This is a genomic window from Polaribacter aquimarinus (assembly GCF_003129485.1).
Lineage (GTDB): Bacteria > Bacteroidota > Bacteroidia > Flavobacteriales > Flavobacteriaceae > Polaribacter > Polaribacter aquimarinus.
This window is the reverse complement of record NZ_QFFG01000002.1, coordinates 634,386-692,056: the sequence shown is the minus strand read 5'-3', so window position 1 is coordinate 692,056 and position 57,671 is coordinate 634,386. Positions and strand designations below refer to the sequence as shown.

General features: G+C 31.1%; 56 protein-coding genes and 1 tRNA gene (2 of these 57 cut by a window edge). 18 read left to right on the top strand and 39 right to left on the bottom strand.

The window, feature by feature from the left end; genetic code table 11:
• Nucleotides 1–413, top strand: the end of a protein-coding gene (locus DIS07_RS06685) for a YifB family Mg chelatase-like AAA ATPase (RefSeq protein WP_109404574.1). 1,123 nt of this gene lie to the left of the window's left edge; the window shows 413 of its 1,536 coding nt (coding positions 1,124–1,536); the start codon falls outside the window, past its left edge; it ends in the stop codon at nucleotides 411–413.
• On the opposite strand, the gene DIS07_RS06680 is transcribed toward DIS07_RS06685, so the two are convergent.
• The 3 genes from DIS07_RS06680 to ahcY form a co-directional block, all read right to left on the bottom strand.
• Nucleotides 410–1,840 (bottom strand): SLC13 family permease, encoded by a 1,431-nt coding sequence (locus tag DIS07_RS06680; RefSeq protein ID WP_109404442.1) that lies wholly within the window; start codon nucleotides 1,838–1,840, stop codon nucleotides 410–412. The genes DIS07_RS06685 and DIS07_RS06680 overlap by 4 nt on opposite strands.
• Nucleotides 1,841–1,868: 28 nt before the next feature.
• A complete protein-coding gene (locus DIS07_RS06675; RefSeq protein WP_109404441.1) occupies nucleotides 1,869–2,330 on the bottom strand; it encodes a DUF1569 domain-containing protein in 462 nt (153 codons plus the stop codon).
• Between the two features lie 105 nt (nucleotides 2,331–2,435).
• Nucleotides 2,436–3,749 (bottom strand): adenosylhomocysteinase, encoded by a 1,314-nt coding sequence (gene ahcY / locus DIS07_RS06670; RefSeq protein WP_109404440.1) that lies wholly within the window; start codon nucleotides 3,747–3,749, stop codon nucleotides 2,436–2,438.
• Between the two features lie 63 nt (nucleotides 3,750–3,812).
• Here ahcY and DIS07_RS06665 point away from each other — a divergent pair, with 63 nt between their 5' ends.
• The 7 genes from DIS07_RS06665 to DIS07_RS06635 all read left to right on the top strand — a co-directional run bounded on the left by DIS07_RS06665 (nucleotide 3,813) and on the right by DIS07_RS06635 (nucleotide 10,420).
• Nucleotides 3,813–4,439: a 4'-phosphopantetheinyl transferase family protein gene (locus DIS07_RS06665; protein ID WP_109404439.1), complete on the top strand. Its 627-nt coding sequence runs from the start codon at nucleotides 3,813–3,815 to the stop codon at nucleotides 4,437–4,439.
• Nucleotides 4,440–4,493: 54 nt separating this feature from the next.
• A complete protein-coding gene (locus tag DIS07_RS06660) occupies nucleotides 4,494–5,216 on the top strand; it encodes a geranylgeranylglyceryl/heptaprenylglyceryl phosphate synthase (RefSeq protein WP_109404438.1) in 723 nt (240 codons plus the stop codon).
• A gap of 3 nt (nucleotides 5,217–5,219) precedes the next feature.
• Nucleotides 5,220–5,852, top strand: coding sequence for a nicotinamide riboside transporter PnuC (pnuC, locus tag DIS07_RS06655; protein WP_109404437.1), 633 nt, complete (start codon nucleotides 5,220–5,222; stop codon nucleotides 5,850–5,852).
• Entirely contained in the window at nucleotides 5,813–6,469 is a 657-nt protein-coding gene (locus DIS07_RS06650) for an AAA family ATPase (RefSeq protein ID WP_109404436.1), read from the top strand. The genes pnuC and DIS07_RS06650 overlap by 40 nt, the downstream gene beginning before the upstream one ends.
• Nucleotides 6,456–7,382: a phosphatase PAP2 family protein gene (locus DIS07_RS06645; protein WP_109404435.1), complete on the top strand. Its 927-nt coding sequence runs from the start codon at nucleotides 6,456–6,458 to the stop codon at nucleotides 7,380–7,382. Before DIS07_RS06650 ends, DIS07_RS06645 begins: the two co-directional genes overlap by 14 nt.
• A gap of 2 nt (nucleotides 7,383–7,384) precedes the next feature.
• Entirely contained in the window at nucleotides 7,385–7,789 is a 405-nt protein-coding gene (gene arfB, locus DIS07_RS06640; RefSeq protein ID WP_109404434.1) for an alternative ribosome rescue aminoacyl-tRNA hydrolase ArfB, read from the top strand.
• A gap of 288 nt (nucleotides 7,790–8,077) precedes the next feature.
• Nucleotides 8,078–10,420 (top strand): TonB-dependent receptor, encoded by a 2,343-nt coding sequence (locus DIS07_RS06635; RefSeq protein WP_109404433.1) that lies wholly within the window; start codon nucleotides 8,078–8,080, stop codon nucleotides 10,418–10,420.
• Nucleotides 10,421–10,466: 46 nt separating this feature from the next.
• Here DIS07_RS06635 and DIS07_RS06630 read toward each other — a convergent pair whose 3' ends face one another.
• The 15 genes from DIS07_RS06630 to DIS07_RS06560 form a co-directional block, all read right to left on the bottom strand.
• Nucleotides 10,467–10,733 carry a heavy-metal-associated domain-containing protein gene (locus DIS07_RS06630; protein ID WP_109404573.1) on the bottom strand — a complete coding sequence of 89 codons (267 nt, stop codon included), beginning with the start codon at nucleotides 10,731–10,733 and terminating at the stop codon, nucleotides 10,467–10,469.
• Between the two features lie 5 nt (nucleotides 10,734–10,738).
• Nucleotides 10,739–11,104 carry a rhodanese-like domain-containing protein gene (locus DIS07_RS06625; protein ID WP_109404432.1) on the bottom strand — a complete coding sequence of 122 codons (366 nt, stop codon included), beginning with the start codon at nucleotides 11,102–11,104 and terminating at the stop codon, nucleotides 10,739–10,741.
• Between the two features lie 4 nt (nucleotides 11,105–11,108).
• The gene (locus tag DIS07_RS06620; protein ID WP_109404431.1) at nucleotides 11,109–12,515 is read right to left on the bottom strand and encodes an MBL fold metallo-hydrolase; all 1,407 of its coding nucleotides are present in this window, start codon (nucleotides 12,513–12,515) and stop codon (nucleotides 11,109–11,111) included.
• An 80-nt stretch (nucleotides 12,516–12,595) separates the two neighbouring features.
• Nucleotides 12,596–14,323: a SulP family inorganic anion transporter gene (locus tag DIS07_RS06615; RefSeq protein WP_109404430.1), complete on the bottom strand. Its 1,728-nt coding sequence runs from the start codon at nucleotides 14,321–14,323 to the stop codon at nucleotides 12,596–12,598.
• Nucleotides 14,324–14,361: 38 nt separating this feature from the next.
• Nucleotides 14,362–15,384, bottom strand: a complete 1,023-nt coding sequence (ruvB, locus tag DIS07_RS06610; RefSeq protein WP_109404429.1) for a Holliday junction branch migration DNA helicase RuvB — start codon at nucleotides 15,382–15,384, stop codon at nucleotides 14,362–14,364.
• Between the two features lie 66 nt (nucleotides 15,385–15,450).
• The gene (locus DIS07_RS06605; RefSeq protein ID WP_109404428.1) at nucleotides 15,451–16,317 is read right to left on the bottom strand and encodes a mechanosensitive ion channel family protein; all 867 of its coding nucleotides are present in this window, start codon (nucleotides 16,315–16,317) and stop codon (nucleotides 15,451–15,453) included.
• Nucleotide 16,318: 1 nt separating this feature from the next.
• Nucleotides 16,319–17,503 carry a hypothetical protein gene (locus DIS07_RS06600; protein WP_109404427.1) on the bottom strand — a complete coding sequence of 395 codons (1,185 nt, stop codon included), beginning with the start codon at nucleotides 17,501–17,503 and terminating at the stop codon, nucleotides 16,319–16,321.
• 110 nt (nucleotides 17,504–17,613) lie between these two features.
• Nucleotides 17,614–19,395: a cytochrome c oxidase subunit I gene (locus tag DIS07_RS06595; RefSeq protein ID WP_109404426.1), complete on the bottom strand. Its 1,782-nt coding sequence runs from the start codon at nucleotides 19,393–19,395 to the stop codon at nucleotides 17,614–17,616.
• Nucleotides 19,396–19,428: 33 nt separating this feature from the next.
• Nucleotides 19,429–20,436 carry a cytochrome c oxidase subunit II gene (locus tag DIS07_RS06590; protein ID WP_109404425.1) on the bottom strand — a complete coding sequence of 336 codons (1,008 nt, stop codon included), beginning with the start codon at nucleotides 20,434–20,436 and terminating at the stop codon, nucleotides 19,429–19,431.
• 37 nt (nucleotides 20,437–20,473) lie between these two features.
• A complete protein-coding gene (locus tag DIS07_RS06585) occupies nucleotides 20,474–21,907 on the bottom strand; it encodes a quinol:cytochrome C oxidoreductase (protein WP_109404424.1) in 1,434 nt (477 codons plus the stop codon).
• Between the two features lie 26 nt (nucleotides 21,908–21,933).
• Nucleotides 21,934–22,482 carry a c-type cytochrome gene (locus DIS07_RS06580; protein WP_181374553.1) on the bottom strand — a complete coding sequence of 183 codons (549 nt, stop codon included), beginning with the start codon at nucleotides 22,480–22,482 and terminating at the stop codon, nucleotides 21,934–21,936.
• 10 nt (nucleotides 22,483–22,492) lie between these two features.
• Nucleotides 22,493–23,020 (bottom strand): DUF3341 domain-containing protein, encoded by a 528-nt coding sequence (locus DIS07_RS06575; protein ID WP_109404423.1) that lies wholly within the window; start codon nucleotides 23,018–23,020, stop codon nucleotides 22,493–22,495.
• A 2-nt stretch (nucleotides 23,021–23,022) separates the two neighbouring features.
• Nucleotides 23,023–24,477 (bottom strand): NrfD/PsrC family molybdoenzyme membrane anchor subunit, encoded by a 1,455-nt coding sequence (gene nrfD, locus DIS07_RS06570; protein WP_109404422.1) that lies wholly within the window; start codon nucleotides 24,475–24,477, stop codon nucleotides 23,023–23,025.
• Between the two features lie 21 nt (nucleotides 24,478–24,498).
• Nucleotides 24,499–27,564 (bottom strand): TAT-variant-translocated molybdopterin oxidoreductase, encoded by a 3,066-nt coding sequence (locus DIS07_RS06565; RefSeq protein ID WP_109404421.1) that lies wholly within the window; start codon nucleotides 27,562–27,564, stop codon nucleotides 24,499–24,501.
• A gap of 75 nt (nucleotides 27,565–27,639) precedes the next feature.
• Complete coding sequence (locus DIS07_RS06560) at nucleotides 27,640–28,941, bottom strand: c-type cytochrome (RefSeq protein WP_109404420.1); 1,302 nt, start codon at nucleotides 28,939–28,941, stop codon at nucleotides 27,640–27,642.
• 193 nt (nucleotides 28,942–29,134) lie between these two features.
• Here DIS07_RS06560 and DIS07_RS06555 point away from each other — a divergent pair, with 193 nt between their 5' ends.
• Complete coding sequence (locus DIS07_RS06555) at nucleotides 29,135–29,503, top strand: SPOR domain-containing protein (protein ID WP_109404419.1); 369 nt, start codon at nucleotides 29,135–29,137, stop codon at nucleotides 29,501–29,503.
• An 83-nt stretch (nucleotides 29,504–29,586) separates the two neighbouring features.
• On the opposite strand, the gene infB is transcribed toward DIS07_RS06555, so the two are convergent.
• The 3 genes from infB to rimP are packed head-to-tail and all read right to left on the bottom strand — an operon-like array spanning nucleotide 29,587 to nucleotide 34,199.
• The gene (infB, locus tag DIS07_RS06550; protein WP_109404418.1) at nucleotides 29,587–32,406 is read right to left on the bottom strand and encodes a translation initiation factor IF-2; all 2,820 of its coding nucleotides are present in this window, start codon (nucleotides 32,404–32,406) and stop codon (nucleotides 29,587–29,589) included.
• 59 nt (nucleotides 32,407–32,465) lie between these two features.
• Nucleotides 32,466–33,722: a transcription termination factor NusA gene (nusA, locus tag DIS07_RS06545; protein ID WP_109404417.1), complete on the bottom strand. Its 1,257-nt coding sequence runs from the start codon at nucleotides 33,720–33,722 to the stop codon at nucleotides 32,466–32,468.
• 12 nt (nucleotides 33,723–33,734) lie between these two features.
• Nucleotides 33,735–34,199 (bottom strand): ribosome assembly cofactor RimP, encoded by a 465-nt coding sequence (gene rimP / locus DIS07_RS06540; RefSeq protein WP_109404416.1) that lies wholly within the window; start codon nucleotides 34,197–34,199, stop codon nucleotides 33,735–33,737.
• A gap of 172 nt (nucleotides 34,200–34,371) precedes the next feature.
• On the opposite strand from rimP, the gene DIS07_RS06535 reads away from it, so the two are divergent.
• Together DIS07_RS06535 and DIS07_RS06530 are read left to right on the top strand one after the other, a co-directional pair.
• Nucleotides 34,372–35,199 carry a universal stress protein gene (locus DIS07_RS06535; protein WP_109404415.1) on the top strand — a complete coding sequence of 276 codons (828 nt, stop codon included), beginning with the start codon at nucleotides 34,372–34,374 and terminating at the stop codon, nucleotides 35,197–35,199.
• Between the two features lie 2 nt (nucleotides 35,200–35,201).
• A complete protein-coding gene (locus tag DIS07_RS06530) occupies nucleotides 35,202–35,573 on the top strand; it encodes a DUF2200 domain-containing protein (RefSeq protein WP_109404414.1) in 372 nt (123 codons plus the stop codon).
• A gap of 31 nt (nucleotides 35,574–35,604) precedes the next feature.
• Here the strand turns inward: DIS07_RS06530 and truB are convergent, their stop codons facing one another.
• From truB to DIS07_RS06495, 7 genes are all read right to left on the bottom strand, one after another.
• Nucleotides 35,605–36,291 carry a tRNA pseudouridine(55) synthase TruB gene (truB, locus tag DIS07_RS06525; protein ID WP_109404413.1) on the bottom strand — a complete coding sequence of 229 codons (687 nt, stop codon included), beginning with the start codon at nucleotides 36,289–36,291 and terminating at the stop codon, nucleotides 35,605–35,607.
• A 3-nt stretch (nucleotides 36,292–36,294) separates the two neighbouring features.
• On the bottom strand, nucleotides 36,295–37,089 hold the full coding sequence (locus tag DIS07_RS06520; RefSeq protein WP_109404412.1) for an undecaprenyl-diphosphate phosphatase: 795 nt from the start codon (nucleotides 37,087–37,089) through the stop codon (nucleotides 36,295–36,297).
• A complete protein-coding gene (locus DIS07_RS06515; RefSeq protein WP_109404411.1) occupies nucleotides 37,090–37,332 on the bottom strand; it encodes a DUF3098 domain-containing protein in 243 nt (80 codons plus the stop codon).
• 5 nt (nucleotides 37,333–37,337) lie between these two features.
• Nucleotides 37,338–38,216 (bottom strand): cell division protein FtsX, encoded by an 879-nt coding sequence (locus DIS07_RS06510; RefSeq protein ID WP_109404410.1) that lies wholly within the window; start codon nucleotides 38,214–38,216, stop codon nucleotides 37,338–37,340.
• A gap of 74 nt (nucleotides 38,217–38,290) precedes the next feature.
• Complete coding sequence (gene mce, locus DIS07_RS06505; RefSeq protein ID WP_109404409.1) at nucleotides 38,291–38,692, bottom strand: methylmalonyl-CoA epimerase; 402 nt, start codon at nucleotides 38,690–38,692, stop codon at nucleotides 38,291–38,293.
• 39 nt (nucleotides 38,693–38,731) lie between these two features.
• Nucleotides 38,732–40,156 carry a DUF5689 domain-containing protein gene (locus tag DIS07_RS06500; RefSeq protein ID WP_109404408.1) on the bottom strand — a complete coding sequence of 475 codons (1,425 nt, stop codon included), beginning with the start codon at nucleotides 40,154–40,156 and terminating at the stop codon, nucleotides 38,732–38,734.
• 15 nt (nucleotides 40,157–40,171) lie between these two features.
• On the bottom strand, nucleotides 40,172–42,931 hold the full coding sequence (locus DIS07_RS06495) for a carboxypeptidase-like regulatory domain-containing protein (RefSeq protein WP_109404407.1): 2,760 nt from the start codon (nucleotides 42,929–42,931) through the stop codon (nucleotides 40,172–40,174).
• Nucleotides 42,932–43,055: 124 nt separating this feature from the next.
• Between DIS07_RS06495 and DIS07_RS06490 the strand changes: the two genes are divergently transcribed.
• A complete protein-coding gene (locus DIS07_RS06490) occupies nucleotides 43,056–44,111 on the top strand; it encodes an endonuclease/exonuclease/phosphatase family protein (RefSeq protein ID WP_109404406.1) in 1,056 nt (351 codons plus the stop codon).
• Between the two features lie 181 nt (nucleotides 44,112–44,292).
• Here the strand turns inward: DIS07_RS06490 and DIS07_RS06485 are convergent.
• The 5 genes from DIS07_RS06485 to DIS07_RS06465 form a co-directional block, all read right to left on the bottom strand.
• Nucleotides 44,293–44,363: transfer RNA gene (locus DIS07_RS06485), tRNA-Cys, on the bottom strand.
• 56 nt (nucleotides 44,364–44,419) lie between these two features.
• Nucleotides 44,420–44,776: a dihydroneopterin aldolase gene (gene folB / locus DIS07_RS06480; protein ID WP_109404405.1), complete on the bottom strand. Its 357-nt coding sequence runs from the start codon at nucleotides 44,774–44,776 to the stop codon at nucleotides 44,420–44,422.
• Nucleotides 44,777–44,779: 3 nt separating this feature from the next.
• Entirely contained in the window at nucleotides 44,780–45,205 is a 426-nt protein-coding gene (locus tag DIS07_RS06475) for a DUF2452 domain-containing protein (protein ID WP_109404404.1), read from the bottom strand.
• A gap of 23 nt (nucleotides 45,206–45,228) precedes the next feature.
• Entirely contained in the window at nucleotides 45,229–45,615 is a 387-nt protein-coding gene (locus DIS07_RS06470; RefSeq protein WP_109404403.1) for a VOC family protein, read from the bottom strand.
• Nucleotides 45,616–45,800: 185 nt separating this feature from the next.
• Nucleotides 45,801–46,016 carry a zinc ribbon domain-containing protein gene (locus tag DIS07_RS06465; RefSeq protein ID WP_109404402.1) on the bottom strand — a complete coding sequence of 72 codons (216 nt, stop codon included), beginning with the start codon at nucleotides 46,014–46,016 and terminating at the stop codon, nucleotides 45,801–45,803.
• A gap of 112 nt (nucleotides 46,017–46,128) precedes the next feature.
• Here DIS07_RS06465 and DIS07_RS06460 point away from each other — a divergent pair, with 112 nt between their 5' ends.
• Nucleotides 46,129–47,817: a glutamine--tRNA ligase/YqeY domain fusion protein gene (locus DIS07_RS06460; protein WP_109404401.1), complete on the top strand. Its 1,689-nt coding sequence runs from the start codon at nucleotides 46,129–46,131 to the stop codon at nucleotides 47,815–47,817.
• Between the two features lie 79 nt (nucleotides 47,818–47,896).
• Nucleotides 47,897–48,208, top strand: a complete 312-nt coding sequence (locus tag DIS07_RS06455) for a DUF6370 family protein (RefSeq protein ID WP_109404400.1) — start codon at nucleotides 47,897–47,899, stop codon at nucleotides 48,206–48,208.
• Between the two features lie 78 nt (nucleotides 48,209–48,286).
• Here DIS07_RS06455 and DIS07_RS06450 read toward each other — a convergent pair whose 3' ends face one another.
• On the bottom strand, nucleotides 48,287–49,327 hold the full coding sequence (locus DIS07_RS06450) for an aldo/keto reductase (protein WP_109404399.1): 1,041 nt from the start codon (nucleotides 49,325–49,327) through the stop codon (nucleotides 48,287–48,289).
• Nucleotides 49,328–49,507: 180 nt separating this feature from the next.
• A complete protein-coding gene (locus DIS07_RS06445) occupies nucleotides 49,508–50,695 on the bottom strand; it encodes a phosphoglycerate kinase (protein ID WP_109404398.1) in 1,188 nt (395 codons plus the stop codon).
• A 241-nt stretch (nucleotides 50,696–50,936) separates the two neighbouring features.
• On the opposite strand from DIS07_RS06445, the gene DIS07_RS06440 reads away from it, so the two are divergent.
• The 3 genes from DIS07_RS06440 to DIS07_RS06430 all read left to right on the top strand — a co-directional run bounded on the left by DIS07_RS06440 (nucleotide 50,937) and on the right by DIS07_RS06430 (nucleotide 53,739).
• Nucleotides 50,937–52,079, top strand: a complete 1,143-nt coding sequence (locus DIS07_RS06440; protein ID WP_109404397.1) for a DNA polymerase III subunit — start codon at nucleotides 50,937–50,939, stop codon at nucleotides 52,077–52,079.
• Between the two features lie 74 nt (nucleotides 52,080–52,153).
• Complete coding sequence (locus tag DIS07_RS06435) at nucleotides 52,154–52,501, top strand: YciI family protein (RefSeq protein ID WP_109404396.1); 348 nt, start codon at nucleotides 52,154–52,156, stop codon at nucleotides 52,499–52,501.
• On the top strand, nucleotides 52,501–53,739 hold the full coding sequence (locus DIS07_RS06430; RefSeq protein WP_109404395.1) for an RNA polymerase sigma factor: 1,239 nt from the start codon (nucleotides 52,501–52,503) through the stop codon (nucleotides 53,737–53,739). Before DIS07_RS06435 ends, DIS07_RS06430 begins: the two co-directional genes overlap by 1 nt.
• Here the strand turns inward: DIS07_RS06430 and DIS07_RS06425 are convergent.
• From DIS07_RS06425 to DIS07_RS06410, 4 genes are all read right to left on the bottom strand, one after another.
• The gene (locus DIS07_RS06425; RefSeq protein ID WP_146190713.1) at nucleotides 53,736–54,068 is read right to left on the bottom strand and encodes a hypothetical protein; all 333 of its coding nucleotides are present in this window, start codon (nucleotides 54,066–54,068) and stop codon (nucleotides 53,736–53,738) included. The genes DIS07_RS06430 and DIS07_RS06425 overlap by 4 nt on opposite strands.
• Before the next feature lie 60 nt (nucleotides 54,069–54,128).
• Nucleotides 54,129–54,686 (bottom strand): MOSC domain-containing protein, encoded by a 558-nt coding sequence (locus DIS07_RS06420; RefSeq protein WP_109404393.1) that lies wholly within the window; start codon nucleotides 54,684–54,686, stop codon nucleotides 54,129–54,131.
• Between the two features lie 3 nt (nucleotides 54,687–54,689).
• Nucleotides 54,690–55,454 (bottom strand): enoyl-CoA hydratase/isomerase family protein, encoded by a 765-nt coding sequence (locus DIS07_RS06415; RefSeq protein WP_109404392.1) that lies wholly within the window; start codon nucleotides 55,452–55,454, stop codon nucleotides 54,690–54,692.
• Nucleotides 55,455–55,548: 94 nt separating this feature from the next.
• Complete coding sequence (locus DIS07_RS06410; RefSeq protein ID WP_109404391.1) at nucleotides 55,549–56,883, bottom strand: MATE family efflux transporter; 1,335 nt, start codon at nucleotides 56,881–56,883, stop codon at nucleotides 55,549–55,551.
• Nucleotides 56,884–56,978: 95 nt separating this feature from the next.
• On the opposite strand from DIS07_RS06410, the gene DIS07_RS06405 reads away from it, so the two are divergent.
• Nucleotides 56,979–57,671: the 5' portion of a universal stress protein gene (locus DIS07_RS06405; RefSeq protein WP_109404390.1), read on the top strand. 99 nt of this gene lie beyond the right edge of the window; only the first 693 of its 792 coding nucleotides appear in the window; the start codon lies at nucleotides 56,979–56,981; its stop codon lies off the right edge, out of view.

Sequence of the window (57,671 nt, the reverse complement as noted above, 5' to 3'; positions counted from 1 at the left end):
GTAAAATATCAGGACCTTTATTAGATAGAATAGACATTCATATAGAAGTAACTCCTGTTCCGTTTGAAAAATTATCTGAAGAACGAAAAGGAGAATCTTCTGTAGAAATTAGAAAGCGAGTTTCTGCTGCAAGAGAAATTCAATCTGAGCGTTTTAAAAACTTTGAAAACGTGCATTATAATGCACAAATGAGTGTAAAACAGATTCGTGAATTTTGTAAATTATCTCCAGAAAGTCTAACACTTTTAAAAACGGCAATGGAAAAATTAAACCTTTCTGCCAGAGCTTATGACCGTATTTTAAAAGTCTCAAGAACTATTGCAGATTTAGCAAATACAGAAAACATTTCTCCTGATCATATTGCAGAAGCCATACAATATAGAAGTTTGGACAGAGAGGGATGGTTGGGTTAAAAAAACAACGGAATCACAAAATGATAATACAAAATCAATAAACCAACTGCGATTAAGTTTAATATAACTCCTGCTCTTACCATTTGATTCACTTTTACATAACCACTGGCAAAAACAATCGCATTGGGTGGAGTTGCCATTGGCAGCATAAATGCACAACTACTTGCCATTGTAACAGGAATTAATAAGTTCAAAATTGGGATGTTTAACCCAATTGCTATTCCTGCCACAACTGGAGCTAAAACTGCCACCAAAGCCACATTGCTCATCAATTCTGTCATAAACAACATCAATACAATTAATAAAGAAACCGTGAGCAAAACAGGGAAATTTCCTGCTGCAATTGTATCTGTAATTAACGCGACTAAACCTGAGGAGGCCATTCCTTTGGCTAGAGCTAGACCTCCTCCAAATAATAATAAAATTCCCCAAGCTAATTTGCTAGTATCATTCCATTCTAAAATAAAGTTTCCTTTTTTAAAGCTCATCGGAATTGCAAATAAAGAAACTGCCCCAATTAAACTGATAATGGTGTCCGATAATTTCAATTCAGGAAAAACACTATTGATTAATGTTCTTGTAATCCATAAAAAAACGGTGATTGCAAAAACTGTTAACACTCGTTTTTCAGATTTAGAGATTTTACCCAATTTCTCAACTTCTTCGTGAATTAAATTGGCTGATGATGTAAACAGAATTCCTTTGCAGGGAAACATCCATTTTACGAGGACAAAATAAACTGTTGCAATCATCAAAATTGAAAATGGCAAACCAAAACTCATCCACGTTAAAAAGGATATTTGAATGTTATATTGATTTTCTAAAAGTCCTATTAAAACCGAATTTGGTGGTGTTCCAATAACGGTTGCTATTCCACCTGCATTTGCTGCAAAAGCAATACCTAACATGATACTTAATGCAAAGTTTTTATCGCGTTTTGTAAATCCGTCTTTGTCATCTATTAAGAGTTTAATTACTGATATTGCAATCGGTAACATTACAACTGTACTTGCTGTATTACTAATCCACATACTCATAAAAGCGGTTGCTAACATAAAACCCAACACTACTTTTTCTGGAGTTGTACCTGTAAATTTTACAATATTTAAAGCAATTCTTTTATGCAGATTTACTTTCTCTAAAGCCAAAGCCAACACAAAACCGCCAAAGAATAAAAAAATGATTGGACTTCCATAATTAGCACCAACATCTGCAATAGGCATAACTTTTAACAACGGAAATAATATGAGTGGTAATAAAGCTGTGACTGCGATGTGTACAGTTTCTGTAATCCACCAAACAACCATCCAACTTGCAACAGCAATCACTGCATCTCCAGTTTCTGAAACTAAAGTAAATGGTAAAAACTGAATGATAAAAAATAAAAGTGGACCTAAGAATAATCCTATTTTTTTTGTGGGTTGCATTTTAGTTGATTAATCTTTGGCAAAATAACTATTTCAAAATACTTTTTACAATTTTTAAATGATGATTTGTATGTGCATTTAAGAATGGTACAACTCTCTTTTTATTTACATTCCCAAACAAAGGATGTTTAAAAAAAACATTGGTATCCAATTTTTCTATTTTATTGATATTCTCTTTTGCTAATTTTAATTGAGATACAATCTCTTCTTTTAAAATAGTATCAGGAGGCAGTAAATATTTAGGAGCTTTGGCTTTACCTTTTGGGAAAAAGTTGAGGCTTAATAATAGTTTGCCCAAAAACTTAAAATTATCTTGATATAAGTTTGGGTCTGATTTTTCCATTGAAGAAATCACAGCATTTATCACTTTTAAACTATGGTCTAAATGCCAACCTACAGTAGCTTTAGAAATTTTTAAATTCCTTTGCTCGAAATCTGAAATGTAGTTTTCGATTGAATTTAATTTATTTTCTAAAGAAATAATATTCATTTTTAATTTTTAACTAATATATAAAAAACCCTCACAAATGAATGCAAGGGTTTAAATATCTAAAAGCGAAGTAGTCTAAAAAATCTTACTTCAAAAAATCTATACTTAGTATCTATAATGCTCAGGCTTATAAGGTCCTTCTACAGTAACACCAATATATTCTGCCTGATCAGAACGTAATTCTGTCAATTCTACACCAATTTTAGCCAAGTGCAATTTTGCTACTTTTTCATCTAAATGTTTTGGTAACATATACACTTCATTTCCGTAAGCATCTGCATTGTTCCACAATTCAATTTGTGCTAAAGTTTGGTTGGTAAATGAGTTACTCATTACAAAACTTGGGTGACCAGTTGCACAACCTAAGTTTACCAAACGCCCTTCAGCTAAAATGATAATATCATTTCCGTTAATTGTGTATTTATCTACCTGTGGCTTTATTTCTACTTTCGTATCACCATAGTTTTCATTTAACCAAGCAATGTCTAATTCGTTATCAAAATGCCCAATGTTACAAATGATTGTTTTGTCTTTTACACCTTCAAAATGTTTAGCTGTAACAATATCCTTGTTTCCTGTGGTAGTAATGATAATATCTGCATTCCCCATAACAGTTTCTAATTTCTTTACTTCAAAACCATCCATAGCGGCTTGTAACGCACAAATTGGATCGATTTCTGTAACCGTGACAATAGAACCTGCACCTTTAAAAGAAGCAGCAGTACCTTTACCAACATCACCATAACCACAAACCACAACTCTTTTACCAGCTAACATAATATCTGTTGCTCTGCGAATTGCATCAACTGCAGATTCTTTACAACCGTATTTATTATCAAATTTCGATTTTGTAACCGAATCGTTAATATTGATTGCTGGCATTGGTAGTGTTCCATTTTTTACACGCTCGTATAATCTATGAACTCCAGTAGTTGTTTCTTCTGACAAACCATTGATTCCTGCAGCTAATTCAGGATATTTATCTAAAACCATATTGGTTAAATCTCCACCATCATCTAAAATCATATTTAATGGCTTTTTGTCTTCGCCAAAAAATAAAGTTTGCTCAATACACCAATCAAATTCTTCTTCGTTCATACCTTTCCAAGCATAAACTGGTGTGCCTGCAGCAGCAATTGCAGCGGCGGCTTGATCTTGAGTTGAGAAAATATTACAAGAACTCCAAGTTACCTCTGCTCCTAAAGCTTGTAACGTTTCAATTAAAACTGCAGTTTGGATAGTCATATGTAAACATCCTGCAATTCTTGCCCCTTTTAAAGGTTGAGAATCTCCGTATTCTTCTCTTAAACTCATTAGTCCTGGCATTTCTGCTTCTGCCAATTCAATTTCTTTTCTTCCCCAGTCTGCTAAAGAAATATCTTTAACTTTAAATGGTACGTATGCTGTAGTTGCACTCATATTTATGTATATTTATATTCTAATTTTTGCGATTGCAAAGTTACGACATAGAATTTAAATAATATGGCTCTTTACAAAACATTAACTATCAGTGCTGAAACTAAAGTTCTTATTTGGAAAATTGAAGAATCTTTAGATGATTTAAAAACTGGAATTACACTTTCTGAAAACAGTGAAAATAGGTTGAATTCTATGAAATCAGAATTACATCAGAAAGGGTTTTTATCTATTAGACATTTATTAAAAGAGATTAACTTAGCAGACGCTGATTTAATTTATGATGAGTTTGGAAAACCTCATTTAACAAACGGACGTTATATTTCTATTACACATTCATTTGAGTTTACCGCTATTATTTTCTCTTATAAATCTGTTGTTGGTATTGATATTGAAAAACAACGTGAAAAGATTTTAAAAATAGCACATAAATTCACACCTATTGAAGAATACAAAACGATAGCTAATGTTGATGCTATGATTTCTAAATTGACCATTGTTTGGGGAGCCAAAGAGAGTTTGTATAAAATTTATGGCAAGAAAAAACTTTTGTTTTTACACCACATTTATATTGAAGATTTTAAATTTGCTGATGAAAAAACTACTGGTGAAATTCGTTATAATGGTGAAGAAAGCTCATATACCATTGAGTTTTTAGAGTTTGAAGGTTTTACTTGTGTGTTTGCGTATTAAAATAAGTCTCAAAGTTAAAAGTTACAAAGTAGCAAAGTTTGTATTTTCGCATTCGTGAATATCTACCAAAACATTTTACAAGCAAAAAAGAAAGGTAAGAAACTCTTAGCCGTTTTAATCGATCCTGAAAAAATCGATTTAGAAAACATTCCTTCTTTTTTTGAAAAAGTGCACCAATCTATTGCGACTTATATTTTTGTGGGGGGTAGTACAGATAAAGACAATCAAATAGAAATTGTTGTTTCTAAAATTAAAAAAGTAACTCATTTACCTGTTCTTTTATTCCCTGGTGATGTTTCGCAAATCACAAATACAGCAGACGGGATTCTATTTTTGAGTTTACTTTCTGGTAGAAACCCAGAGTATTTAATTGAACAACAAATTAAAGCTGCTCCTATTTTAAAAAATACCAATTTAGAAATTTTACCTACGGGATATATTTTAGTTGATGGAGGCAAAGAAACTGCAACTCAAAAAGTGAGTAACACAAAACCAATTCCGCAAGAAAACAAAGACTTGATTATAAACACTTCTTTAGCCGGAGAATTCTCTGGCAAAAAACTCATTTATTTAGAAGCTGGTTCAGGCGCGACGAAGGTCGTCAGCCAAAAAATTATAAGAGAAGTTTCTGAGAGTATTTCTATTCCCATAATTGTTGGTGGTGGAATTCGCTCCAAACAACAATTAGTAAATGCTTTTAAAGCTGGAGCAGATTTAGTCGTTATTGGTACTGTTTTTGAAAATGATGAAAACTTTTTTAATCAACTAAAAAAATAAGAAATGTCAGAAATTTTCGACTTCTTTTTTGCACAATACAAAACCTATGAAACCATAGATATTGTTATGGAAATTATTGCCGTTGTCTTTGGTTTTTTATCCGTTTGGTTTTCTAAACAAAATAAAATTTGGGTTTTTTCCACGGGAATGATTAGTACATCAATTTTTGTTTATTTATTGTTAAAATGGGAACTTTTAGGAGATATGATGATTAACGGATATTATTTTATAATGAGTGTTTACGGTTGGTATATTTGGACTCGCAAAATTGATGAAACACACGTAACTCCAATTTCTACAACTACAAACAAGGAAAAAAGAATCTCAATTTTTATTTTTTTTGCTACGTTAATTTTTGTCTATATTGTTTATAAAACTTTCAACAAATGGACTTCTTGGGTTGCCTATGCAGATACATTTACCACGGCAATTTTCTTTGTAGGTATGTGGTTAATGGCTAAAAGAAAAATAGAAAACTGGTTGTTTTGGATTGCTGGCAACATCATTTCTGTACCTTTATATTTCCATAAAGGATTTACTTTTACGAGTTTACAATACTTAGGATTCACATTTATTGCTATATTTGGTTACATCGCATGGAAAAAAAGCTTAAACAAAACCCCATTAACCTCGTAAAGGTTGTTTTATTTGGACCAGAATCCACAGGGAAAACGACACTTTCTCGTCATTTAGCACGTCATTATAATACGGTTTGGGCGCCCGAATTTGCACGTGAATATTTACAAAAAAAATGGAATAACGAACGTAAAACTTGCGAAAAAGACGATTTAATTCCAATTGCTATTGGTCAAATGAAACTAGAAAATAAATTGGCTAAAAAAGCGGATAAAGTTTTAATTTGTGATACGGATTTGCTAGAAACCAAGGTGTATTCCGAAGAATTTTATGACGGTTTTGTTGATAAGGTTTTAGACAAAGCAGCTCAAAATAATCAATATGATTTGTATTTACTCACTTACATAGACACACCGTGGGAAGAAGACGATTTACGCGATAGACCAGAACAACGTTTAGAAATGTTTAACGCTTTTGAACAATCTCTAAAAGACCATAACAGACCATATATTTTATTAAAAGGCGACAAAGAAACACGGCTAAAAAATGCTGTTAAAGCAATTGATAAAATTATTTCTAAGAAAGAAAACTTGCATTCTTTTTCCGATTCTTTACACGATGTAGATATGCATTTTTTACATCAAACCTCAATTAACCAAAGCTATGAGAACTATTAAAAAAATACTACTAATTATACTTCTTTTATCATTTTATAACCTTAATGCTCAAAACAATAAGAAGGTAAAAAAAGATAATATATTTCAAACCTCAGGTAAAGTTATTAAAAACAGTATTCTAACTATTCCTAGTGACTTTGTTTTTATGGGTAAAGAAATTTCTAATGATTGGAAAAAAACTGGATATTATGCTGCTGGAATTCTTGGGCTAATAGCTACTGATAAAATTACTACTAAATTTTTACACCAACACATAGAGCCAAAAATTAATTATAATTTACCAAATATAAATCTTGTTAATAGCACCACAAGTCAACAATGGTTAATAGGTGATAATGCATATCTTACTTACCCTATAATTGGTGTTTATATTGGTTCTTTTTTATCAAATAAAGAAAAGGGTCAATATGCATCAATAAATGCTTTAAAGGCAATTCAATATTCTACAATTATTACTCAATTAAGTTTGAAAACTATTTTTGGTAGAAACAGACCCCATAGACCTCTTTATGAAACTGCTACAAGTCCATGGACTAATGATAATTGGGATTTTTTTAACGCTAGAAAAGAATACCTTTTTTCAAGTCCAGAAGGTTCAGCCCTTCCTTCTTTGCATACAACAGCTTATTTTGCACTTGCTAAAGTTTTTCAAATGGAATATAATAACTATTGGATTCCTTATGGATTAATGAGTATTGCTTGGTTATCTAATATCAAAGGGCATAATCACTGGGTAAGTGATATTGTTTTAGGAGGTATTGTTGGTACAATTATTGGAAAATCTATAGTTTTAAGTAGCTGGAAAAAAAGAGGGATTTCTGATGCTCCAAAAAAAGAAAAGCATATTAGTTATAATATAACTCCTCAATATTCTCCAGAATTTACGGGTATAAGAATAGTAGGTAATTTTTAATTTTGAACTCCTCCCAAATTATAAAAGAATTAAACTTTAAGGCTATTAGAAGTTCTGGCGCTGGAGGACAACACGTAAATAAAGTATCCTCAAAAATAAAACTGACTTTTGACTTAGAGAATTCTCTTTCACTTTATGATGAAGAAAAGGAGTTTTTAAAAAGCAAACTTTCATCAAAATTGACAAAAGAGAATCTATTAATTTTATTTTGCGAAGAAACACGTTCTCAACACAAAAATAAAGAAATTGCTATTAAACGTTTTCTAGATTTAATTAATGAGAATTTAATGAGACCAAAAAAAAGAAAACCTACAAAACCAAGTAAAGCTATCATCAAAAAGAGAATTGAGAATAAAAAAAGAACTTCTGAAAAAAAGTCTTTTCGTAAAAAACCAAAATTGGATTAAAAAAATAACTTTTCTGTTTCACATTAAAAAAATCCAACTTAATTTTGCAGCGTTCTCATAAAGGGGTGCCAATTTAGTTGGCAGTTTTTTAGTTTTCAGTAGCAGTTTTACTGCAAACTGATTTACTGCAAACTGCTCACTTAAAAAAGCTGAGATCATACCCAATGAACCTAGAACAGGTAATGCTGTTTAGGGACTGAGTGATATCTTAATTGATATCAAAAACTAATTATTCAATATTAATCACAAGAATAATTACCTCTTTTTATTCGTTTTAAAATTTTTAAAATGAAAAAAATACTATTTTTTTTATTCTTGTTTGTAAGTATACTTGCAAACGCCCAGACATTTACACTTTCAGGAAAAGTTGTAGATAAAAACAATGAACCTTTACCAGGAGCTAGTATTTTGGCTAAAGAAATTAAAAAAGGTACTACTTCTAGTTTTAAAGGAGAATTTAGTTTACCGTTAAAAAAAGGAACCTTTACCATTGAAGTTTCTTTTATTGGTTACAAAACCATTTCTAAAAAAATTGAAATGACAAAAGACGAGTATTTTGTTATTCAATTAAACACTTCATCTACAGTTTTAGACGAAGTTTTAGTTTCTGCAGTTCGTGTAAATGCAGATATTCCTGTTACTTTTTCTAACTTATCAAAAAAAGAAATTGCAAAACGTAATTTAGGTCAAGACATTCCTGTTTTAATGAACTATTTACCAAACGTAGTTTCTTCATCAGATGCTGGTGCAGGAGTCGGTTACACGTATATGAATGTACGTGGTTCTAATGGTGAGCGAATTAATGTAACTGTAAACGGAATTCCTTATAATGATGCAGAAAGTCATGGAACTTTTTGGGTGAATTTAGGTGATTTTGCTTCATCAACGCAAAACTTACAATTACAACGTGGAGTTGGAACCTCTACAAATGGTTCTGGTGCTTTTGGTGCAAGTTTAAACATTTTAACGGATGCTGTTTCTGACGAAGCTTTTGGGGAAATCTCTAACACTTTTGGTTCTTTTGGAACAAGAAAACACACCGTAAAATTTAGTACAGGAAAAATTAACGACCACATAGAAATTGCAGGTCGTTTGTCTAATATTTATTCTGATGGTTATGTAGATAGAGCTTTTGCAGATTTAAAATCGTACTTTTTACAAGGTTCTTATACTGATGAAAATACGTTAATCAAAGCCATCACTTTTGGTGGAAAAGAAAAAACCTATCAAGCTTGGTTTGGTTTAGATGCCACTCAATTAGCTACTGATAGAAGACAAAATCCATATACTTATGACAATGAAGTAGATGATTATGGTCAAAATCATTATCAATTACACTGGAATGAAAAATTAAATGACAAATGGTCTACCAACTTAGGTTTAAATTACACCAAAGGTGCTGGTTTCTTTGAGCAATATAAAGCTGGCGAATCTGCTGCTGATTTTAACAACTTAATTGTAGACAATTCTGATGTGATTGTAAGACGTTGGTTAGACAACGATTTTTATGTAGTGAATTTCAGCACGAATTATAAAAACGACAAAGTAAATTTCATTTCAGGAATCTCTTATTCTAATTATACAGGAGATCATTTTGGAGAAGTAATTTGGGGTTCTGATTTAGCGCCTAATGTAAATATTAGAGATCGTTATTATTTTTCTGATGCTAAAAAAACAGACTTTTCAATCTTTGCAAAAGCCAATTTTGAAATCAGTGAAAAATTATCTGGATATTTAGATTTACAAGGTCGTTTTGTAAACTATCAAACCAAAGGAATTACCTCTGATTTAGATGCTATTGATGTAGATGCAAACTTCGATTTCTTTAATCCGAAATTAGGTTTTACCTATAATGTAAACGAAAACAACAATTTGTATGCATCTTTTGCGGTTGCTAATAGAGAACCTAATAGAAACGATTTTGAAGGTGGAGTTACCACACCAGAAACCTTGTTTGATTACGAATTAGGATGGCGTTTAAAAAGTGAAAATATTAAAATAAACACCAATATCTATTATATGGATTATGACAACCAATTGGTTTTAACTGGTGCTATTGATAATGTTGGACAACCAGTAAGAGCAACTTCTGGTAGCAGTTATAGACTAGGTTTAGAAATTGATGCAGACATTAAATTATCTAATGAGTTTACTATTAGACCTAATATAGCATTTAGCACAAATAGAAATAGAGATTTTGTTACAGTTATAAATGATAAATTAGTATTTTTAGGAAATACTAACCTGTCTTTTTCACCAAATACAGTAGTTGGTAACATGTATATTTTTACACCATCGGATAACTTTCAATTATCATTTTTAACAAAATATGTAAGTCAACAGTATCTGAGTAACTTAAATAGTTATGTATCTTCTGCAGATGTTTTAGAATCATTTATTACAAGTGATTTAAATATAGTGTATCAAATAAAACCTAACAAAATTTTTGAGTCTATAACCTTTACTGCGTTAGTAAATAATATTTTCAATGTAGAATATCTAGACAGAGGTTATTATTATACGTATGATGACACTTGGTCTAACCCTGGAACAACCACTACAGTAGATGGAGCTGGTTACTATCCGCAAGCCACTAGAAATTTCTTAGTAGGAATTACTTTGAGGTTTTAAATAATTTAAATTATAGCAAAAAAAGAGAGCAACTTGCTCTCTTTTTTTATGATTCTATTCTACCTACAGCACAACTTACAAAAGATTTTGCCTTATGTACTAAGGTGTTTTTATCTCCCACTTCTGGATAACCTAACTGAGATAATTTCTTTTTTATTTCATCTAAGTTTACGTTTTCTGATGTTATAGAAACTATAGATTTCTCTACATTAATATCTATATCATTTACGCCATTTATAGCTGAAATTCCTTTTTTAATCGTAGCAGCACAACCACCACATTTTAAATTTTCTATTTGTATATCTGTTTTCATTTTATTTAATTTTCTGTTTTCCATTTTGTATAACCTCCTATAACATTTACCACATTAAAACCTTGTTTTTGCAATATTTTGGCTGCTTTTCCGCTTCTATTCCCTGTTCTACAAAAAAGGTAAACTGGTTTTTCTTTATTTAATTGATTCGCTGCTTTTGTGCTAAAATCTGCATTAAAATAATTTACAAAAAGTGCTGATTTTATACTTCCTTGTGCAATTTCTTTTGAGGTTCTTACATCTACTAATTGTATTTTCTCTTTCGCAAGTAATTCTTTCAATTCAATTGTAGTTATGGTTTTTGTTTCTTGTTTTTGACCACAATTGATAAAAAGTAAGCTTAAAAAAAATAAACAAATCCAATTTTTCATTTTCTTATTTTAAAGTAGATGGACAAACCGCATCAGTTCTTTCTATTTTGGTTTTTCTAATTGCAGCATAACCTCCAGCAACATCAATTACATTATGAAACCCTCTTGCTTTTAATATAGAAGCTGCAATTACTGAACGATATCCACCTGCACAATGAACGTAAAAATCTTCTTTTTTTGGAAACTCAGAAATATGTTCATTTAAAAAATCTAAAGGTGTACTTTCTGCAACCTTTATGTGTTCGCTTGCATATTCTCCAGGTTTTCGAACATCAAAAACAGGATTATTCACTTTTATTTTTTGCTCTAAAACATCAGCGGAAACTGACACTAACGTATCAACTTCTTTTCCTGATTTTTCCCACGATTCAAAACTTCCTTCTAAATATCCTAATACATTATCAAATCCAACTCTAGATAAACGCGTAATTGTATCTTCCTCTCTTCCTTCTGGGGCAATTAACAAAATAGGTTGATTAATATCTTTAATTAATGCGCCAACCCAAGGTGCAAATCCACCATCAATACCTATAAAAATAGATTGCGGAATAAAACCTTTTACAAATTCTGATTGATGACGTACATCTAAAATAACAGCGTCTGTTTCGTTAGCTATCAATTCGAAATCTTTTACAGATAATGGTTTTGCTGAAGCTTTAATAACATCATCTACATCTTTATAACCTTCTTTATTTAGTTTTACATTTAAAGGAAAATATGCTGGAGGTGGCAATAATCCGTCTGTAACTTCTTTAACAAACTCCTCTTTGGTCATATTTTCTCTTAAAGCGTAATTGGTTTTCTTTTGTTCTCCAATCGTCCCTACAGTTTCTTTGCTTAAATTTTTACCACAAGCAGAACCGGCTCCATGTGCCGGATATACAATAACGTCATCTGCTAAAGTCATTACTTTTTCTCGTAAACTATCGTATAAAAAACCTGCCAAATCTTTTTCTGTAATGTCTCCTTTTTGTGCTAAATCTGGACGTCCAACATCACCTAGAAACAGGGTATCTCCACTAAATAGTGCATGATCTTTTCCATTTTCATCCTTTAATAAAAAACAAGAACTCTCCATGGTATGCCCAGGTGTGTGTAATACAGTTATTGTGATATCACCAACATGAAAAACTTGATTATCTTCTGCAATAATAGCCTCAAAATTTGTTTTTGCTGATGGACCATATACAATTTTTGCTCCTGTTTTTTCTGCTAAAGTTACATGACCGCTTACAAAATCGGCATGAAAATGAGTTTCAAAAATATATTTAATTTTAGCATTGTTTTTATCAGCGCTATTAATATAATCTTGCACTTCTCTTAATGGATCTACAATTGCAACTTCACCATTACTTTCAATATAGTAAGCTCCTTGTGCTAAACAACCTGTGTAAATTTGTTCTATTATCATTATATTTCTCTTATCTATTTAACATATCAAAATAACATTTAAAAGTTATTTTCTATATGATATTTATCAGTCTATAATTTTTATTGGTATGCTTGATGAATATACTTTGCATACTTTTTTTGTTCCTCTCTGTCTCCTGTTTTGTAAAACTTAACCGCATCATTTGCGCGCATAAAAAAATGATTGATATCAATAATAGATAGCACACCGCACTTAAATAAATCGTCTCTTACTGGTCCTTTTACACCTGCAAAATAAAAGATAACTCCTCTTTTTTTATAATATTTAATTCGTTCTTTTAAGACTTCTAACCCTGTACTATCTACTCTGTTAATACTCTCTGCATCTAAGACTATTAATTTTAAATCATTTCCTTTTTTTGCAGCCATTTCATCTAATCTATCTCTAAAATATCCTGAATTTGCATAAAACAATTGTGCATCGAATCTAAATACCAAAATATCATTTTCAATGATAACCTCTTCAAATCGACTTTTATTTCTATAAAAATTTGAGTTCGGTACTTTTCCTAATTCAACTACATAAGGTCTTGAAGTTCTAAAAATTAAAACGATTAATGACAATCCTACTCCAACTATGATTCCATATTCAATTCCTAACAAAAGTGTGGACAAAAATGTGGCAAACATTAACCAAAAATCTAATTTGTTAGCTTTCCACAAAAATCCAGCTTCTTTAAAATTGACCAATCCAAATACAGCTACAATAATAATTGCTGCTAAAACTGTTTTAGGTAAGTGGTAAAATAACGGTGTTAGAAATAACAATGTAAAAACTACCATAACCACAGAGATTAATGCAGCCATTCCTGTTTTCGCACCACTTTCTTGATTAATTGCAGAACGTGAAAAACTTGACGTACTTGGATATGCCTTAAACAATGATCCAACCATATTTGCCAAACCCAAAGCTATGAGTTCTTGGTTAGGTCTAATTCTATATTCATCTTGTTTTGATTCTAATGATTTACCAATAGAAATCGTTTCTAAATAACCCACCATTACTAACGTCAAGGCAATTGGTAATAACTCTTTAATTAAATCAATATCAAATTCTGGAATTCCAAAAATTGGCAATCCTGATGGAATATCTCGTACAATATCTACATCATCAAAAGACTTCCCAAAATACTTCATTATTAAAATTCCAATGATTACTACAATTAATGCATTAGGAATTTTTTTATTAATTTTTCTAAAAATAATAATCACCACTACTGATACAATTCCTATGAAAGTAGTGTGATAATTATAATCTGATATTTGATGCCAAATATCTTCTATAACATACTGAATCTGATCACTTTGAATAAACTCTACACCTAACAAATTTCGAAATTGATTAAAGCCAATAATTAAGGCAACAGCTGATGTAAACCCAGTTATTACGGGTTTTGACAGGAAATTTACAATAAATCCCAAACTAAAAATTCCCATAATAAACTGAATGGTTCCTACCATCATTGCTAAAATAATTGCAATTGAAATATAACTATCAGAACCTGTTAAAGCTAAAGTAGAAACGCCTGTTGCTACGATTAAAGAATCCATAGCTACTGGACCAATAGCTACTTGTCTTGACGATCCAAAAATAGCATACATTACTTGTGGCACTAACGCGCAATACAATCCATAAATTGGGGGTAAACCTGCAATTAAGGCGTATGCAATTCCTTGAGGAATTAAAATAATACCAACAGTAATACCCGCAACTAAATCGCCTTTAAAAAGCAATGTGTTATAGTTGGGTAACCACTCTAAAATTGGTATGATTTTTTTGATATTCATTTTTAGCAATATGCCTTAAGCTTTGTGTTTTAAGCCTTTTAAAATAACTCTCCTTGATTTGTTCCTTTTATTCTTCCTAAATGTCTGTATGCTAAATCTGTAACTTCTCTTCCTCTTGGTGTTCGCATAATAAAACCTTGCTGAATTAGAAAAGGTTCATAAACTTCTTCTATAGTTTCTGTGTTTTCAGAAACCGCTGTTGCTATGGTTCCTAATCCAACTGGCCCTCCCTTAAACTTATCTATTATGGTCGCTAAAATTTTATTATCCATTTCATCCAAACCATGAGCATCAACATTCAATGCTTTTAAAGCAAATTTTGCAATGTCAATGGTTATTTTTCCATCGCCTTTTATTTGTGCAAAGTCACGAACTCTTCTTAACAAAGCATTTGCAATTCTTGGTGTTCCTCTACTTCTACCTGCTATTTCGATTGCTGCTTCCATAGAAATAGGCACCTTTAAAATGTGTGCGCTTCTTTGAATTATCGTCGTTAATAAATCTGTTTTATAGTAATGTAATCTACTACTAATTCCAAAACGAGCTCTCATTGGAGCTGTTAATAGCCCTGAACGTGTTGTTGCACCAATTAAAGTAAAAGGTTCTAGATTGATTTGAACTGTTCTGGCATTTGGTCCAGATTCAATCATAATATCAATTTTATAGTCTTCCATTGCAGAATATAAATACTCTTCTACAATTGGACTTAGACGATGAATCTCGTCTATAAACAATACATCTCTTTCATCTAAATTTGTCAATAAACCCGCCAAATCTCCAGGCTTATCTAAAACTGGCCCAGAAGTTACTTTTATTCCTACTTGTAATTCGTTGGCTAAAATATGAGCTAAAGTGGTTTTTCCTAAACCAGGAGGTCCATGAAAAAGAGTATGATCTAAGGCCTCATCTCTTTGATTTGCAGCTTGAACAAAAACTTTTAAGTTATCAATAGCTTGATCTTGTCCAGTAAAATCATCGAAAGAAAGTGGTCTTAATTTTCTTTCTAGATCTAATTCTTCATTCGAATAATTATCGTTTTCAGGATTCAAATTTTCGTTCATAAATGCAAAGATAATTGATTTTAAGCTACATTATTGTACCTTTTGTTACACAAAAAACCAGTAATACTAACTATAAATACCTACTTCTATAAATGCTTTTTTCGAAGTTTCTGTAACATCTCCTTCGAATAATTTTTCGTAACGCGCATCTAAAACATAAGCTTTTACCACAACTTTTGTGGCTGCATGATCATCAAAATGATCAAAAAACAAAATTGTAACTGGTCTATCAATGTTTAAATATCTTGATGTAATTGCTGCTTCTTCTACAATTTTTCTGATTTGAGTAACATCAACATTAATGGGCAGCCATAAATTAATAACTACCATACAATCTAATGCACCTGAATTTGCATTGGAAATACTATCAGAAATTATTGCTGAATTTGGAATGGTAACTGTATTATCATCCAAAGTATTTACAATGGTATTTCTTAAACCAATATTAACTACTTCTCCGTAATTTCCTTTGATGTTTATTCTGTCTCCAATCTGAAAAGGTCTATCTAAGATGATTAGTAAACCTCCAAAGATATTCTTTACAATGTCTTGTAATGCAAAACCTAACGCTAAAGCTGATGAACCCATTAAAGCATAAACTGCTTCTGCTGATGGATTAAACAGTGTTATAATTAGTGTATAAATAGCTAAAGTCCATACTAAAATTTTAATAATTGGTTGTAATCTTAAAATCTTTAATCGATGTCTATTAAAGTTTTTTACTAAGTTTTTAAAGAACCAATCTAAAAGTTTCATTAAACCCCATGTAAGAATGATTACAACAACTATAGTTAATATTTTAGTAATTGAAACCACATCCGTTGCAGTAGAAATGGTGTTTTCTACATTGTTCTTTACATCATTTACAGTTTTTTCTTGTGCAAAATTTGAAATAACAGTCAAGAAAAATACTGTGCTTAAAATTCTTTTCATATTATCTAAAATTTCTATTTAACCGTTCTCTTAATAAATCTTTTAAAATATCTAAATACATTAAATTAACTCTATATTCTATTCTTTTATTGATTGTTGATGTTGGCCTTATCAACTGTTTTTCTAATAGTTTTTCAATACTTAATCTACTTTGTCTATCTGAGTTTCTTAATACTATATTCAATTCTTTTATTGATAAAGAACGATGTTGAAAAATGGCTTCTAAAATAAATAAATCGTTTAATGACAAATCATCTAAAACCTTAATTTGTATTGGTTTTATAAAAACTACTTTATCTTTTACGTTATAAGCTGAATTTCTAGCATATAATATGGCCTTTGAAATATTTCCTTTAGAAAAGGAAAACATTTTTTTAAAAAACAAATTTTCTAGTATTTCTTGTCTTCCTTCTTTTGTAGCTTTTTTTAACTGTTTTTCTGCCTTTTTTGAAATCTTATTAGGTTTAAGAAATACCATTTGATATCCAGTATTTCTATCTAAAATTTCTGCTTTTAGCTGTTCATTTAAAATGGGTTTTAAATGAATGATTGATGGAAAATGTGATGAAAAATACTTTACTCTATTTAAATAATAAAAAGAATACTTATTAATAGAAATTACCCAGTAAATTTTAGATTTAGTGGCATGCAAAAACAACAAAAAATCTTCTAACAAATCAAATCCACGTACTCTTCTTATAAAAAGGCGCTCTATATTTTCTAAAACAATAACGTGTTTCTCATCTGTAGAGTTAATATGCTTTTCTAAATCTTTAAAAGATTTAAATTCATCTTCAATTCTGAGTGTGTTAGTTAATAAACCTATCAATTTTTTATAGGAATCTATAGCTTGATTTGTTTCTAAAATTTTAGCATTCGGATAAATATAAGTTCCTGCGTGTAATAAAGAAGTTCCTCCTTCTCCTGGGTCATCAACTACTAAAAGTGGTGAGTTAATAATTTTCCAATTCTCATAGGCCAATTCTAAACTTTTTAATTCTTCATTTCTATTTTTTAGAAACTCTTTATTTTGAATTGGATATAATGTAAATCGCTCTAAATATTCATTGGGTAATTGAATCTTTTCTTCAGCCTCTTCTATTATAGACAACTCTTTTTTTTCTTCTATATCGAAGAGTTTATATAAAAAGCTTACACTTTTTTGAATTTTATCTAAAACAGCCATTTTTTGATTTTGTTAGTACAAGCTAATATAACAAATCAAAATGACTCTTTTAAAAACAAAAACCTTTCCAAATTATTGGAAAGGTTTTGTAAAATAAATTTAATAATTATTTATGATGGTTCTTCTCCATCTAATAAAGGTGTTGTTTGTAAAACAAAATCTTGTCCATGTAAATAATCACTATCATCATCATTCGGGTCTACTTTCTTACTGTAGTCATATGCCCATCTATGTACTTCGGGTATCTTACCTGGCCAATTTCCGTGAATATGTTCTACTGGAGTTGTCCACTCTAGTGTGTTAGAATTCCAAGGGTTTTGAGTTGCTTTTGCTCCTCTGTAAATTGAGATAAAGAAGTTTGCAATAAATATAATTTGTGCTAAACCACCAACTAATGCAAATATTGTAATAACTACATTAATATCAGCTAAATCATCAAACATAGGAAAAGCTGTATTAGAATAATACCTTCTAGGTAAACCAGCTAAACCGATGAAGTGCATTGGCCAAAATACTCCGTAAGCACAGATAATTGTAATCCAGAAGTGCCAGTAACCTAATGTTTTATTCATCATTCTACCATACATTTTTGGAAACCAGTGATAAATACCAGCATACATTCCAAAAATTGCAGATACACCCATTACTAAGTGGAAGTGTGCCACAACAAAATAGGTATCGTGAATATTAATATCTAATGCAGAATCTCCTAAAACTAATCCTGTTAAACCTCCTGTTACGAACGTAGAAACTAATCCGATTGAGAATAACATTGCTGGGTTTAATTGGAGATTTCCTTTCCATAATGTAGTAATGTAGTTAAATGCTTTTACTGCAGAAGGAATCGCAATTAATAATGTTGTAAATGTAAATACAGAGCCTAAGAAAGGATTCATTCCTGAAATAAACATATGGTGACCCCAAACAATTGTAGATAAAAATGCAATTGCCATAATAGATCCAATCATTGCTCTATATCCAAAAATTGGTTTTCTTGAATGTGTAGATATAATTTCTGATGTAATACCTAAAGCTGGTAATAATACAATATATACCTCTGGGTGACCTAAGAACCAAAATAAGTGTTCAAATAATACTGGAGATCCTCCTTGGTAGTGTAATACTTCTCCAGAAATAAAAATATCTGACAAATAAAATGAAGTACCAAAGCTTCTATCAAAAATTAATAATAATGCTGCAGATAATAATACAGGGAAAGAAACAACACCAATAATTGCAGTGATAAAGAATGCCCACATTGTTAATGGCAATCTTGTCATTTTCATTCCTTTAGTTCTTAAGTTGAAAATCGTAACGATATAGTTTAACGATCCAATTAAAGAAGAAGCAATAAAGATAGCCATAGAAACTAACCATAATGTCATACCTGCTCCAGATCCTGGAATTGCTTGTGGTAATGCACTTAATGGAGGATAAATTGTCCATCCTGCAGACGCTGGTCCTGCTTCAACAAATAAAGAGATTACCATGATTATACTTGATAAGAAGAATAACCAATAAGAAATCATATTCAAAAAACCAGAAGCCATATCTCTTGCTCCAATTTGCAATGGAATTAACAAGTTAGAAAAAGTACCACTTAGTCCTGCTGTTAATACAAAGAATACCATAATTGTACCGTGAATTGTTACCAATGCTAAGTACATATCTGGATTCATAACTCCATCTGTTTGATGAGGACCTAAAAATGCTTCAATAATTGAAAATGATTTTTCTGGCCACGCAATTTGCATACGGAATAACATAGACATAAACACACCAATGATTCCCATTATCATACCAGTTACTAAAAACTGCTTTGATATCATTTTATGGTCCTGACTAAAAATATATTTTGTTACAAATGTTTCTTTATGATGATGATCTGACATAATCTTTTTATTTGTAGTGTCTTTTAATTATAATTATTTAATAACTGAGGCTAAAGTAGGTTGTTCTGCAATCCATTTATCGTACTCATCTTGCTCTACAACAGTAATTTTCATTTGCATATTGTAGTGAGAAGCACCACAGATTTTGTTACATAATAACAAATAGTCAAATATATATGGATCTTCTCCTTTAGCTTTTCTTATTTTGTTAATTCCTTTCGTTTTATTAATAACTTCTGGAAGCGCTCTCATTTCTTCTGTTGTATACTTAGGTGTAAAACCAAATTCAGTTACCATACCAGGTACACAATTCATCTGCGCTCTAAAGTGGGGCATATATGCAGAGTGTAAGACGTCTTGAGAACGGAATTTAAAATGAATTTTTTTCCCTTTAGGCAAGTACAATTCAGTAACTTGTTTATCGTCTTGAGAATTTCTATCATTCATATCAACACCCATAGTGTTAAGTCCTTTGATGTAATTAACATTCCCTAAGCCAAGAGTATTATCCTCACCAGCATAACGAGCGTCCCATCTAAATTGTTGAGAATACACTTCTATTACAATAGGGTCTTCTGCATCGGACAAATCCATTACATTGTTCCATTGCCATAATCCGTAACCAATTAAAACAACTAATACTACAGCTGGTGTAATTGTCCAGATAGCTTCTAATTTATGACTATCTGCATAAAATTTTGCTTTTCTATTTTTATTCCCTTTGTATTTAAAAGTAAAATAGAATATTAAGAATTGCATAATAAATTGTACAATACCAATTAACCAAAAAGTAATGTTAAAAAGGTTATCATCATGTTCTCCTTCAATAGAAGCAGATTCTGGTAACATTATAACATTCATAAAGATTAAACAATAAATCATTATTGCATATAAGAATGCCATAAAATACAGGGCGTTTTTACCTTGTTTTGTATTGTCTTCATCTGTAGCTATTACACTTCTAAAATTTAGAATTCTGGTAATTTGCCAAAAACTCACACCAATTGCAACACCTATAAAAATATAAAATAGAGCTAGCATATTTATCTCGTCTTAATTATTTAATTCAATTCGTTTATTAATGATGATCTGATGATTCACCTCTGTGTTCAATATTATAATAATGGAAATGTTCACTCTCCTCTAAGAATGGATTTCCTTTTGGTATAGGGCTCGCTTTAGCAAAAGAACTAAATGTAGCATATATAAAGATTCCTAAGAAAAACAATAAAGAACTTAATTCAGGAATTCCAAATGACCATTGAGCTCCAACTGTTGCTGGCATCACCATTACAAAAACATCTACATAATGTCCAGCTAGGATAACTAAACCTCCTATTATTACAAACCAAGGAATGCTCTTAAAATCACTATTTAGTAATAATAATATTGGGAATGCAAAGTTCATACCTACCATTGCTAAGAAGGGTAATTTGTATTCGTTAAATCTTGCTACGAAATAAGTAGTTTCTTCAGGAATATCTGCATACCAAATTAACATAAATTGAGCAAACCATAAATAAGTCCAAAATACTGAAAAACCAAACATAAATTTCGCTAAATCATGAATATGACTATCATTTACTGAAGGTAATGCACCTTTAGAACGTAAGTAAATTGTTACAAATGCTATTACAGTTAAAGCACTTACTAATAAACTTGCTAAAACATACCAGCCAAATAATGTAGAGAACCAGTGTGGATCTAATCCCATAATCCAATCCCAAGACATCATAGATTCTGTAATCATAAAAATAAAAATGAAAACTACAGAAGAATTATAATTAAACTTAAATGTTTTTCCCCCATCATTAGCAGTATCTTCTTTTATAGAATTTTTTCGAATCATCCATCTATAAACATTCCAAAGTAGTAAATAAACAACACTTCTAATAGCCCAACCTGGAACATTCATCCACCAAGATTTACCATCAACGATAGCATCATATTTTTCGCTTGTTGGATCAAAAGTACCTGGTTCCATCCAAGGAAACATATGATTCCAGTGCATAACAGCAGCAAAAACAACAAATAACATTATAATAGATGTTGGCACTAAATTAGCAGTAATTGCTTCCATTACTCTAAACAAAACAACGGACCAACCTGATTGTGCAACTCTTTGGGCAGCGTAAAATGCTAAGACTAATAAAGAAATTCCTAAAAAGAAAAATAACGATACATATAAAGCTGACCAAGGTTTATTTTTCAATTGATGAAAAACATGTTCATCGTGAGCGGAATCGTGATGGTCTCCGTGAGCATTTTCTGTATCAGAATGATGTTTATCATCAGAATTGTGATGATCATTTCCGTCTATTTTATGAGCCTCTTTTTTAACCTCACCATGAGAAGTACCATGACTGTCTCCATGAGAAGCTTGTTTTGCTATAATATCTTTAGCTTGTTCAACGGTTTTTGGAGCTGACCAAAAGCTAAATGCAATTCCTATAGCTCCTAATAAAATTAGCGCTAATGAGAATGTTTTTAATTTACCTGAGAATTGATACATATCTTTCGTATTCTATCTTTTTGTAATTATTTTGCTAAATCTGTACGTAATTTCTCTACGTATTGTACTATCTGCCAACGTTCTGTGTACGTTATTTGAGATGCATGAGAACCCATTAAGTTTTTACCGTGCATAATAACGTGGTAAATGCTTCCTGCAGTTATCTCTCTATCTTTATAGTTAGGAATCCCTGAAAATTTTTCTCTTTGAGATAAAACTCCATTTCCATCACCTTTTTTTCCGTGACAAGATGCACAATAGATATCGTACATTTTTTTCCCGTTTTCTAAATTCTCTTCAGATGCTTCTAAAGGATTCGTTAACGTTGTTTTTGCTAACTCATATCCTTCATTAGTATCAGGAATATTATAAGCAGGATGACCTCCTCTTGCAATAGTACCACCAACTGGTTTTAAATTTACAGGATCATTATTAATTCCATCTGCTCCATTAGGATTATAAGGTACAGACTCATACATATCTGGCATATATTGTACCTGAGGTGTTCTTTTGTTATTACAAGAAACAATACTTGCAAAAACTACTAAGGCGATAATTAATTTAAAATTCTTCATTATCTATATATTAGTGCTTGTCTACTACATTAATTTCTACAGCTCCTGTTTTTTCTAATAAAGCAGTTAATTCAGCTTCATTATTATGTACAGGTATTTCCATTAAAAAATGATCATCTGTAGTTCTAGGATCAGGGTTTTCAGCTTCTTTAAATGGCCAAATTCTACTTCTCATATAAAAAGTAATTACCATTAGATGCGCTGCAAAAAACACTGTTAATTCAAACATAATTGGCACAAAGGCTGGCATATTTGCAAACCAAGTAAAATTAGGTTTACCCCCAATATCTTGTGGCCAATCTTGAATCATCATATAATTGGTCATCCAAATAGCAACAGATAAACCAGTAATACCATACATAAAAGCAGTAATTGCTAATCTTGTTGGTGCTAATCCCATAGCTTTATCTAAACCGTGAACTGGGAAAGGACAAAATACTTCTTCAATATGATGATGTTCTGCTTTCACAGCTTTTACGGCATCCATTAGGATTTCGTCATCATTATAAAACGCGTGAATAACTTTCGATGATTCCATAATTATTCTTTATCTTTTTTATCTGATTTACCTTCTTTTTTAGCTACTTTAATAGCAGGTTTAGTTGGTATACCTTGTTCTCTTCTCTTCTTGTAAAACTCACCTGAAGACTTTAATATTGTTTTTACTTCCGCTTGTGCGATAACAGGGAATGTTCTTGCATATAATAAGAATAACACAAAGAAGAATCCTATAGTACCAATAAAAATACCAACGTCTACAAATGTTGGCTCAAAACGCCACCAAGTAGATGGTAAATGACCTTTACTTAATACAATTGCGATGATATCAAAACGCTCGAACCACATACCAATATTAATAAATATTGAGATGATGAAAGACCATATAAAGCTTCTTCTAATTTTCTTAATCCATAATAACTGGGGTGTTAAAATGTTAAAGAATAATAATGAATAGAATGCCCAAGCATAAGGACCTGTTGCAGCTCCTACAGATAAGTATGTGTAGTTTTCATAAGGGGATCCTGTATACCAAGCAATAAAGAATTCTGTTGCATATGCTACAGCTACTATACCTCCTGTTAAGATGATTACAATGTTCATATACTCCACGTGCAAACGTGTAATATATTCTTCCATATTTGTAACCTTACGCATAATACCTAATAACGTTTGTACCATTGCAAATCCTGAAAAGATTGCTCCAGCAACGAAATAAGGTGGGAAAATTGTTGAGTGCCAACCTGGATTGATAGATGTAGCAAAGTCCATAGATACAATTGTATGTACAGAAAGTACTAATGGTGTTGCTAAACCTGCTAATACTAGAGAAACTTCTTCAAAACGTTGCCAATCTTTAGCTCTACCAGACCAACCAAAACTTAACAATGCATATATTTTCTTTTGGAAAGGTTTTACTGCTCTATCTCTAATCATTGCAAAATCAGGTAACAAACCTGTCCACCAAAAAACTAATGATACAGATAAATATGTTGAGATTGCAAATACATCCCATAATAATGGTGAGTTAAAGTTTACCCACAATGATCCAAATTGATTTGGAATTGGCAATACCCAGTAACCATTCCATGGACGTCCCATGTGAATAATTGGGAACAATCCTGCTTGAAAAACGGCAAAAATTGTCATTGCTTCTGCAGAACGGTTAATTGCCATTCTCCATTTTTGACGGAATAATAAAAGTACAGCAGAAATCAATGTTCCTGCGTGACCAATACCTACCCACCATACAAAGTTAGTGATATCCCAAGCCCATCCAATGTTCTTGCTTAATCCCCAAACTCCAATACCGGTTCCAACTGTGTAAAAGATACATCCAAATCCCCAAAGCATTGCTGCTAAAGAAATATAAAACGCCATGTACCAATTCTTATTTGCTTTTCCTTCTATAGGTTTTGCAATGTCTTCGGTAATATCGTGATAACTTTTATCACCTAATACTAAAGGTTCCCTTATGGGTGCTTCGTAATGAGACATATTCTATATCTTAATTTTTAATTACGCTTCGTTTGTATTTTTAACTTTAACCTGATAGATTACATTCGGTTTTGTCTGTAAGTAATCTAACACGCCGTAAGCTCTTTTATCCTCTACTAATGATGCAACTTGGTCTTTCTTGTTATTAATATCACCAAAAACCATAGCACCTGTTGTACAAGCTGATGAACAAGCTGTTTCAAACTCATCTGTATTTACAGCTCTTCCTTCTTTCTTCGCTTTTAAAATTGTTGCTTGTGTCATTTGAATACACATAGAACATTTTTCCATAACTCCTCTAGAACGAACTACTACATCTGGATTTAACACCATCTTACCGTATTCGTTATTCATATTGAAGTCAAACTCGTTATTATTTGCATAATTAAACCAGTTAAAACGACGAACTCTATAAGGACAGTTGTTTGCACAATATCTTGTACCAACACATCTGTTGTATGCCATTTGGTTTTGACCTTGACGACCATGTGATGTTGCTGCAACTGGACAAACAGTCTCACAAGGAGCGTGATTACAGTGCTGACACATCATTGGTTGGAAAGTAACCTCAGGATTTTCTGCTTCAGTTTCTAATGCTTCATACATTTCACCTCTACTTAATCCTAACTCTTTAGCTTCTTCTCTAGTTTCCACTTCAGAAGAATAATATCTATCAATACGCAACCAGTGCATATCTCTACCAACTCTAACTTCTTTTTTACCTACAACTGGCACATTATTTTCTGCATGACAAGCAACCACACAAGCACCACAACCTGTACAAGAAGTTAAATCTATAGATAAATTAAAGTGATGACCAACTTCTCTGTTGTGTTCATCCCATAAATCGATAGTATTTGCTTCTACTTCATTATGGTCGTAAGAAACATAAGCCGGTTTATTCCAACCATTTTTATGATCTTTAGGATCTACAGTTTTAAATTCTTTTAAAGAAGCAACTTTTAAGATATCGTGACGACCTGCAATAGTTTTTTGTACCTGAGTACAAGCAAATTGATGCGTTCCTGATACTTTTTCTATAGTAACTCCATATTGAATATTATTACCTCCTTTATATAAAGGGTAAGCATTAACACCCACTTGCATTTCTTCTTTTAACCCAAAAGTTTTTCCAAAACCAACAGCTAATCCTACAGAACCTTTTGCTTGTCCTGGTTGAATCATTACTGGCACTGTAACAGAAACTCCGTTTACAGTTACTTTTGCATAATCACCATCAATAGCTCCATTATCTTTTACAGGGTTTGCAAAACCTAACTCTTTTGCATCTGCAATAGACATTGTTAAGTAATTGTCCCAAGAAGCTCTTGTAATTGGATCAGGGAATTCTTGTAACCAAGGATTGTTTGCTTGCTTACCATCACCTAAACCAGTTTTAGTATATAGGTTTAATTCAAAACCTGATGCTTTATTTGCCGAACTTGACAATTTAGCTGCTACATCAGAAATCACCTCTAAAGTATCAAATACAAAATCTGTATTTTCTACAACTTCTTTGGTAAAGAATCCATTGTGTAACGCAGTATTCCAAGAACTACCGTTTAAAACATTCGCAGAAGCAAAGGCTTTTAAATAATCGTAATATTTTGTAGAATTTCCAGACCATTTTAATAACGTATCTTGAACTTGACGTGTATTAAATAAAGGCTGAATTGTAGGTTGCATTAAACCATAAGTAACTTCATCAAATTGAGTGTCTCCCCAAGATTCTAAGAAATGTGGAGTTGGTAATGCAAAATTAGAAGCATTTACAGTGGCATTGTTTTCTGTTGATAATGCTACTGATAATTCTAATTTTTTCAATCCATCAGAAAAGTCTGATGCATTAGATAAAGAATAAACAGGGTCTACATTGTAAGAAATTAATCCTGCAATTTTACCTGCTTTCATATCCGAAACTAATTGAGCAACTTCTGCATCATTTCCTTGACGGATATTTAATGTATTTACAGTGTCAATAATTTCACTATTTAATGCTTTGTTAATTGCTAAAGCAATTATTTGAGCATTTTTATCATTCAATCCTGTTAAAACAACACCTTTAGAACCAGCTTTCTTTAATTCCGTTGCCATTTTCTTTACATCAGCATCAACAGGAGTTGATTTTGAAGCTACAGTACTTCCCGTAATTGCATTGTATAAATTGATTAATGCAAATACTTGATCAGAAGGTTTTACAACCACCCTCTTATCAGCATTAGCTCCAGTTAAAGACATATTGCTTTCAAACTGAACGTGGTAAGACATTGATCCAGTTTCTGGCTTTCTTCCATTTATGTAAGATTTTTCAAATCCTCCGTGGAAATCACCTAAAAAATCTGCTCCAAAAGAAACAATTGTTTTTGCTTTGTCTAAATGATAGTTTGGTAATGCACGTTTACCATACATTGCCTTAAAAGCATCAGCAGCACCAGATTCTGAAACCGCATCATAAATAACGTGTTTTACATTAGGATTTGCAGCAATAAATTCTTCAACAATTTTATCAGTAGAAGGACTTGCCATTGTTCCTGTTAATAAAACAACTGGTTTATTTGCTTCTTTTAGTTCGTTTAATTTTGTACCTATTTGCTTATCTGCATCTACCCAAGAAATTTCAGCACCTTCTTTGGTAGGTTTTTTTAAACGTAATTTTTCATCATATAAAGAAAGAACAGCTGCTTGCACTCTTGCACTTGTTGTTCCGTTAGCTTCTTTATTTGGCATAATTTGAATTGGACGACCTTCGCGCGTTTTAACCAACACGTTTGCAAAATCGTAACCATCTGCCATAGAAGTAGCATACCAATCTGCAACTCCTAGTGTTACATCATCTGGTTTTACTACATAAGGAATAGACTTTCTTACTGGACCTTCACAAGCAGCTAAAGATGCAGCAGCAGTAGTGAATCCAACATATTTTAAGAAATCTCTACGAGATGTAGAAGAGTTCTCTAACGTTTCTTTATCACCTAAAAACTGATCTGTAGGAATTTCTTCTACAAACTCGTTTTTACTCAACGTTTCAACAATAGAACTATCTTTTAGTTCCTCAACACTTTTCCAGTATTTTTTGTTTGAAGCCATTTATTTATAGTTATTAGTTTTTAGTTTTTAGTTTTTGGCGCTTACCTTTAACATAAAACTATCTTTCTTCTTTAATTAATAGTGACACTTACCACACTCTTTACCACCTAATTGCGCAATGGTAACTTGATCTACATTATACTTCTTTGCTAGATCTTCGTGAATTTTCTTGTAATACTCATTACCTTTTAAGTTCACTTTAGTTTCTTTATGACAATCTATACACCAGCCCATTGTTAATGGAGAGTGTTGATACAATTCTTCCATCTCTTCGACAGGGCCGTGGCATTTCTGACATTTTAACCCTGCAACAGTTACGTGTTGAGAGTGATTGAAATATACAAAATCTGGTAAATTATGAACTCTTACCCATTTAATAGGTGCAGTTTTACCTGTATATTCTAAATTATCAGCATCCCAACCAGCTGCTTTATAAACTTTAGCAATCTCTAAGTCTAGCTCTTCTTTTCCTAAAATATAACCGTCTCCCATATCTACAACAGTCTCTTCAGCAACCTCAGAAATATTTTTATGACAATTCATACATACATTTACTGATGGAATACCAGAAGTTTTACTATGCTTTGCAGATGAGTGACAATATTGACAATCAATTTTATTATCTCCGGCGTGAATTTTGTGTGAAAATGCAATAGGCTGAATAGGCTGATAACCCTCATCGACACCAACTTTAAATAAAGTTCCAAAAACTACGTAAGCACCAATCAACAATAAAAGAATAGTCGACAACACTTTTAAGAAGGTATTTTGTTTTAAACCCTCCCAAAGCTCTTGTAAATCTCTTTTAACATTTGAAGTTTCTCTTTTATTACCTTTTAACTCACTTACTTGTTTTAGTAAACTTGCAATCATTAAAAAAGCAACAACTATAGCCGCGGCTAAAATATAGATTAACCACTCTGGTGCACTACCTTTAGAACCAGTATTCCCCGTAGCATTATCAGCTACAACTTCTTTCTTTTTTAACTCACCAACAGTGGTATAATATAAAATATCATCGACATTTTTATCCGTTAACTGAGGGAATGCTGTCATTGGAGAGCCTTTATACTCTTCAAAAATTGCAATAGCATCTGCATCACCTGAGGCTCTTAACTCTGCATTGTTTTTTATCCAAGCTTTTAACCAATCATTTTCTCTTCGCTGCTCTACACCTGCTAATGCTGGTCCAATTAATTTCTTATCTAGCTTATGACAAGAAGCACATAGAGATTTAAATAATTTTTTACCTTCTTTCTGACGAGCTTCATCTATTTCTTGAGAAAAAGAAGATGTGCTAAAAGCAAAAAACAAGAGGACTGTAAGACTTATACGAAGTATTTTGGCTAATCTACTGTGCAATTCTACACTTTTCATATTTAAACTTTGTTTAAAAATATCTAAATTAAAATGATAAAAGTCATTTTTTTTCGTTTTACAAAAGTACTACATATTGCTATATCTTGAAAAAGGAAAAGAATGTTAAATATTAATTTATAACTATTCTAAATAAGAGGTAGGGTCAATTTTTTTTATATCTACTCGTTACTTTTGTAGGAAACAAATAATCATGAAAAAAAATTTTAAACTAATTTCTCTAACACTTTTAATCTGTATTCTTAGTCTAAATTCTTATGCTCAAGACAAAACAGTATCTACCAAAGAAATTAAAGATTTAATTGCAAAAAAAAGAGCTTTTAACAAAAAGCACGGATTTGGATATAGAATTCAATTATATAATGGAAATGAGCAAAAAGCAAGAAAGTTTAGAGCTCGATTTAGAATTGAATTTCCAAATAATGAGATTAAATTAGTTTATAGAGCTCCTGAGTGGAAAGTTCAGGTGGGTAATTATAAAACTAAATTAGAAGCCGATAAAGATTTGATTAAGTTTCAAGAAAAGTTTTCTGGAATAATAGTTGTTCCTATGGGAAAATAACTATTCAAAATCTAAAAAATATTTTTACATGAAAAAGCCGAAATTCTTCTGAATTTCGGCTTTTTCATTTTATTAAATATTAATTATTTTAACTTCTTTTTAACGGCAACTTCTTTATAAGCTTCAATAACATCTCCTTGTTCAATGTCATTATAATTCTTAATTTGAAGTCCACAATCATAACCTTTTGCCACTTCTTTCACATCATCTTTAAAACGTTTTAATGATGATAGTAATCCATCGTGAACCACAATTCCGTCTCTAATTATTCGAATTTTAGAATCTCTAAAGATTTTACCAGACATTACCATACAACCTGCAATGTTACCCACTTTAGAAATTTTATAAACTTCTCTAATTTCTACATTACCAGAAACTTCCTCTTTCATTTCTGGGGATAACATTCCTTCCATCGCATCTTTCAAGTCATTAATGGCGTCATAAATAATAGAATATGTTCTAATATCTACCTCTTCTCTATCTGCAACGGCTCTTGCATTTCCTTGCGGTCGAACATTAAAACCAACAATAATCGCATCAGAAGCAGTAGCTAATAATACATCACTTTCTGTAATGGCTCCTACACCTTTATGCAAAATATTTACTTGAATTTCTTCTGTTGATAATTTCTGGAATGAGTTGGTTAATGCTTCTACAGAACCATCTACATCTCCTTTTAGGATGATATTTAACTCTTTAAAGTCTCCTAACGCAATTCTACGTCCGATTTCATCTAGCGTTAATGTTTTCTGAGTTCTAACAGATTGCTCACGTTGTAATTGAGAACGTTTTGTTGCAATTTGTTTTGCTTCTCTTTCGTCATCAAAAACGATAAACTTATCACCTGCTTGTGGCGCTCCATCTAAACCTAAGATAGAAACTGGTGTTGATGGTCCAGCAACTTTTAATTTGTTTCCTTTATCATCAAACATTGCTTTTACCTTACCACTGTTTTTACCAGCTAAGATATAATCACCTATTCTTAAAGTACCTGCTTGCACTAAGATTGTGGTTACATAACCTCTACCTTTATCTAACTGTGCTTCAACAACTGCGCCAACTGCATTTTTATTAGGATTAGCTTTTAGTTCTAAAACTTCGGCTTCTAATAAAACCTTTTCTAACAACTCATCAATTCCTTGACCCGTTTTTGCAGAAATATCTTGCGATTGAATGTTACCACCCCATTCTTCTATCAATAAATTCATCGAAGAAAGTTGCGTTTTTACATTATCTGGATTCGCATTTGGTTTGTCTATCTTGTTAATTGCAAATATAATAGGAACTCCAGCAGCCTGTGCGTGAGAAATTGCCTCTTTTGTTTGTGGCATTACATCGTCATCTGCAGCAGCAACAATAATTACTAAATCGGTTACTTGCGCACCTCGTGCACGCATTGCTGTAAAGGCTTCGTGACCTGGTGTATCTAAAAATGCAATTTTTTGATCTCCTACATTTACAGAATACGCTCCAATATGTTGTGTAATTCCTCCACTTTCCCCATCAACTATATTAGCATTTCTAACGTAATCTAACAAAGAAGTTTTTCCATGATCTACGTGACCCATCACAGTAATAATTGGCGCACGATTTACTAAATCTTCTGGTTTATCTTCTATCTCTTCAATAGATTCTTCTACTTCGGCACCGATAAACTCTACTTTATAATTGAATTCTTCAGCAACAATAACTAATGTTTCTGCATCTAAACGCTGATTCATAGTTACCATCATTCCTAACATCATGCAAGAAGAAATAATATCTGTAACAGGAACCCCCATCATTGTAGCAACCTCACTTACAGTAACAAATTCTGTTACTTTTAAGATTTTGTTATCTAATGCTTGTGCTTCTAGTTCAGCTTCTGATTGCTCTCTATGGGCATCTCTTTTGCTTCTTCTGTATTTTGCTCCTTTACCTTTCGAAGATTTCCCTTGTAATTTCTCAAGCGTTTCTCTTACTTGCTTTTGGATTTCTGCTTCTGTTGGCTCTTCTTTTTTAACAGTAGGTCTTTGGTTTCCTCTTCCTCTATTGAATCCTCCTCTATTTCCTTGACCACCTCTGCTGTTTTGGTTACCTCTATTATTATTAGCTGCACCTGAGCCGCCAGATTTGCTAATTCTTTTACGTTTTCTTTTAGTATCAGAAGTTTTAGCCGTTTCCTTTTTCTCTTCTTTCTTCTTTTTAGGTTTTTCAAATTGTTTTAAATCAATTTTCTTACCTGTAAAGTTAGGACCATCTAGTTTTTTATACTGAGTTTTAATTGCTTCTGCATTCTCTGGGGTAACCTCTTCTTTCTTTTCTTCTACTTTTGGTACTTCTTTCTTAATCTCTGGTTTTACTTCGGTTTTAGGAGTTTCTTTTTTCTCAGGAGCAATTGTTTTAACAACCTTTAGACCTTCTAACTTAGGTGCCTTAGCTTCCACTATAGGAGGTTCTACTTTTTTAGGTTCTTCAATTACTTCCTTAGTTTCTTCTATTACTTCTTTTGGCTCTTCTTTAACCTCTTTTACTTCTTCAGCTTTACTAGCAGGTTTTTTACCAACGCTATCAATGTCGATTTTACCAATAGTTTTAAACTCTAATTTATCTGCTTTGGCTTTTAAAACCTCTTCCTTTTTAGCTTCTGCTGCTCTTTTCTCTTCTAACTTGGCTTCTGCTGCTAATCGAATTGCTTCTTTCTCTTTACGCTTTTCTTCTCCAACTTCTTTAGATGCAGCTTTTTTATTTGCATCTGTTTCAAAGCCGTCAAGTAACACTTGATAAACCTCGTCAGTAATTTTAGTGGTAGGTCTCGCTTCTATTTCGTGACCTTTATCCGCTAAGTACTCGACAGCTCTATCAAGAGAAATATTTAACTCTCTTAAAACTTTATTAAGCCTCATTGTTTTGCCTACAGACATATATTTTATTTAACTTATTACTTGTAAAAATCTACTTTTTACTTTACTATCGCTATAACTTAGTCTTCAAATTCTTCTTTAAGAATTCTCTGAACATCTATAATGGTTTCTTCTTCTAAATCAGTTCTTTTTACCAATTCTGCTACAGAAGTTTCTAATACACTTCTTGCCGTGTCTAAACCAATTTTTTTGAATTCAGTGATAACCCAATCTTCGATTTCATCGATAAATTCTGTTAATTCTACATCTTCTTCTTCTATACCTTCTCTTTGAACATCAATTTCATAACCAGTTAACTCACTTGCTAAACGAATATTTACACCACCTCTACCAATTGCCTTAGAAACTTCTTCTGGTTTTAAAAGTACACTTACACGTCCTTTTTTACCATTTTTTTCTTCTTCATACATTTCAATTTCCATTGAAGTCACTTTTGCAGGACTTAACGCTCTTGAAATAAACAATTGCTCGTTTTTAGTATAATTGATTACATCTATGTTTTCGTTACCTAACTCACGAACAATACCATGAATTCTTGACCCTTTTACTCCAACACAAGCTCCTACAGGGTCTATTCTATCATCATATGAATCTACGGCAACTTTTGCTTTTTCTCCAGGAATTCTTGCTACGCCTTCCACAGTTATTAAACCGTCGAAAACTTCAGGAATTTCTTGTTCAAATAATTTATTTAAAAATAAAGGCGAAGTTCTCGATAAGATTATCGCTGGTTTATTTCCTCTTAATTCTACAGATTTTATAACGCCTCTTACAGAATCGCCTTTTCTAAAGAAGTCTGAACGAATTTGTTCGCTTTTCGGCAATACAATTTCATTTCCTTCATCATCTAATAAAATGATTGCATTATGTCGGATATGGTGCACTTCTGCGCTATATAAATCACCTTCTAAATCTTTAAATTGTTTAAAGATGTTAGTACTATCGTGCTCGTAAATTTTAGAAATTAAGTTCTGACGTAAAGCCAAAATAGCTCTCCTTCCTAAATCGATTAGTTTTACTTCTTCAGAAACATCTTCGCCAATTTCAAAATCTGGCTCAATTTTTCTTGCCTCACTTAATTCAATTTCTTCATTATCATCTTCAGAAAAACCATCTGCAACTACAACTCTATTTCTCCAAATTTCTAAATCTCCTTTATCTGGGTTAATAATGATATCAAAATTATCATCAGACCCAAATTTACGTTTTAAGGCAGCTCTAAATACTTCTTCTAAAATAGACATTAATGTTACTCTGTCTATGCTTTTATTATCTTTAAATTCTGAAAACGAATCAATTAATGCTATATTCTCCATTACATTTTTTACTTAAAATACAATCTTCACTTTTGCTTCTTTAATATCTTTATACGCTATAGTTGCTGTTTTTTGCACAGTAACTTTACCTTTACCTATAGGTTTTGGCTCTCTTGCTTTCCAATTTAGTACAATTTTGGCATTATCTACTTCTACTAAAGTCCCTTCAAATTCTTCTTCTGAAGTTTTAACTTTTAAGATTCTATTGATATTCTTTTTGTACTGTCTTTTTTCTTTTAGAGGGTGAGAAATGTCTGGTGTTGTTACTTCTAAAGAGAAATCTTCTTCTTCTCTATCTAAATTGTGCTCAACATTTCTACTAATTCTTATACATTCGCTTAATGGAACTCCATTATCTCCATCTACTGTAACCTGAATTTTATTATTTGTTGAAATAGATAAATCTATTAAAAATAACGAATCATTCAAAGCTAATGCTTCTTCTACTAAATCTTTTACCCTATTTTCCTGCTTCATAAACCTTAAAAAAAAGTATAAAAAGAGGGGACTTTTAAGTCCCCTTCTCTGTCATTTATTCCTATTTTTCGGTGCAAATATACGAATTCTTTAGTATTTACCAAACTATGTTGATGTCATTTATTTTTTGTAACTTTAGATACACAGTTGTTAATTTCTAAATTTTTGTATAATGAAGAATATTTTAGTTCCTATAGATTTTTCAAAACCATCTGAATATGCAGCAAAAATGGCTGCACAAATTGCAAAAAAAACAAATGCAACAATTTATTTAATTCATTTAATAGAACTTCCAAAAGGTGTTATAGATATGGGAGCAGGAAGTAGATTTAGTATTCCTGAAAGCATGTTGTATTTAAGAAAGGTTAGAGAAAAAGTATTAACATTTAAAGATTCTTTTTTTGATGAATCTATTGCTGTAAAATACATTATCAAGCTAAACAATCCTTTCGAAGGAATTCAAAAATACGCTGATAAAATAGATGCAGATTTAATTATTATGGGTTACAAGGGTCATTCTGAATTTGAAGAAATCATTATAGGTTCTAATACCGAAAAAGTAGTACGCAGCTCTCAAAGACCTGTTTTAGTGGTAAAAAAAGACAGTAAAAAGTTTAAGCTAAAACGTTTGGTTTTCGCTTCTAACTTTAAAGCAGAAAACAAAGAAGTTTTTAGAAAGTTTTTAGATTTCGCATCTGTATTTAATAGTAGAATTCACTTGTTAAAAGTAAATACTCCATCTCATTTTGTTAGTACTGTAGAAGCAAAACAAAAAATAAAAGATTTTATTTCTGATTTTGAGCTTTCTAATCGAAAAATACATATATATGGAGATGTTTCTGTTGAAAAAGGTATTCTAAATTTTTCTAAAGAAGTAAATGCAAATTTAATTGCGATGGCTACACATGGTAGAAGTGGAATTGCTCATTTGTTTACAGGAAGTGTTACTAAAAACCTATCTAAAAATGCTTTAAAACCTATGCTAACTATAAAAGTTTAAAAATGAAAGTTACAACTGAAAAAAACGAAAAAGTTGCTAATATGATATTTGCTTCTATTTACCCTCATTATTGGAATAGATTAGAAAAACATGGTAGAACAAAGAAAGAGTTTCATCAAGTAATTGAATGGTTTACTGGTTATAGCGAAAATGAATTACAATCACTTATCGAAGAGAAAGTAACTTTTAAAATGTTTTTTGAGAAAGCAAAAATAAACCCTAACGCAGACATGATTAAAGGGGTTGTTTGTGGTTATCGAATTGAGGAAATAGAAGATGAATTTGAATTATATAAACAATGCAGACAAATGGAAAAGTTAATTGATGAATTAGCAAAAGGAAGAAAAATGGAGAAGATTTTGCGTAAAAAATAAAGGTATAGTAATTTCTTAAAAAAAACCTTTTTTATTGTAACCTATTTATAAAATTCTCAATTGAAATTGCTTTTTTAACAGAAAAATCTCCAATCTTGGTTCTTCTTAATTCTGATAGGTGAGCACCAGAGTTTAATGCTAATCCAAAGTCATAGGCTAAAGATCGAATATATGTTCCTTTACTACAAACAACCCTAAACTCAACTTCAGGTAAATTTATTTTTGTAATCTCAAATTGAGAAATAGTTACATTTCTCGATTTTATTTCAGTAGTTTCACCTTTTCTTGCCAATTCGTACAAACGTTTTCCATCTTTTTTAATTGCCGAAAAAATGGGTGGTTTCTGCTGAATATCTCCAATAAAATCTTTCGTAGTTTTATGTAATAATGTTTCTGTAATATGTTCAGTTGCAAATGTCTGATTAATTTGAGTTTCGAGATCGTAACTGGGTGTTGTAGCTCCAATTATAAAAGTACCCGTATACTCTTTTATTTGCCCTTGATACGTATTTATTTGTTTGGTTTCTTTTCCTGTACAAATTATTAATAATCCTGTTGCCAAAGGATCTAAAGTACCTGCATGACCAACCTTAATTTTTTTAATTTCAAAGTGCTTTTTTATATGCCAACGCAATTTATTAACAACCTGAAAAGAAGTCCATTTTAAAGGTTTATCAATCAAAAAAACTTGACCATTTAGGTAATCTTCAAGAGCCATAAATTAGTTTAAAAGAGCATATCCAATTGCAATGCAACCTACAACTGCACAGTAAATTGAGAAGTACGATAATTTACTTTTTTTAACCAAAGCAATCATCCATTTACAAGCCAATATTCCCGCAAGAAATGCAGCAATGAAACCTGCTGAAATTGGTATCATTTCAGAGGATTGAAAATTTAAGTCTCCACTTAAAACATCTTTCCCAATTTTACCAAAAATTAATGGAACTACCATTAAAAAAGAAAAACGAGCAGATCTAGTTCTATCTATTCCCAATAAAACTGATGTAGAAATTGTGGCTCCAGATCTAGAAATCCCTGGTAACATCGCAATTGCTTGCGAAACACCAATAATAACAGCATTCCAATATGAAACTTCCTTATTAGTGTTTTTTGCTTTATCTGCGAGTAATAACAAAAGAGCAGTTACCAACAACATTGCACCTACTAAGAGAATTTTTCCACCAAAAAAAGATTCTAATTGTTCTTCAAAGAGTAAGCCTACAAACACAGCTGGAATCATAGAGATTACAATTTTTAAAGAAAACTTGAACTCATTATTCCATTTAAATTGTAATAATCCTTTTAAAATTTCACCAACTTCTTTTCTAAAAATAACAAGTGTACTTAAAGCTGTTGCAAAGTGTAAAACTACAGTAAAAGTTAAACTTTCTTCTGGTACAGAAGTGTCACCAAGAATTGCTTTCACTAATTCTAAATGACCGCTTGAAGAAACTGGTAAAAACTCTGTTAAACCCTGAATAATCCCTAAAATAATTGCTTCTAAAATATCCATTTACTTTTTAGGGTTTAAAAGAATTGCATAAATTTCGATTCCTAAACCAATAATAACTAAAGTTGGGGCCAGTCGAATTCTTTGCCAATTGTAAATTTCTTCGTTAAAAACCTCAGGATTATCACTTCCGCCACCTGCCATAAAAATAAATCCTAATGCAATTACAAATATTCCTATAATCATAACGATATAGTTCTTTTTTCCAAATAAAAATTCTGGTTTTTGGATATTATCTTTCTCCATATTTATTAGTAATAAAGTTCGTCAGTTTGTAAATTTAAAAATCGTTGTGTAGCAAAAAATGTACTTAACCATGTAATTATAAATGCTGATACTAAAACACCCCCTACTAAATAACTTAAAGAAATGTAATCTTTAATTAATTCTAATGAAGGAATATATTTATCTACATAAAATATAATTACTCCAATACCTAAAAGAGCAATTACAGCACCTAAAAATCCTAATTTTATGCTTTGCCAAATAAAAGGTTTTCTAATAAAGCTTTTTGTTGCACCAACCATTTGCATTGTTTTAATGTTAAATCTTTTCGAGTATATAGAAAGTCGAATTGAGCTATTTATTAAAATCATGGCAACAAAAGCAAAAAAACCACTTAACACTAAAAGCCAAAAACTAATCCTTTTAATATTTTTTGTTAGTAGCTCTATTAAAGGTTTATCGTAAGAAACTTCAGCAACGTAAGCGTTTTTTAAAAACTTAGTTTCAAGTTTTTGCATTTTTTCTGGGGTTACAGCATCAGCATTTAAATAAATATCTATTCCGTTTTTTAAAGGGTTTTTACCTAAAAATTGCAAAAAATCTTCTCCTATTTCTTTACTATATTGTTTTGCAGCATTTTCTTTGCTTATGTATAGTACTTTCTTCGAGAAAGCTTCTTTTTTTAAAGATTCTTTAAAAGCATATATTTTTTCATTATTAACTTCGTCTTTTAAAAACAAAGTCATCGCTACTTTTTCTTTAAAATGATTCGCTACTTTTTTAGATTTTAACAATACTAGAGCTAAAACACCAACCATAAAAAGAACCAAAGCAATACTAATTACAACAGAAATGTAAGAAGATTGTAAGCGCCTTTTTTGATAAGAATCAAATTTTGATGACATTAAAAACTATTTTGTTAAAAGCTGCAAGATAATAATTAGGATTTAGTTGAGAGTAACCCTTAGCAGTATTTTAACTAATCGATTTCTTGACACAACTCTACTAAAACACCATTTGTAGTTTTAGGATGCAAAAAAGCTACTAATTTATTATCAGCTCCTTTTTTAGGCACATCATTTAAAACTGTAAAACCTTCCTTTTTTAGTCTTTTTATTTCCTTTTTAATATCTGATACTGCAAAAGCTACATGATGAATTCCTTCTCCTTTTTTTTCAATAAATTTTGCTATTGGGCTTTTAGAGTTTGTGGCTTGTAGTAACTCTATTTTATTGGGGCCAGATTTAAAAAATGATGTTTTTACACCTTCTGAAATGACCTCTTCAATTTTGTAATGTTCTTTTCCAAAGAGAGATGCAAATAACGCATTAGATTTCTCTAAATCTTTAACTGCAATACCAATGTGTTCAATTTTTTTCATATTGTAAAAATAGAAAAGTTTCTTTAATATTTTTCACTTTTATTTAGCTCTAATAATGATATTATCTAGTTCGTAAGTACCGTCATAATGCTCGTTACCACTACCTATATATTTAAAAGCAATGTATGCATTTCCTTTATACTTAGATAAATCTATAAAAGTCGAATTCACGAAATTTTCATGATTATCAGACTCATTAACAATTCTAGCGGGTAAAGTTTCCCATGTTGCATTAGTTATATTGGTTTCTTTACCATCCCAATTTGTTGAAATCAAAACTTCTAAATTACTGTTATCAAAGAAGCTACTCGATGTTTCAAATGATAAAAATTCTTGATTTGTGGTTTCTAAATTGATACTTTTAGTAATTAGCCAAGAAATTGTACTATCATTTCTAGAAAGAAAAGAACCTATTCGGGCTGCTCTACTATTAGAATTTGCATCTATATATGACCTCCAAGATTTTGTGCCTTTTTCTATATAATTAGTCCATCCGGAAATACTAATTCTTCCAGAAGTATTTTCAAAATCTTCATCTAATAATATAGTCGAAAAATCTGAAATAGAAAGTGGGGTACATCTGTCATCATTCATATTTACATCCAAAATATCATTTAACACTAAAACAAAAAAATCCCCTGAAAAATCTTTAGAAATAACAGCACTAAGTTCGCCACCACCTTCTGGTAAACTATTATTGGCAAAACTAGAAAATGAACTTGTTTCTAAAAAAGAACCTACAAGACCTAACCCCTGACAAGTTTCAATTTTACGCTTGGTATCAAAGTCTTCTGTTGGATCTGTATATGATTTACCTTTTGTATATCCAGAGAAAAATACATCCTTAATTTTTACAAACATTCCAATATTCGCAGCATTATTAACGGCAACCATTGTTATTACTTTTGGAACAATGATTTCTGTTATTTCTGAACGATAAAGATGATTTTTTTCTTTATTTATAGCAATACTTTCAATTTCTTTATTATCTGTTAACTTTATTTTACCACCAATGGTAGTAATTCCATCACCAAAGTTTGTTTCGCCTAAATAAAGGTTTTTTAGCCTAATATATACTTCTCTTCCAAAATTATACTTATTGCAAATTTTATTTAAGTTTAAAGCAACTTTAATTCCTGCAGTTGGATTCACTGCTTGATCTTGCATATAAAATTCTTTAAAATAGTTTCCTTCTTTATCAGAGGAAACTACATAGCCTTTAACCACAATATTAGATGTAATTTTTACTGGAAGGCTTCCTGAAATATAAAGTGATTTTAAATCGCTAATGGATTTCAACTCAATTAAATTATCATCAATACTGTCTTTAAGCAATATTAAACTATAGTTTTCTTGATCTTCTTTTTTTTGTGGAATATCAAAGTTCCCATCTTCTACACAAGAATATTGAGAAATACAGATAATAAAGACTATAAACAACAATAGTATTTTATTCGTTTTCATATCATTTTTCTTTTTTTAAAATCTTAAATTTATATTTAAAAAGTAGGTTGCACCTCTACCATACCAATATCGGTTTCCAAAAACAGGAGTTTCTAAAGCATTATCATCTCTTAATTGTCTATAGTTTGCATTTCTACCTTGCTCAAATCCACCAGACTTATATTCTTCACCAAATAAATTATTAATGGTAGCAAAAACACTCACATACTTATCTCCTATTTTCCAAGATTTACCTCCAACTAAATTTACTACCCTGTAATTATCAAACTTTTCTTGTTGCAATAATTCTCTAGCTAAAACAGTATCATAATCATTAAATGATAATCCATCTGCATCCTCATAAAAATGAGAAGATCTGTTTAATGGAGCTAAATCTATGTAAGTATTTGCAAAAAAATTTACTGTAGCTCCAACCCACCAATAATCGGGATCCCTATATTCAAAACCTACAGAATAAGCAGTCTGTGGTCCAGAAGCAACTTTAAAATTTTTAAGTAATGCTATATAATCTTTTGACCTAAAATTTTCGTCAAAACCACCTACACCAGCTACATCTGAAGTTAAATATAAATTAGGATTATTATCATAAGTAAATTGTCCTATTGAAGTTACTCCTTTTAATTTAATTGTAGGTGTAATTTTTGCCTCGATTCCGAGTTCAAATCCAATATGTTTTTTGTTTATTCCGTTAAGAATTTCCTGTACAAATGCAGTATTATCTCCTCCAACTCCATCTGCGAAATAGAAGGAAATTTCCGTAGCATCTCTAATAGAAATATAGTAAGTTGTTAACTTTGATGTAATTAATGGACTTCTGAGGATATAGCTTAAATCTGATGTAAATGTTTTTTCGCTTTGTAAATTATCTACAGTATTATTATTCTCTCTTATGTTAGAAAATGAGTTTTTAACGGTTGGTGCATTATTTAAATATCCAATATTAGCATTTATTAAATGTCGCCCTGTTATCTTGTAAGTTAAACCTCCTTTTAATCCAAAATTAGTGAAGCTTAATTTTTTCGACTCCCCTAAAGAATTATTTTCAAATCTTCCATTTTTATATAAACCCTCTCTTTGATGACTTGTCCGAGATACACTAAAAGCCGAATAAAAATCTACTTTATTGTAATTAAACTGAGCTTGTAAAAAAGCATTTGAAATACTTGAGTTTACATTGTAATTATATTTAAATTTTTGGCCAACTTCTACCACCCTATTAGGATTTATTAAGTTATTTTGCTGTTTATCGATTAAAGATGTTTTTTCTGCAAAAGGGTTTATATCTAAATACCCTGAGCCACCCAATAAATCGATAACTTTAGCAAAAGCATTAGACCTTAATCTTCTATATTCTATTTTTCCGCTTAGAGTTATATTATCATTTATTTCTATATTCAATATGGTATTAATCGTTAGTTGTTTGTCATCAGTTCTATCCTCATACAAGACATAAGCATTATTATTTCCAACTTCTTTATTAGTTACATTTGCATCAAAAATATTATTCCAATCTATCTGACCCTCTTTTATAAATCTTTGTTGCAATAAATAAGCCTCAGCTAAATCATTATTTCTTACTTCGAAACTTGGTAAATATTGATAATAAGTAGGACTTGGATTAGCACCTCCATTAAAATCAATTCTACTATTCCCTATTTTTCCAAACTGATAGGCTATATTGGTTTGAAAATTTGTTTTTTCAGATAAATTCCAATAATGATTTAACATTAAAATAGGTTCTGATACTTCTTTTATTCTTGCGTTTGTTTTACGCCCATTTAAAAAACCCCAATAATCATTGTATGTAATTCCTTTTAAATCGAATACTTCTTGGGTGTTGGGTGAAGATTTACCTCTTCTATTTGGTGTAAAAAACCCTGAAAAACTTAAACTATGTCTTCTGTTTATTTTTTTATCCACAGAAGCAAATAAGGAATAGGCATTATAGGTTGTTCCTTCATTAAAACCCTCAACGCCTAATCTTTTACTTCCAGAAAACGAAAAAGACCAACCCTTTTTTAAAACTCCAGTAGAATAGGTAGTCATAAGTCTATGAACATAACTTCTGTTAGACGATGAGTATGAAATTCTAGCTCCTGGACTTTGTTCTGAAGCTCTGGTATTTATGTTAGTAGAACCTAAAACACCTCCAAAAGTGTAATGAGAAGGTGCTAAACCATTACTAAGTTCTTGATTTCTTAAAATGTCGTTTAAACCTCCCCAGTTGCTCCATTGGGCTCTTCCATCTGAAAGTTTATTCATTTCAATACCATTAATTAAAACTTTTCCATTACTGGAATCTAAACCTTTAACCCTAAAAAATGAAGAACTAAACTCAAAAGCGGCACTTCTTAAAAATACATCACGAGAAGCTTGTAACAATCCTGAAATATTATCAGCAGTACTTGCATCATTGTTTAACTCATCATCTGTAATGGTAATTAAACTTAAATCCAAGTCTTCTGTAATATCTTTAAATAAGTATATAATGCCTAAATCTATAGGTTTTCCTGAAAAATCTAATTGCAAATTTTGCGTTTCATAACCCGTGAGTTTAATTTGAAGTACTAAACTGCCATTTTTTATATTTTTTAAGAAAAAAACACCATTTTCTGAAGTAACGATTTGGTGTTGATTGTTTTTTATACTTACAAAAACATTTGTGAGAGGCCTTTTAGATTTACTATCGGCGACAATTCCTTTTACCGTATTTTGACTATTTATACTCAAATATAAGCATAGCAGAATACATGTAAATAACATATTCTTTTTCATAATTTTCTTTTTCTAGCTCTATAAAACTACACATTTTTAATTAATTTAAAAAGACCACGCTAAATTATTTGTTTTTATATCTTTGTTTTTATTGCTTCGACTATACTATAACAATAGAAATGATATGAAAAAGATTTTATTAGTACTAGCTTTCGTTTTGTTAAATGTTTTTTGGGGATGCTCCCAAAAGAACTCAAAAAAATTTGCCATAAGAACAGTTGCTTTTTACAATCTTGAAAACCTTTTTGATACCATAAATGATGTCAATAAAAATGATGAAGCTAGTCCAATAATGGAGCTTAAGTCAAACAAATCCAAAGTTTATTGGGATAAAATTGATAAATTGGGAAGCGTAATAGCCCAAATAGGGCTAGAGAAAGCAAACACAAGTCCTGCAATAATTGGGGTTTCTGAAATTGAAAATTTAAATGTTTTAGAAGATTTGGTAAACTCTAAACATTTGGCAACAAAAAACTATGGCATTATACATTACGACTCTCCAGATAAAAGAGGAATTGATGTTGCTTTATTGTATCAGAAAAGATATTTTAAACCCATCTATCATGAAGTTTTCAATCCTAATATATATGTAAATAATATAAAAATCTTCACAAGAGATCAATTATTAGTTTCAGGTTATTTAGATGATGAATTAATACATTTTATTGTAAATCATTGGCCTTCTAGAAGAGGAGGTGAAAAGGCAAGCAGACCTAATCGTGAAAAAGCCGCATACCAAAACACAAAAATTATAAAGCAAATTAGAGAACAGAATTCTGATGCTAAAATTTTAATTATGGGAGACTTTAATGACGACCCTATAAATTCTAGTTTTAAAAAGGTTTTAAATACGAAAAGCAAAAAGAAAAATATAAATAAAGATGACTTGTATAACCCATATGAAGACATGTTTCGAAGAGGTTTTAACACTTTAAAATATAGAGATAAAATAAACTTATTCGATCAAATTATACTTTCTTCTCCATTATTAGATAAAGGAGAAAAAGAATTTTCTTCTTATAAAATGTACAAAGCAATGATTTTTAATAAAAGGTTCTTAACAACAAAGAGAGGAAAGTATAAAGGGTATCCATTTAGAAGTTTTTCTAATGGATCTTATACTGGTGGGTATTCTGATCATTACCCAGTTTATTTATATTTAATTAAAGAGAAGAAATAAATTTCAAATATTTTGTTACCTCATCAAATAACATTATAGTTTAATGATTTTCAGATAATAATTTTTTTTAACTTTTGAGAATTCCAATCATTGTTTTTTTAACCTTTAAAATAAATGCTTTATAAGTTAGTCGTTAAAAACAGAAACCTTTAACTTAATAAGTTAAAGGTTTGTTTTATTGAGGTGTCGAGCGGATTCGAACCGCTGTAGATGGTGTTGCAGACCACTGCCTAGCCACTCGGCCACGACACCTTTTAAAGGATTGCAAATTTAAGCAAATTTACAACTTTAGCAAGTATTTTTTAAGCTTATCGCTTTTTTGTGAGAATTATAACAACTTCTTCAACATTTCCACCTATCGGTGGATTTATTTTAGCCACAGAAACTCTTGCTCTTCTAATCATTCTGAGTTCTTGAAAAAAACGATTTAAAATACGTTGTGCCACTTCCTCTAATAATTTAGAACGAATTGCCATTTCTTCTTTTACAATATGATTTAAATGCACATAATCTACGGTATCAACTAACTCATCTGTTCTTGCCGATTTTTTTAAATCTGCTTTCACCTCAACATCAACTCTATACCAAGAACCAATTTTTGATTCTTCTTCTAAACAGCCATGAAAAGCATATAATTTTATATTATTTACTTGTATTTTTCCCATTTATTATTCTTGATTTGATGTTTCTTCAATCTTTTCCCACATTTTATCTGTATTTAACCTAAAAGATCCTAAATACTCAAAACTACATTGGTCTGGAGCAATAATCGATAAAAACGGTTCGTTATTTTTGTTATTATACAAATGATAATTTTCGCCAAAAATGGGTTCGAAACTGAATTTTGCATTGTAAATTAAATCGTTATACTGAAACTTTTCCATCAAAGCTTCGTATTCTTTTTTAACCTCATCAAACTTAGATTTTAGTTGTTTGTTTACACGATGAATGCCATCGTTTTTCCAGCTTGCTGTATTCAGTGGTTTTATTACTGGAGAACTCGCGGATGTTCCATAAGGTTTTAAAGCTGCATCATATTTTTGGCTTTCCTCATTAAAAACAACTAAATCTGGTTTTTTCTTATCATTTTTCATTGAATACAAATTTATTATTGTTTTTAAGACCCTGCATTATTTACTTCAATCCAATATCCATCTGGGTCTTGAAAATAGCATTGATGAATTCCGTCTTTTCGAACATAATCTTTTTTTATCGTATTTGTCCAATCTGAATATTCAATTTTTAGATTGATAAGATGTTTTACGAATTCTTCTAAATTTGAAGTAGACAAAGCAAAATGAACTGCTTTATTTGTGGTTACTTCTAAATTTGGACGAGGAATTAAATGTAATTGCTTTCCCTCTCCAAGTGACAACCATCTTGTTTTAGAGTTGGATGCGGTATTTTCTATTTCTTCAAATTGAAATACTTTTTGATAGAATGCAACAGATACATCAACATTTTTTACAGAGAGCGCTATGTGATTTAATAAAAAAGAAGCCATACTTATAATAATATTGCAAAAATACGACAATAAATAAGTACTAAAACTTCCTTTTAGAAAACTTTAACGGGTAAATATACCCGCGTTAGTGATTGCAGTGGCATCCCCTGAACTTGTTTCAGGGATAAAACAGAAAGCACGACCTGCAAGGGAACGCCCATATTTCGGCAAGCTCAATATTTTGTCTAATTTGTAAAAAAGTCGAACACGTTACTTATTGCACTTGTTTTTGTTTTATAGAATTCTGTGTAAGTACATCGCTCGCAAGTTACACTAGTAAATTTTTGGTTCTGGATATCAAAAATTTTAGATAATGTACCTCCTGTTGCTCGCATTTGGCCTAATTTATAAGTTTTGCAATTGCATTTTGGGCAGGTATAATTTCTTATTTGATCGCTCATAGTTTGTGTTGTTTATTTATTAGATGCTGAAATCCCATTTTTGTTACAAGTTAGGGAATAGCTGTATAATATTTTACGTAATTTTGTGTCTTAATTTTTTGTAATAAAAAAGATGTCTGAAGAAAATAAATCGCTCAATTTTATAGAGCATATTATAGAGGATGATTTGGCTAACGGAATGCCAAAAGATGATTTGCGTTTTAGATTTCCACCAGAACCAAATGGATATTTGCATATTGGACATACCAAAGCTATTGGAATTAGTTTTGGTTTGGGTGAAAAATACAACGCACCTGTAAACTTACGTTTTGACGATACAAATCCTGCAAAAGAAGAACAAGAATATGTAGATGCTATTAAGAGAGATATTGCTTGGTTAGGCTATACTTGGGCAAACGAATGTTATTCTTCAGATTATTTTCAGCAATTATATAACTGGGCAGTTTTATTGATTAAAGATGGAAAAGCGTATGTAGATTCTCAAACTTCAGAAGAAATGCGTATTCAAAAAGGAACGCCAACTGAAGTAGGAACTAATAGCCCTTTTAGAGATAGAAGTGTGGAAGAAAACTTGGAATTATTTCAAGGAATGAAAGACGGAAAGTTTAAAGAAGGTGAACATACATTGCGTGCAAAAATTGACATGACATCTCCAAATATGTTGATGCGTGACCCTTTGATGTATAGAATTATGTACAAATCGCATCATAGAACTGGTGATGATTGGTGCATTTACCCAATGTATGATTGGACGCATGGTGAAAGTGATTATATTGAACAAATATCTCATTCTTTGTGTTCTTTAGAATTTAAACCTCATAGAGAATTGTACAATTGGTTTCGTGATAATGTATTTACATACAGTTCTTCTGAATATCCTTTAACACCAAAACAACGTGAGTTTTCTCGTTTGAACTTAAGTTACACTATAATGAGTAAACGTAAGTTGCTTAAATTAGTAGAAGAAAACATTGTTTCTGGTTGGGATGACCCAAGAATGCCTACAATTTCTGGTTTAAGAAGACGTGGTTATACACCTGCTGCTATTAGAAGTTTTGTTGAAACTGTTGGAGTTTCTAAGCGTGAAAACGTGATTGATGTAGCTCTTTTAGAGTTTAAAATCAGAGAGGATTTAAATAAGAATGCCCCAAGAGTTATGGGTGTTTTAGATCCTGTAAAAGTGGTAATTACCAATTATCCTGAAGATAAAGAGGAAATTTTAGATGCCAACTATAATGATTATGAAGAAGGATTTGGAAGTAGAGAAGTTCCTTTTTCTAGAGAGATTTATATTGAGCGCGAAGACTTTAGAGAAGAAGCTAATAAGAAGTTTTTCCGATTAAAATTAGGGAAAGAAGTTCGTTTAAAAAATGCATACTTTATTACTGCTAATAGTTGTACTAAAGATGAAAATGGGAATATTACTGAAATTCAATGTACTTATGATCCATTAACAAAATCTGGAAGTGGAACAGAAGAAAGCAAACGTAAAGTTAAAGGTACTTTGCATTGGGTTTCTGTTAAACATGCAGTAAAAGCAGAAGTGAGAGCTTATGATAGATTGTTTCTAGATGAAGCACCAGACTCACATAAAGACAAGGATTATATGGAGTTTTTAAATCCGAATTCTTTAGAAATAATCAATGCTTTTGTGGAACCAAGTTTACAAACCGCAAAAATTGGTGATCGCTTTCAGTTTCAACGTTTAGGATATTTTAACGTGGATGATGATTCAACTAAAAAAAGTTTAGTATTTAATAAAACTGTTGGCTTGCGTGATTCTTGGAGTTCGAAAAAATAGGTAGTCTCAGTTGGAAGTTGGAAGTTTGAAGTTTGAAGTTTGAAGTTTGAATAAATTTTAGAAAAATAAATAACTAATTATGAAAAAAATAATATTCGTATTTGTACTAATTATTGTAGTTGCTTGTTCTAATAAAAAAGAAATGACACAAACTGCAGAACTATCTTGTGGCCAATGCAAGTTCGATTTAGACTCAGAATCTGGTTGTAGTTTAGCAGTTCGTTTTGATGATAAAGCCTATTTTGTAGACGGTTTTAATATTGATGATTTTGGTGATGCACATGATGAGAAAATAGGTTTTTGCAACGTAATCAGAAAAGGAGAAATTACTGGAGTTGTAAAAGATGGAAGATTTCTAGCGAGTTCTTTAAAGTTGGATAACGCTAAATAGAGTAAAACATAAAACTCCGAAGTAAATTATTTACTTCGGAGTTTTTTTTGAATGCATACTGAATAACTACCCTCTAAACTAGGGTGCAGGATTAGGAATTTCAGTATGTATAGCTTCAATTTCTTTTAAAGTTTCATCAGATAAATTAATATGAATACTTCCAATATTTTCTCTCAATTGATCCATTTTTGTAGCGCCAATAATATTACTAGTTACAAATGGTAACTGATTAATGAACGCTAATGATAACTCAGATAATGAAATTCGATTTTTTTTTGCAATTGCTTCATACTTTCTAACTGCACTTAAAGAACCATCTCCCATATAACGTGCTATAAATCGCGGAAATAAATTTCCTCTTGAGCCTTCAGGACTATTTCCATCTAAATACTTACCAGATAAAACACCTTGTGCTAAAGGAGAATAGGCTAACAAGCCAATATTTTCTCTCATAGAAACTTCACTCATCCCTACTTCATATCCTCTATGAATTAAGGAATATGAATTTTGGATAGTAACCGGTTTAGCCACATCTAATTTTTTACAAGCTTCTAAATATTTCATAGTTCCCCAAGGAGTTTCATTAGACAAACCATAAGTTCTAATTTTTCCTTGTTGTACTAAACTGTTGAGGGTTTCTAAAATTTCCTCATAATTTTCAGCTTCACTACTTGCGGTGCTTGTTGGAAAATCTCTTGTTCCAAATACATTTACACCCCTATTTGGCCAATGCAATTGGTACAAATCGATATAGTCTGTCTGTAATCTTTGCAAACTACTTTCTATAGCTTCTAAGATATTCTTTTTGTTAAGACCTCCTTTTCTTATATGAGCAGTATAATCTCCACCTCCAGCAATTTTACTTGCCAAAACAACTTTATCTCTATTTCCAGTTTTTTTTAACCAAGTTCCTATAATACGTTCAGTATCACCATAAGTTTCTGCATTTGCAGGAACAGGATACAGTTCTGCAACATCAAAAAAGTTTACTCCTTGTTCTAAAGCGTAATCCATTTGTTGATGACCCTCTGCTTCTGTATTTTGGTTTCCCCAAGTCATTGTCCCTAAACAAATTTTAGAAACTTTAATATCAGTATTAGGTAGCTTTGTATATTTCATTTATTTAATGCTTATTTTTATTTGCTTAATCGTGTAACTATTCTAGACCTAACAACGAAATTAAAACTTATTCATATTTAAAACAATAAGCGTATAATTTTTTAAATTATACGCTTATAAAAAAATACTATTATGTAAAACTATAATTATTGAACCAAAAATTGTTCAATAAATAAAGTTCTATTTCAAAATTGCTTCAATACCTGGTAAGGTTTTACCTTCTAGACTCTCCAACATTGCGCCACCTCCAGTAGAAACATAACTCACTTTATCAGCAAATCCGAATTGTTTTACAGCTGCAACAGAATCACCTCCACCAACTAAAGAAAATGCTCCATTTTTAGTAGCTTTGTCAATAGAATGACCCAAAGCAATTGTTCCTCCCGCAAAAGATTCCATTTCGAAAACACCTAAAGGTCCATTCCAAAGAATTGTTTTGGATTCATTTACTACTTTATCAAAAATTTCTTGAGATTTTGGACCAGCATCAACTCCTTCCCATCCATCAGGAATATTATTGATATCACAAACTTGTGTATTTGCATCATTACTAAAATCGTCAGCAGCAATTACATCTACAGGAATATGGACTTGAACTCCTTTTTCTTTGGCTTGCTTTAAAATATCTAAAGCTAATTCTTGTTTATCGTCTTCACAAATTGAATTTCCAATTTTTCCTCCTTGCGCTTTAATGAAGGTAAAACTCATCCCTCCACCAATAATCAAATGATCTACTTTGTCTAAAATGTTTTCTATTACAGTTATTTTAGATGATACTTTTGCGCCACCTAAGATTGCCAATACAGGTTTATCTGAATTGTTCAACACTTTATCTATACTTATTATTTCTTTAGCTAATAAGTTTCCAAAACACTTGTTCTCTGGAAAAAATTGTGCAACAATTGTAGTTGATGCATGCGCTCTATGTGCAGTTCCAAAAGCATCATTTACATAAATATCACCTAATTTAGATAACTTTTCAGCAAAAGCAACATCACCTTTTTTCTCTTCATCATAAAAACGTAAGTTTTCTAACAATAATATTTCACCTGATTCTAAGTTTGCAACAGCTTCTTCTACTTTATCTCCAATACAATCAGATACAAATTTTACATTTACACCCAAAATATCAGTTGCTTTCTTAACGATGTTTCCTAAAGAAAATTGATCTTGAAATCCTTTTGGACGCCCTAAATGCGACATTAAAATACAGCTTCCACCTTGTTCTAAAATATCAATTATTGTTGATTTTGCAGCTTGAATTCTAGTAGCATCAGTAACCTCTAATTGATCATTTAAAGGTACATTAAAATCTACACGAATTAATGCTTTTTTATTTTTGAAGTTAAAATCTTTTAGTGTTTTCATTTTTTTGAATTCTATTTTCAACAAAAATACCGATTTATTTACTTTTTTTTGGTTTGAAAACCTAAAAGTTAATATAACGTTTGCGTAAATATTCGCTTATATTTCTTCGGTAAAAACTAAATTTTAATGATGAAAAATATTAAATTAGTTTAACCTCAGTAACCACTTCGTTAGTCCAAAATTTTTATTTCATTTAAAGCATTAATAATTTTAATTGAAAAAAAATCTTGTACTTTTGCTCATGCTTTTCAAACAAATTGTAGGTCAAGAACATATTAAAAAACATTTGATAAAATCTGCTGAAAATGGCAGAATTCCACACGCACAACTATTTGTAGGTAAAGAAGGATGTGGAACCCTGCCAATGGCAATTGCTTATGCGCAATTTTTACTGTGTCATTTTTCTGATAATGTTGAAGTTTGTAATTTAAAATGTGACAAATTGCAACATCCTGATTTGCATTTTGCTTTTCCTGTTACAGCTAATGAAAATGTAAAAAAACACCCTGTTAGTAGTTTGTTTTTAGAAGATTGGAGAACATTTATTAACACACAACCTTATGGAAGTTTATTTAACTGGTTACAACATATTGGAGTTGAAAATAAACAAGGAATTATTGGAGTTGATGAAGCTGAAGAAATAGTAAAAAAATTAAAACTAAAAAGCTACGAAGGTGGTTTTAAAGTGATGATTATTTGGATGGCAGAAAAAATGAATATTGCTTCCGCAAATAAATTGTTAAAACTGATTGAAGAACCTCCAAGCAAAACAGTTTTTTTATTAATTACCGAAAACGAAGAGCAGATTATCAACACGATAAAATCTCGTTGTCAAGCTTTACATTTTCCTGCTTTAAGTGATCAGGATATTGCCAATACTTTGGTGGTAAATCATCAAGTAAATGACAATGAAGCTTCTAAAATTGCACATCAAGCAGAAGGAAATTTTAACAAAGCCTTACATTTATTACAAAATGATGCTGACGATTTGATTTTCCAGGAATGGTTTGTGGCTTGGATAAGAACTGCCTTTAGAGCTAAGGGAAATGCTGCTGTTGTACAACAATTAATCTCTTGGTCTGATACGATTGCTAAAACCGGACGTGAAACTCAAAAACGTTTTTTAGATTATTGTTTACAATTTTTTAGACAGGCATTGTTACTGAATTATAAATCTGACAACTTGGTTTTTATGGAAACCAAATCTGGTTTTGACTTGTCTAAATTTGCACCATTTGTTCATTCTGGAAATATTTTAGATATTGAAAAAGAATTGAATGAAGCCATATATCACATTGAAAGAAATGGAAATGGAAAAATTATTTTGTTAGATTTATCTATGAAATTAACTCGTTTTTTGCATAAAAAAGAGGCAAAAGTATAATTTTCTCAAAAAAAGTGTCCCCTTTTTAATTTTGGCAAACGTCTTAAGAGTATAAAACTTAAAAACTTTAGATTATGAAACAATTTATGATGATTTTTATTGGTGCAGATTACACTGATTTAGGACTTTCTCCAGAAGAAATGCAAGCAAGAATGGGAAAATGGTTTGCTTGGGGAAACAAAATGGGAGAAGCAGGAATTTTAAAAGGTGGTGAAGCTTTAACTCCACAAATTAGACGAGTAGCTGGCAAAGACAGAGTTGTTACTGACTTAACATCTGCGGAAGTAAAAGAAATTGTGGGTGGTTATTATACTGTTGAAGCCAAAGATTTTGATGCAGTACAAGAAATTGCCAAAGATTTTCCTGATTATGATTTAGGAGGAACTGTAGAAATCCGTGAAATAATGGTTTTTGACAGATAATGGAAACAAAACTCATAGACCATCTTTTTCGCCATCATAGTGGAAAGATGGTCTCTGTTTTAACACGCATTTTTGGACTTTCTAATTTAGAAATTATCGAAGATGCTGTTCAAGATACGTTTTTAAAAGCAAGTATTTCTTGGCGAAAACAACAACCAGAAAACCCAGAAGCTTGGTTAACGCAAGCTGCAAAAAACAGGGTTTTAGATATTTTTAGAAAACTAAAAACAACACACAAACACTTACCCGAACTTAAAAATGGCACACAAACCATTGCTATAAATGATCTTTTTTTAGACAGTGAAATTGAAGACGCTCAACTTCGGATGATTTTTACGGCTTGTCATCCAAAATTAGAGCTCAAAGATCAAATTGCATTTGCCTTAAAAACCATTTCTGGATTTAGTGCAAAAGAAATCGCATCCGCTTTATTAACCAAAGAAGAAACCATCAAAAAAAGATTACTAAGAGCAAGAAAAGTAATCAAAACTAAAAATTTGGCTTTTAAAATTCCCCAAGGAAATGAACTTCCAGAGCGAATTGAAAGTGTGTTAAATGTTATTTATTTGATTTTTAACGAAGGTTTTCACTCAAACAAAAAAGACATTTTAATTCAGAAGGAATTGTGTGGAGAAGCTATTAGACTGTGTAAAATGCTACTCAAAAACAAGTACACAAAAACTTCTGATGTTTATGCATTGTTTGCATTAATGTGTTTTCATTCTGCAAGACTAGATGCCAAAATAAATACAGAAAATGAGTTGTTAGATTTAAAAACTCAAGACAGAAACAAATGGTCTTTTCCTTTAATTCAATTAGGCAATGCAATGATGAATAAAGCTGTTGAAACCGAAAATTTTTCAAGATATCATTATGAAGCCGCTATTGTTGGCGAACACATAAAAGCGCCCAGTTTTGAACAAACCAATTGGGATAAGATTTTAGACTGGTACAAATGTTTATACCAATTGAATCCTACTCCTTCTTACCTTTTAACAATGGCTGTTGTTTGCTTACAGAGTGAAAATTATATAAAAGCAAATTATTATTTTGAGCAAATAAACCCTGATGATTTAGCACAACGTGCTTATCTTTTTTACGGTGCTAAAGCAGATTATTTTAATAAAACAAACAACAAAAAAGAAGCTTTAAAAGCTATTGATTTGGCTTTAGAAAAAGTGACAAATAAATTAGAAAAGGAGTTTTTGGAGAAGAAGAAAAGGATGTTCAAGAATTAATTTTGATTTTCTCTAATTTGTGAGATCAAAAGAAAAACAAAACTCATCATCCAAATTAAAAAACCAAAACCTACAAAAACTTCAGTTATACCTCCACCTTCATCTCGAGGAACACTTCTAATACCTATTGCAAATAAGCCAAAAACTATCGTTGCAATAGAAATCAATATCCTTATTTTTAATCTCCATTTCTTAAAATATAAATTAATAAAATATAAAACATTTGCCAGCCAAGGTAAACCTATTATTGGTTCTAATAATCCCATCCAACCTACTAATAAGCCAAATAAACCTAAAAATAACCAAGCACCAATGAACATTGGAAGCATAAGTGCTAGGATATAAAGTAAAATAGAGTAATTCCTATACTTTTCAATTTTCATAATCAACTACACCCCTTTTGCAACTCTTTTAGCAACATATAATTCAGCAATGGTTGGGTTTTCTGAACAAGATTTAATTTTGATAAATTCGTCTCCTGTTTTCACAAAACCAGTTTGTAAAACTTTAAAATAAACTCCGCAGAAAGTGGTATTCCAGAATTGCTTTACAATTTTCATATTGTTAAAACGGATTCCTAATTTATAACAGGGATTTCTTTGCACTGTAGCTTCTAAAATAGTTTCGCCCACTTTAAAAGTATCACCTTGATGTATTTTAGTTTCATCAAAATCATCAATGGTTAAGTTTTCACCAAAAATTCCCATTTCGAAATTTACCTCTGGATGCAGATTTTTAAAATAATCGTAATGTTTTAGAGAATACGCATATACTGCTTGTAAAATTCCTCCGTGATTTTCTCTATCACAAATGGCATCACCTTTTACATCTTCAGCATCTAAAAAAATGGGAGAACTTACTGGATATTTAAAAATACCTGTTTCAATTTTCTTTCCTTTCCAGTCAATTTTTTTACGTTCTCCAATATTTGTAGCAATAATTTTCACAGTTTACTTTTTAAATTTTGATAAGGCTTTTTTAGTGAAATCAGACAAAACCAATTCACCAGAAACAGCAGCTCTTTCCGCTAATAAATCATTCCAATTTTGGGTACCTTTCCATAGCGCTTTTTTCATTTCTAATAAAGCATCAGGATTATAAGAAGCTAATTTTTCAGCTAAAATTTGCACTTCCTCATCCAACTCTTTTTGAGTTTCAAAAACTTTAGCATATAACCCTTTTTCCTTTGCCCAATAGGCATTTTTCCAGTTGGTTGCATCTAATGTTAATTCTGCTGTACCAGCAATTCCTATTTTTCTTGACACAGCTGGTTCTATCACAAAAGGCCCAATTCCGATGGTAAATTCTGATAATTTTATAGATGCGTGTTCTGTTGCCAAGACATAATCGCAAGCTGCTGCTAAACCAACTCCACCACCCACAGTTTTTCCTTGAATTCTACCAATAATTAACTTTCCACAAGTTCGCATTGCGTTGATTACATTGGCAAAACCTGAGAAAAATTGTTTACCTTCTTCTAAATTAGAAATAGCTACTAATTCATCAAAAGATGCACCAGCACAAAAAGCTCTATCACCTTCAGATTTTAAAATAATTACAGAAATTGCATCCTTTTGTCCTACAGAAATTAGTTCTTTTTGCAGTCTTTCTAACAATTCACTTGGAAACGAATTACTGGCTGGATGACCGAATTCTATCGTTGCAATTTTATTTTGAATATGGGTATATAAACTTCCGTTTTGTCTTGAGGTCATAAACGTTCTTTTTGTAAAAATAGGATTTAATTCTTAATAGTTCTCGATACTTTTTTCTTCATTCTTCAAAAAAACACTCGAACTGACAACAATTTTAATCATTCTTTATCAATGGCAAAAATTCTCTTCTAAATTTAAAAACCAGTGGCAAACCACGTGCTAAAATCCAAAGTGTGAAAGCAATCCAGATTGCTGTTAGTTTTAAATCTAAATAATCAAAAAATAACAACGTTGGGATAAAAACCAATCCTGTAGAAAGAATTAAAAGGTTTCTTAAATACTTCATTTTTCCCATTCCTTTAAACATTCCATCAAAAATAAACGTGATGGCACTAATGGGTTGTGTTAGTAAAACAAGCCAAAAAACAGCATTAAATTGTTTTAAAACTTCAGGTTCTTTTGTGAAAATTTGTCCGATGAAATCGTGAAAAATAAATCCTGTTAAAGCAATAATACTACCTGTAATGATTCCGTACTTGAAAAGTTTTTTACTCAATTCAACCAAAGTTTTATAATCTTTAGCGCCCAATAATTTTCCTGATAAAATGTTACCTGCACTTGAATAACCATCAATCATAAAAGCGCCCAATAACCAAATATTTATACCAATAGTATAAGCTGCAATATATTCCGCCCCATAATCTGTTGCGTAAGCCGTTGCAAAATACAAAGCCGTATTTAAAGCGATTGTTCTCACAAAAAGATTTCCAATCATTCCTAATAAAGTAGGAATTTCTTTATGAAAAGGTAAGGCAATTTTTAGTGAAATGGATGTTTTTTTCAACAACAAAACTACCGCTATTATTGCCATTGTAATTTGCGCAATAACACTTGCATAAGCTGCTCCTTCTATATTCATTGCAGGAAGAACACCTTCTATTCCATACACAAAAATGATATCTAATACAATATTTAACAACGCGCCAATAATTGCAATAATCATTGGGTAATAAGTATTTTGTAAACCTCTAAAAGTTCCGAAAACCGCAAATACAAAGAGCGAAAAAGGAAATCCAAAAATTCTAATTTTGAAATAAGTGATACAGTAGTTTAAGATATCACCAGAAGCATTATAAAATCGAAATATTTGTTCTGCAAAAGGATAAGAAATTGCCAAAACCAATAAACTTCCAAAAACTACAATAGCAATGGCTTGCGCAGGTAACGTTTTTATTTCATCCAATTTATTGGCACCTAAATATTGAGATACAATGGAAGAGATTGCGCTTCTAATTTGACCAAAAACCCAAATTAACATCGAAATAAAGGCACCTACAATTCCTACCGCAGCTAAACTCTCAGTCGCATTTTCATCAATATTACCAATAATTGCAGTATCAGTAATAGATAATAAAGGTTCAGCAATACCCGCAATTAAAGCAGGAATTGCTAACTTATTAATGCTTTTTAAGCTAATCTTTGTGTTCAAAAAAAATGTTTTTTGCAAATGTACACATCTAAAAAATGAGAAAAGAGCCAAATCAGTGAAAAATAACTAACTTTGCAGCGACTAAATTCGCTGTAATGAAAAATATCTTAGTACCTATTGGATCTACTGAAGCTGCTCAAAATACTTTGCAATATGCCATTGATTTTGCAGCTGACATTGAAGCTAATGTTTATGTTTTTAGAGCTTATAAAGCAAAATCTAAAGCTGGGACAATGATAAATGTTGATGCTATTATTGAACGTGAAACCAATTTATATTTGCGTACAATGGTAAATGCTGTTGATACTAAAAATGTTGAAGTTAAATTAATTTCTGCAAAAGGAAGTGTGGTAGAAAGTGTTGAAGCTATTGACCAAGAATTAGGTATAGACTTAATTATTGTAAACTCTAAGAGCAACTCTATAAAGGAAGAAGTTTTCTTAGGCAGTACAGCTGGAAGTTTGGTAAAAAAAACAAATATACCTGCGTTATGTGTTCCTCCTGGGTACAACTATGAAGCTATACAAAATGTATTATTGGCTTTTAAATCTGGAATTCTAAAAAGTAAAACTGCATTAAATCCTTTACAAAAAATTGTAAAAAAGTTTAACCCAGAAGTCAATTTGTTATTGGTGAAAACTGCTGGTTATACAGAAGAAGATTTGGTATTAAGTCAAGATTTAATTGAATTACAAACTACGTTTACTACTACTGAAAACGCCACTACTTTTCAAGGAGTTTTAGAGCACTTTAAAACGCATAATCCTGATATGCTTTGTGTTTTTAGA

Coding starts and splice junctions, on each gene's coding strand:
- DIS07_RS06680 (WP_109404442.1), bottom strand. CDS start 1,840: ATGCAACCCACAAAAAAAATAGGATTATTCTTAGGTCCACTTTTATTT.
- DIS07_RS06675 (WP_109404441.1), bottom strand. CDS start 2,330: ATGAATATTATTTCTTTAGAAAATAAATTAAATTCAATCGAAAACTAC.
- ahcY (WP_109404440.1), bottom strand. CDS start 3,749: ATGAGTGCAACTACAGCATACGTACCATTTAAAGTTAAAGATATTTCT.
- DIS07_RS06665 (WP_109404439.1), top strand. CDS start 3,813: ATGGCTCTTTACAAAACATTAACTATCAGTGCTGAAACTAAAGTTCTT.
- pnuC (WP_109404437.1), top strand. CDS start 5,220: ATGTCAGAAATTTTCGACTTCTTTTTTGCACAATACAAAACCTATGAA.
- DIS07_RS06650 (WP_109404436.1), top strand. CDS start 5,813: ATGGAAAAAAAGCTTAAACAAAACCCCATTAACCTCGTAAAGGTTGTT.
- DIS07_RS06645 (WP_109404435.1), top strand. CDS start 6,456: ATGAGAACTATTAAAAAAATACTACTAATTATACTTCTTTTATCATTT.
- DIS07_RS06635 (WP_109404433.1), top strand. CDS start 8,078: ATGAAAAAAATACTATTTTTTTTATTCTTGTTTGTAAGTATACTTGCA.
- DIS07_RS06630 (WP_109404573.1), bottom strand. CDS start 10,733: ATGAAAACAGATATACAAATAGAAAATTTAAAATGTGGTGGTTGTGCT.
- DIS07_RS06625 (WP_109404432.1), bottom strand. CDS start 11,104: ATGAAAAATTGGATTTGTTTATTTTTTTTAAGCTTACTTTTTATCAAT.
- DIS07_RS06620 (WP_109404431.1), bottom strand. CDS start 12,515: ATGATAATAGAACAAATTTACACAGGTTGTTTAGCACAAGGAGCTTAC.
- DIS07_RS06615 (WP_109404430.1), bottom strand. CDS start 14,323: ATGAATATCAAAAAAATCATACCAATTTTAGAGTGGTTACCCAACTAT.
- ruvB (WP_109404429.1), bottom strand. CDS start 15,384: ATGAACGAAAATTTGAATCCTGAAAACGATAATTATTCGAATGAAGAA.
- DIS07_RS06605 (WP_109404428.1), bottom strand. CDS start 16,317: ATGAAAAGAATTTTAAGCACAGTATTTTTCTTGACTGTTATTTCAAAT.
- DIS07_RS06600 (WP_109404427.1), bottom strand. CDS start 17,503: ATGGCTGTTTTAGATAAAATTCAAAAAAGTGTAAGCTTTTTATATAAA.
- DIS07_RS06595 (WP_109404426.1), bottom strand. CDS start 19,395: ATGTCAGATCATCATCATAAAGAAACATTTGTAACAAAATATATTTTT.
- DIS07_RS06590 (WP_109404425.1), bottom strand. CDS start 20,436: ATGCTAGCTCTATTTTATATTTTTATAGGTGTTGCAATTGGTGTGAGT.
- DIS07_RS06585 (WP_109404424.1), bottom strand. CDS start 21,907: ATGTATCAATTCTCAGGTAAATTAAAAACATTCTCATTAGCGCTAATT.
- DIS07_RS06580 (WP_181374553.1), bottom strand. CDS start 22,482: ATGAAGAATTTTAAATTAATTATCGCCTTAGTAGTTTTTGCAAGTATT.
- DIS07_RS06575 (WP_109404423.1), bottom strand. CDS start 23,020: ATGGAATCATCGAAAGTTATTCACGCGTTTTATAATGATGACGAAATC.
- nrfD (WP_109404422.1), bottom strand. CDS start 24,477: ATGTCTCATTACGAAGCACCCATAAGGGAACCTTTAGTATTAGGTGAT.
- DIS07_RS06565 (WP_109404421.1), bottom strand. CDS start 27,564: ATGGCTTCAAACAAAAAATACTGGAAAAGTGTTGAGGAACTAAAAGAT.
- DIS07_RS06560 (WP_109404420.1), bottom strand. CDS start 28,941: ATGAAAAGTGTAGAATTGCACAGTAGATTAGCCAAAATACTTCGTATA.
- DIS07_RS06555 (WP_109404419.1), top strand. CDS start 29,135: ATGAAAAAAAATTTTAAACTAATTTCTCTAACACTTTTAATCTGTATT.
- infB (WP_109404418.1), bottom strand. CDS start 32,406: ATGTCTGTAGGCAAAACAATGAGGCTTAATAAAGTTTTAAGAGAGTTA.
- nusA (WP_109404417.1), bottom strand. CDS start 33,722: ATGGAGAATATAGCATTAATTGATTCGTTTTCAGAATTTAAAGATAAT.
- rimP (WP_109404416.1), bottom strand. CDS start 34,199: ATGAAGCAGGAAAATAGGGTAAAAGATTTAGTAGAAGAAGCATTAGCT.
- DIS07_RS06535 (WP_109404415.1), top strand. CDS start 34,372: ATGAAGAATATTTTAGTTCCTATAGATTTTTCAAAACCATCTGAATAT.
- DIS07_RS06530 (WP_109404414.1), top strand. CDS start 35,202: ATGAAAGTTACAACTGAAAAAAACGAAAAAGTTGCTAATATGATATTT.
- truB (WP_109404413.1), bottom strand. CDS start 36,291: ATGGCTCTTGAAGATTACCTAAATGGTCAAGTTTTTTTGATTGATAAA.
- DIS07_RS06520 (WP_109404412.1), bottom strand. CDS start 37,089: ATGGATATTTTAGAAGCAATTATTTTAGGGATTATTCAGGGTTTAACA.
- DIS07_RS06515 (WP_109404411.1), bottom strand. CDS start 37,332: ATGGAGAAAGATAATATCCAAAAACCAGAATTTTTATTTGGAAAAAAG.
- DIS07_RS06510 (WP_109404410.1), bottom strand. CDS start 38,216: ATGTCATCAAAATTTGATTCTTATCAAAAAAGGCGCTTACAATCTTCT.
- mce (WP_109404409.1), bottom strand. CDS start 38,692: ATGAAAAAAATTGAACACATTGGTATTGCAGTTAAAGATTTAGAGAAA.
- DIS07_RS06500 (WP_109404408.1), bottom strand. CDS start 40,156: ATGAAAACGAATAAAATACTATTGTTGTTTATAGTCTTTATTATCTGT.
- DIS07_RS06495 (WP_109404407.1), bottom strand. CDS start 42,931: ATGAAAAAGAATATGTTATTTACATGTATTCTGCTATGCTTATATTTG.
- DIS07_RS06490 (WP_109404406.1), top strand. CDS start 43,056: ATGAAAAAGATTTTATTAGTACTAGCTTTCGTTTTGTTAAATGTTTTT.
- folB (WP_109404405.1), bottom strand. CDS start 44,776: ATGGGAAAAATACAAGTAAATAATATAAAATTATATGCTTTTCATGGC.
- DIS07_RS06475 (WP_109404404.1), bottom strand. CDS start 45,205: ATGAAAAATGATAAGAAAAAACCAGATTTAGTTGTTTTTAATGAGGAA.
- DIS07_RS06470 (WP_109404403.1), bottom strand. CDS start 45,615: ATGGCTTCTTTTTTATTAAATCACATAGCGCTCTCTGTAAAAAATGTT.
- DIS07_RS06465 (WP_109404402.1), bottom strand. CDS start 46,016: ATGAGCGATCAAATAAGAAATTATACCTGCCCAAAATGCAATTGCAAA.
- DIS07_RS06460 (WP_109404401.1), top strand. CDS start 46,129: ATGTCTGAAGAAAATAAATCGCTCAATTTTATAGAGCATATTATAGAG.
- DIS07_RS06455 (WP_109404400.1), top strand. CDS start 47,897: ATGAAAAAAATAATATTCGTATTTGTACTAATTATTGTAGTTGCTTGT.
- DIS07_RS06450 (WP_109404399.1), bottom strand. CDS start 49,327: ATGAAATATACAAAGCTACCTAATACTGATATTAAAGTTTCTAAAATT.
- DIS07_RS06445 (WP_109404398.1), bottom strand. CDS start 50,695: ATGAAAACACTAAAAGATTTTAACTTCAAAAATAAAAAAGCATTAATT.
- DIS07_RS06440 (WP_109404397.1), top strand. CDS start 50,937: ATGCTTTTCAAACAAATTGTAGGTCAAGAACATATTAAAAAACATTTG.
- DIS07_RS06435 (WP_109404396.1), top strand. CDS start 52,154: ATGAAACAATTTATGATGATTTTTATTGGTGCAGATTACACTGATTTA.
- DIS07_RS06430 (WP_109404395.1), top strand. CDS start 52,501: ATGGAAACAAAACTCATAGACCATCTTTTTCGCCATCATAGTGGAAAG.
- DIS07_RS06425 (WP_146190713.1), bottom strand. CDS start 54,068: ATGCTTCCAATGTTCATTGGTGCTTGGTTATTTTTAGGTTTATTTGGC.
- DIS07_RS06415 (WP_109404392.1), bottom strand. CDS start 55,454: ATGACCTCAAGACAAAACGGAAGTTTATATACCCATATTCAAAATAAA.